Source organism: Streptomyces sp. NPDC086787 (assembly GCF_044745865.1).
Taxonomy (GTDB): Bacteria; Actinomycetota; Actinomycetes; order Streptomycetales; family Streptomycetaceae; genus Streptomyces.
On record NZ_JBIVBC010000024.1, the window covers coordinates 1 to 50,670 of the forward strand.

A 50,670-nucleotide genomic window follows, 5' to 3' on the forward strand; every position below is an offset into this window, starting at 1 on the left:
AGGAGATCACCCAGAACGGCCTCGGCGGCGCCGACGTGCACGCCGAGACCTCCGGGGTGTGCCACTTCGCCTACGACGACGAGGAGACCTGCATCCACGAGGTGCGGTACCTGCTGTCGCTGCTGCCGCAGAACAACCGCGAGAACCCGCCGCACGCCGCGACCGCCGACCCCGCCGACCGGCGCTGCGAGGCCCTGCTCGACCTCGTCCCGGTCGACGGGAACCGGCCCTACGACATGACCAAGGTCATCGAGGAGATCGTCGACGACGGCGAGTACCTGGAGGTCCACGAGCGCTGGGCCCGCAACGTCATCTGCGCGCTGGCCCGGCTCGACGGCCAGGTCGTCGGCATCGTCGCCAACCAGCCGCAGTCGCTGGCCGGTGTCCTGGACATCGAGTCCTCGGAGAAGGCCGCCAGGTTCGTCACGATGTGCGACGCCTTCAACATCCCGATCACCACCCTGGTGGACGTGCCCGGCTTCCTGCCCGGCGTCGGCCAGGAGCACGACGGCATCATCCGGCGCGGCGCGAAACTGCTCTACGCCTACTGCAACGCGACCGTGCCGCGCATCTCGCTCATCCTGCGCAAGGCCTACGGCGGCGCCTACATCGTCATGGACTCGCAGGCGATCGGCGCGGACGTCACCTACGCCTGGCCCACCAACGAGATCGCCGTGATGGGCGCGGAAGGCGCGGCCAACGTCATCTTCCGCCGCCAGATCGCCGCGGCCCAGGACCCCGAGGCGATGCGGCGTCAGATGGTCGGCGAGTACAAGGCCGAGCTGATGCACCCGTACTACGCCGCCGAACGCGGCCTCCTCGACGACGTCATCGACCCCGCCGAGACCCGGCAGGTCCTGATCAGGACCCTGGCGATGCTGCACTCCAAGCACGCCGACCTGCCCTCCCGCAAGCACGGCAACCCCCCGCAGTAAAGCCCTCCCGCACACGCCACCGCACCGCCCGGCTCCGCCCAAAAAGGGACCGGGCGGTACCTTTTTGCCCCCGGAAGTGGGAGAGTTGGGCCCCGTTCGGGGCTTCGGGAGGGCGCTGTGGTGCGGTTTCACGGATCCACGCTGGCATAAAGCCGCACGGCCGGTATGCTATTGACCGACTGCTTGTGCTGTTCTGGAAGTGTTCTTGTCGCAGGTCTTGTCGTAGGGAGACGGCGTTGGACATCGACGTACTGGGCGCCCTGGCGGTGCGGGAGGGTGGAGTGCCCATCGCTCCCACCGCGCCGAAACAGCGTCAGATGCTGGCCCTGCTGGCGCTCAACGCCGACCGCGCCGTGCCCGTCACGGACCTGGTCGAGGAACTGTGGGAGGGGCGGCCGCCCCGCAGCGCCCGCACCACCCTGCAGACCTACGTGCTCCACCTGCGCGACCACATCGCACGGGCGCTCGCCCCCAGGGCCGTCCCGGCCCCGGCCCCGGGCGGGAACGGCACACCGGACGATGCACCGCGCGGCGCCAAGGACGTACTGGTCACCCTGCCCGGCGCCTACCTGCTGGCCGCCGGCGCCGGCAGCAGCGACGTCCGCACGTTCGAGCGGCTCGCGGGCGAGGGCTACCGGGCCATGGACGCCGCCTCCTACGCCGACGCCTCCGCCCGGCTCACCGAAGCACTGCGGCTGTGGAACGGCCCCGCCTTCGCCGACGTCCAGCGGGGCACACTGCTGGCACGCGAGGCCAAACGGCTGGAGGAGAGCCGGCTGTGCGCGCTCGACCAGCGCATCGAAGCCGACCTGCACCTCGGCCGCCACCGCGAACTGCTCGCCGAACTCACCGTCCTGACCAGCCGTTACCGCACCCACGAGAACCTGCACGCACAGTTCATGACGGCCCTCGCCCGCTCCGGGCGGCGCAGCGAGGCCCTGCACGTCTACCGGCAGCTGCGCACCACCCTCGTCAGGGAACTGGGGCTGGAGCCCTCCCCCCGGCTGCAGCGGCTGCTGCACTCCGTGCAGGCCTCGGCGGCCGAGACGTCCGACGAGGCACTGCTGGCGGCCGGCACCGGCTGACCCCCCGGCAGCCCCGGCAGCCCCCGGCAGCCCCCGGCGCCCCGGCAGTCCTCGCCTCCCTCGCAGGAGCGAGCCGGCGCCCCGCGGGTCACCCCGGACGGCGATGCGGTCGCGGTCGGGCCACTTGCACAATGCGCAGACGGCCACCCGGGAACCGACCTTGGAGACGCCCCCATGACCGCTGCCGCGCCCCCGCCGGGGCACCGTCCCGCGCCGCCGGCGCCGGACGCCGACGTGCTGGCCGAACTCACCGCGCTGCTGGCCCGCTTCGTGGCCGCCGAGCCCCACACCGTCGACCCCGGCGAGAGCTTCGCCGCGCTGGGACTCGACTCCCTGCTGAGCGTCGGGTTCATCGGCGAGCTCAACACCCGCTACGGCACCTGCCTGCCGGCCGGCGCCCTGCACCAGTACCCGACCCCCAGAGCCCTGGCCGCCCGGCTGGCCGCCGAACCCCCCGCCACCCCAGCCGCTCCGGACACCCCGGACACCCCGGCCGCCCCGGCCGGCGGCGCCGGCGTCCTCGGACGGCTGCGCGCACTGCTCGCCCAGCTCCTGGGCTGCGCGCCCGGCGACATCGAGGCGGACGTCCCCTTCGCCCTGCTGGGACTGGACTCCATCCTCTCCGCACAGTTCGTCGAGGGCGTCAACCGGATCTGGCAGCTGAACGAGCCCACCGCGATGCTCTACGACCACGGCGACCTGGCCGCCGTCGCGGCATACATCGCCCGCCGCGCGGACGGCGGCACCCCACCCGCCCCGGCGGACACGGCAGCCGCGCCCGCCGGCGAACCCGGTCAGCCCGGTGGCGGGCCCGGCGGTGCGCCCGGTGGTGCGCCCGGTGGTGCGGAGGTCGATCTGGAGGCGCTGCTGGACGCCGTCCGCGACGACCTGCTCACCGTCGACGAGGCCGCCGCCCTGCTCGCCGACCGGCCGGCCTGAGACACGGAGCGCTCCGTGCCCATGGACAACCGCGAGATACTCACCCGGTTCAAGGACGGCACCCTGGACCGGCACCACGCCGTGGCACTCCTGTCCGGCACCCCCGCCGCGCCCGCCGTGCCCGCCGTGCCGGACACCGCGCCTGCCGCGCCCGCGCCCGTACTGCCTTCGCCGGCGGCCGCGCGGGGCGTACGGCCGCCCGAGCCGGAGCCGCCCGCCGGCCGGTGCGCCGTCGTCGGCCTGCAGGGCGCCTGGCCCGGGGCCGCCGACCCGGACGCCTTCTGGGCGGCCGCACTGCGCGGAGCCGGCCCCGGTACGGACCCGGGCGAAGCTGCCGGGCCGGCGGACCCGGGCGGGCCCGGTGCGGCCGGATGCCCCGACCCCGGGGAACTGCTGCTGGCCGGAGCCCGGCAGGTGCTGGAGAGCGCCGGTTACGCCGGTGCCCGGCTCGACGCGCTGACCGGCCCCGACGGCGAGGAACGCAGCGTGGCCGTCTTCACGGCCGCCGGTGCCGCCCGGCTGTCGTACCTCCTCGATCTGCGCGGCCCCAGCCAGGACACCGGCCCCGGACCCTCCTCGCTGCTGACCGCACTGCACCTGGCACTTGGCGCGCTGCGCGCGGGGGAGTGCGCGGCGGCCCTCGTCGTGGCCGGCGAGCCCGGCTCCCGCAGCGGCGGCGGCTGGATGACCGCCGTGCTGCTCAGACCGCTGGACGCCGCGCGTGCCGCCGGTGACGTCGTACACGCCGTCGCGGCGGCCAGCGCCGTGGGGCACCCCGGGCGCGGCGCGCACCGGGCGCTGCGCGGCCGGCTGCGCAGCCGGGCCCTGCACGCGGCCCGGATCCCGGCCGCACAGCTGGAGGAGTACGGGTACGCCGGCCCGGCCGCCGGGGTGCACCAGGCACAGGCCGTCGCGCTGACCCGCGCCGTCCTGCAGCTGCGCCACGCCACCCTGCTGCCCACGGCGGACCGGCCCGGGCCCGCCGCCTGGGCCGCCGCCCGCGGCCCCGGGGGCGGCACACGGGCGCGTGCGGCCGTGGTCGGGGTCTGCGAACCGGACGCCCAGCAGGCGGTGGTGGTGCTGCGGGAACCGGACCCCGCGCCCCGGCCGCCCGGCCGGCGGGCACCGGCGGACGACGGGCAGGAGCAGCTGGTGCTGCTGTCGGCGGCCACCCCCGCGGACCTGGCCGCCACCGCCGCACGCTTCGCCCGCTGGCTCGACGGCCCCGGCCGCCCCGGCCTGGCAGCCGTCGCCCGTGAGCTGCGCCTGGGCCGGGCCGCGGCCCCCTGCCGGCTCGCCCTGGTGGCCCGCGACACCGCCCAACTGGCCGCCGCACTGACCGCGTTCGCCGCACCCGCACAGCCCCCCGCGCCCGCACAGCCCCCCGCGCCCGCACAGCCCCCCACGGCCGGGAAGCCCCCCGCACCCGCCGAGGTCCCCGCGCCCGCAGAGCCTCCCGCACTCGGGGAGCCCCCCGCACCCGCAGAGCCCTCCGCAGCCGGGGAGCCCTCCGTACCCGGGCTCCCGCGGACCCGCCGCGCGGATCTGCGCGATGCGCCCGCCGAGCCGCTGCTGCTCGGCGACCTCGCCGAGACCCGTGACTATCTCGACGCTCTGTGGGAGGGCCGCCGCCACGAACAGCTGACCCGTCTGTGGCTGGCGGGAGTCGACGTGCTCGGCGCGGCACGCGGCCGCCCGACGGGCCCGGTGACCGAACTGCCGCCGGGAGTAAGGGGGGTGCGGACATGAGCAGCAGCACCGAGCGGGAGACGGACCGCGCCCACATCACCCTGTGGCTGTGCCCCAACGACGGCCTCAGCCCCGAGACCGCCGCGCTGCTGGCCGAGCACTGGCTGGACGCCCAGGAGCGGCGCACCGCGGGGAAGTTCCTCTTCGAACGCGACCGGCTCCAGTACCTCATCGCGCACACCCTGGTACGGCGCGCCCTGGCACTGGAGGCGGGCCTGGCCGAGGCGGAACTGGTCATCTGGCGTTCGGTGCGGGGGCGGCCCTTCCTGCGGCCCACCACCGACCTCGCCGCCCGTGGCGGCCGCCCCCTGGACTTCAACCTCTCCCACGCCGGCGGCTACAACTTCCTCGGCATCGTGCGCCACCGGCGCATCGGCGTGGACGTCGAACGCATCGCGGAGCGCGACGAACACGCCGTGGCGACCATCGTGAACGCCATCTCCCCACCGGAACGCGCCTGGGTGACCCGAGCCGCCCCCGGACCCGAACGGGACCGACGCGCGCTGCGGGTGTGGGTGCTGAAGGAGGCCTACTCCAAGGCCCGCGGGCTGGGACTGGGCATCCCGTTCGACAGTTTCGTCTTCACCCTGGACGACGAGGGCGGCGTACGGGCCTTCACCCCGCCCGCCGACGACACCGGCCGCGCCTGGCGCTTCCTGGAACTGGAGCCGGTGCCCGGCGTGCTGGTCGCCGTGGCCGTGCCCGACGGCGGGGACCACGACGACGAGACCGGGACCGGGGCCGGGGCCGGGGAGACGGTCGTCCACCTCAACCACGGTTTCCCGTGGAGCCGTTCGGCGCCGCACCGGCTGCTGCTGCCCGAGCCCGTGGGAGGAGACACGTACGCCGCTGCCGCGTAACCGGCCCGAATGCAGCCCGAATTCTGCCGCACGCACCCCGTACCGGCTTTCCGGAGATCACCGCGCAAGCTTGTGCGAAATTTCTCAAGCCATTCACTCGGCGTGTTGATCGGAAAACCGCGGACAAAGATCCGGAAGAACCCGGCGAGCACGGCACGGAATGCTGGATTCCGCCTGCCTCGGGCGGTCTGACGAGCACATATATGACTCTCGCACAGATGCTCTTGAAATGGCCCGAGCGAAAGCGCAATGCCACCCATGGGATTTTGCTTGAGAACCGCTAGAGGAATTGGCCGGAAGAAGGGCAACGCCGCTAGCTTTCCTTGAGGTGGAGGCACAATTCTGGCCACTGGAAGGAAAGACGCGAGGAACTCGACGAGTACGGAGGAGACCGTGAGGATTCAGGTTCTGGGTCCGTTGAGTGCCGAGGTCGACGGGGGGTCCATCGTTCCGTCCGCGAGCAAGCCACGGCAGATCCTGGCACTGCTCGCCCTCTACCCGGGCCGGGTGATGCCCGTGCCCACCCTCATGGAGGAGATCTGGTCGACCAGGCCGCCGCAGAGCGCCCTGACCACCCTGCAGACCTACATCCTCCAGCTGCGCAGGCGGCTGGGCACCGCGATGGGCCCCGGCGCACCCGGCCGCGCCAAAGAGGTGCTCGCCACCCGGCACGGCGGCTACCTGCTGCAGATCCCCGAGGACTCGGTGGACGTGCACGACTACGAACGCCTGATCCGTGAAGGGCAGGCAGCCTTCGACGTGGGCGACAGCGAGGTCTCCGCCGCCCGCTTCAGGACCGCGCTCAACCTGTGGCGGGGCCCGGCCCTGGTGGACGTACGGGTCGGCCCGATCCTCGACATCGAGGTACGGCGGCTCCAGGAGAGCCGGCTGGTGACCGTGGAACGGCGCATCGACGCCGAACTGCGCCTGGGGCGGCACGCCGAACTGATCGCCGAACTGACCGAGCTGACCGCCCGCCACCCCCAGCACGAGGGCCTGCACTCCCAGGTGATGGTGGCGCTGTACCGGTCGGGCAGACAGGCCTCCGCCCTGGAGGTCTACCGCAGACTGCGGATGCGGCTCATCGACGAGCTCGGGGTCGAACCCTCGCCCCAGCTCCAGCGGCTGCACCAGGCCATGCTCGCCGTCGACCCGCAGCTCGACGTCCTCGCGGGTCCCCGGCACACCTCCACCTACGACCTGTTCGCGGCGTGAGCCCCGGCGCCGCAGCACAGGAGTTCACGTGCGCATCCTGAGACACCTGGACATCCCCCTGGACGGACTGCTGCGCCGGGCCGCCACCCGCTTCGGCGACCGGCCGGCCGTCACCACCGGACCGGACACCGTCACCTTCGGCGCGCTCGACGAGCGGGCCGACACCGTGGCCCACCGCGTGCACCACGCCCTCGCGCGCACGGACACCGCCACCGCCGTCGCCCTGGCCTGCACCCTGGATTCCGCCTTCTGTGCGCTGTACTTCGGCGTGCTGCGCAGCGGACGCCCCCTGGCCCTGCTCGACCCCGCGGCGGGCTCCGCGGCCGCCCGCGAACTGTGCGCGGCGACCGGCGTGCAGATCGCCTTCGTACCCGGCGCGCTCGCCCGGCGGCTCCTCGCGCAAGAACACGGCCCGCACGGACAGCCGCCGGGGCCGCACACCGTGGTCGTCACCGACAACGATGCCGGGCCCGCACCGCGGACCGCCACCGCCCCGGCCACCGGCCCCGGCCCCGGCCCCGGCCCCGGCTCCGGAGCCGTGGAGGTCATCTCCCTGGCCGCCTTCCTGAGCGGCACCACCCCCGACCACCCCGGCACCGGTACTGGGCCCGTCGGCGACATCGACGCGGTGGCGTGCGTGCAGCTCGTGCCGCATCCCGCCACCGGACTGAGGCAACTGCGCCTGACCCACCGCAACCTGCTCGCCAACGCCGCGCAGATCGCCGTGGCCCACCAGCTGGACGCGGCGAGCACCGTGGTCCACCAGATGCCCGCCTACCACCCGGCACTGCTGGCGGCCGCCGTCCACGCGGGCGCCGAACAGGTGCTGGTCAACGACACGGACCCGTGCGCCGGGATGACCGTGAGCCGCAGCAGGGGCGCCACCCACTTCTACGGCCTGTCCACCCGCCTGGCCCGCCTCGCCGAGGACGAGCGGTACACCAACCACGGCGCGCTGCGCCCCGACCGGCACCTGCGGGCCGTGCTCTGCGGCGGCGCCGCCCTGGAACCGTCCGCCGCCCGCCGTCTGGGCGACACCCTGCGGGTGCCCGTGCTCCAGGGCTACGGCGTCGGCGGCCCCGGCTCACTGGGCGCGCTCTCCCACGTCCAGACACCCGGGGCCCGGCCCGAACGGGGCGCGGTGGGCGCACCGTTGCCGGGCACCGAGTGCCGGGTCGTCGACCCCGGCACCCGGGCACCGCTGCCGGTGTGGTCCGGCGGCGAGGTCGAACTCCGCGGCCCGCAGGTCCCGCCCGGCCCGGCCGGCGGCTGGCTGGCCACCGGTGACGTGGGCTACCTCGACCTGGACAACCAGCTGCACCTGGTCCGCCGCCCGGGCACCCCCTTCGCCTGCGGTGACGCCGTCGTCGCCCCCGGCGTGGTGGAACGGGCACTGCGCCAGGACCCCCGGGTCGCCGACTGCACCGTGCGCCAGGCACCCGACGCGCCCCACGGCCCGGCAGTGTGGGCCGGGGTGGTGCTGCGGGAGGCGGCACAGCCGGACAAGGACCTGCCCGGCATCCTCCAGGACATCACCGCACGCGCCAACGCCCAACTCGGCCCGGGGGAGCAGATCGCACGGCTCGAAGCACTCGGCACACCCGCCCCAACCGCCGCCGGCACGGGACCGCCACCGGGCCTGGTACGGCAGTACCTGGCGGCGGCCTAGACCCCGGCGCCACCCCTCCCGCCCCTTCCGGCAGGGCGGCGGAGCGCGGTGCGGGAACGGCCGCGGGGCCACGGCCCGTTGGACAGGCATGGGACCGAACATGCGCACAGGACACCGCGGGACGGGCCCCGGCGCGATCACACCCGACGGCTGCGCGGTCGAGCTGTACGCGCGGCTGCCGGCCGGGACGGAACCCGACATCGTCGCCGCCGCGCTCCCGGCCGGGGCGCGCCTGCTCGAACTGGGCTGCGGCGCGGGGCGGGTGACCCGCCCGCTCCTGCAACGGGGCTTCGCGGTGACCGCGGTGGACGAGTCCCCCCAGATGCTGGAGCACGTCCGCGGCACACGCACGGTGTGCAGTGCGATCGAGAACCTCGACCTGGGCGAGACATTCGACGCGGTGCTGCTGGCGTCGTTCCTCGTCCACGCGGCGGACACCGCGGTGCGCCGCGCACTGCTGCGCACCTGCGTGCGGCATGCCGCTCCGGGAGGCTGGGTGCTGATCCAGCGGGAGGGCGAGGACTGGCACACCAGCCTGCCGCGCGAGCGCACCGGCCCCGGCGGCTTCACCCTGCGGACCGTGTCGTCGCAACCGGCCGGCGAGGGCGTGCGCTCGGTGCACACGCAGTACGAGTTCCCGGACGCCACATGGACACAGACGTTCCTGTCCCGGCCGCTGACCAGGCAGCAGTTCGAGCAGGCGCTGGCGGAGGCGGACCTGGCGGTGGACCGTTACCTGACCGAGGACCGGACCTGGGTGCGCGCGGTCGTGACGCCCTGACCCTCCCCGGGGCTGCCGCTCCCCGTACCGGCGGCCGCCCGGGGCGTCACCGGCCGTGTCACTTCGGCCAGCCGATGTCGTCGTCGGACGGCTCCCTGCGCGCCGGCTCGCGGGGCCGGGAGGCGGTGAGCTGCCGGGTCTCCTCGTCACGGGGGGACACCGTCGGCGTACCGGCAGGGCAGGTCGCGCTGACCCACGGCCTCATCTCGACCCCCTGGAAGCGGGAAAGGACGGCAACCGGCCCCCGGGCGCAGGAGTCGGGCAGTTTGAGATCCTGCCGCAATCCGCTGGAGAAACGCTCGAAGAACCTACGAGACCCGCACGAGGAGCCGGAGCCTGCCCAACGGCCGGGCAACGGCAACTCGTTCCCGGTACGGATGCGACGTCCCGCCCGGAGCCGCAGCACCCCTGCCGCCCTTCGATCGGCCTGTCAGGACATCGCCGTCGGGGTGTCCCGCAGGGTGACGTTGGCGTGGCTCTCCTGGAAGCTCTGGTCCGAGACGAGCGTCAGCCGGGCCGTGGACCGGAACTCCTCCAGGGTGGCGGAACCGCAGGAGACCATCGTGGTCCTGAGCTTGGCGACGGTCAGGGCGAGCCCTTCGTTGAGGTCGCCCGCGTAGGGGACGTAGCCGTCCACGCCCTCCTCGAAGAGCAGCCCCTGACCGCCCTGGCCGTAGCGCTGCCAGTTGCGGGCACGGTTCGAGCCCTCACCCCAGTACTCCTTCACGAAGCCGTCGCGGGTGGGCAGTTTCGCGCCGGCCGCCTGGTCGAAGCGCGCGAAGTACCGCCCCATCATGACGAAGTCGGCCCCCATCGCCAGTGCCAGGGCCACGTGGTAGTCGTGGACCAGGCCGCCGTCGGAGCAGATCGGCACGTACTCGCCGGTGCGCTCACGGAAGGCGTCGCGGGCCCTCGCGACGTCCAGCACCGCACTGGCCTGGCCGCGGCCGATGCCCTTCTGGTCGCGCGTGATGCAGATGGAGCCACCGCCCACACCGACCTTGACGAAGTCCGCGCCCGCCTCGGCGAGGAAGGTGAACGCCTCGCCGTCGACCACGTTGCCGCCGCCGACCGGGATCTCCGGATAGTGCTTCTTCACCCAGGTCAGCGCCTGTGCCTGCCAGTCGCTGTAGCCGTCGGAGGAGTCGAAGCACAACGCGTCCGCGCCCGCCTCCACCAGCGCCGGGATGCGTTCTTGGTAGTCATGGGTGTTGACGCCCGCACCCACGCGCAGGCGCTTGGCGGTGTCCACGACCTGGTCCGGGAACCGCTTGTTGTCCGTGTAGTCGGACCGGAACACCAGATACTGCAGGTGGCCCGCGCCGTCCAGCACGGGCAGGCAGTCCAGCCGTTCGTCCCACAGCCGGGCGTTGGCCTCGGAAAGCGTGGCGTCGGGCCCGGCGTGGGGCAGGTCGGCGATGGCGGTCATCCGCTCACCGACCGGTGCGGCCAGGTCATGGCGTTGCGGGTGGAAGTCGCGGGAGGTCACCAGGCCGAGCAGGCGCCCGGTGGCGGTGCCGTCGTGGGTGACCGCGGCGGTGCTGTGACCCGTGCGGCGCATGACGTCGCCCAGCAGCCCCAGGGTGTCGTCGGGCCGGACGTTGGTGTCGCTGGTGACGAATCCGGCCTTGAAGTTCTTCACCTGGCGGACGGCCGCGACCTGGTCCTGGACCGACTGGTTGTGGTGCAGGAAACTCAGCCCCCCGTTGCGGGCGAGCGCGATCGCGAGTTCCGGTGTGCTGACGGCCTGCATGATCGCGGACGTGAAGGGGGAGTGCAGTTCGATCGCCGACGGCTCGCCCGCCATGTGCCGCACCAGGGACGTCCGCAGCTCGACCGTCGAGGGCGAGCAGTCGGTCCGGGTCCGGTTGGGCAGGAGCAGAAACTCGTTGAACGTCCGTGAGACCTCGGCGATGATCTGTGCCACTCGTTCCTCCTGACCCGTCGGCCGGGGCCCGACTGCCCCCGCCGTGAGGATCGCCCCCGTGTCCCAGGGCCCGGGCAGGCAGGGCCGGCACGGCAGTTGTGGAGGTGCCACCCACTGCGGCAGAGCCCTGACCGGCCCGTGGATCGAACGGGTGCGGTCGTGACCTGGCACCTTATCGACTGGCCGGCCGCAGCACGAATCGCACCTCCTGCCGCTGGGGGTCCCGCATGACCCTGGCCGCGACCGCACCGGCCGCACGCAGCCGCGCACGACGCAGGGCACGGCGCAGGGCACGGCTCACCGGAGAGGAAAAGACAGAGCGGGAAAGCGGGGGAGAAAGCGGGGGAGAGGGAAGGGAGGGCGAGGAGAGCGACGTGGGCGACGGCATGGTTCTGCTCCTTCACCGCGGCCGGTACGGCTGCGCGTGGCAATTGTTTGCCACACAGCCTGTTCAGGCTTGCTCGAATTCACGCGGAGCGGCACCGGATTCGGCTCCCTTTTCTCGGGTGCGCCTCGAATGCCCGTGGAATGCGGGGGAGTTGCCTTGATTCCCCGGGAGCCGCCCGTGAACCTCGTTTCCGGGTGCCCGAGAAGGAGAGTGAGGTGGAGGGCATGATCAGGAAGCTGATGGAGCCGGACCCGGAGACGGTCCTCGGCAGCATCGCCCTGCAGTAGGCGGGCGGCACGGCACAAGGGAGGGGGCCGCCCGGCCGGGCGGCCCCCTCCCTTCTCGCCTCCGGCCCGCTCAGATGGCCACCAGGGCCACGCACATCCCGCCCAGCGCCAGCGCCTGGAGCGCCACCCGGGCGTTGATGACGCTGTCCCAGGTCCGTTGCAGACCGCGGGCGTCGGGAGCGGTGCGGCACTGAAGCGCCGCGCCCGTGAGGACCTTGTTCACCGGGGCGCTGACCTTGTTGTAGACCGCCAGCCACAGCACCAGGGACACTGCCGCGACCGCGGCGGCCACGGCCGCCGTCGTCCTGCCGTCCAATGCGGCGACGGCGACCGTGGCCACCGTGGCCACCAGCCCGAACACGCCCGGCACCGGCATCCGCCGGTCACCGAAGCGGTGGGTCTGGCCCATCGCGCTGGTCAGCACCACGTCGTCGACGTGGGCCATGGCCGGCCGCTGCACCAGGGCCGAGAAGACGTCGGTCCCGTAGACCACCGCATTGGCCATGGTGGCCACCACGGCCAGCGTTTGCAGGAGCGCTTCCATCACAACCACCTTCGTGCGTCCACCGGTTGCCGATATGCCGTTGCCGGATACTCTTTCGACACTATATCGGTCACCGCTCTGAATGCTAGCGTTGACAACAACATTGTTCCGTCGGGGACTTCACACCGGACCTGCGCCCGGACAGAGCCACGAGGAGACCAAGAGATGGCCATAGGACGTGCCCGCCGCATACTCATCGCCGGGGGAGGGATCGGCGGCCTCGCCGCGGCCCTCGCACTGCAGCACCGGGGTTTCGAGACCGTCGTCTTCGAGCGTGCCGACTCGCTGCGCGACGGCGGCGCGGGCCTGCACATCTGGAGCAACGGCGTCCTCGCGCTGGACTACCTGGGCGTGGCCGAGGAGGTCCTCAAGGTCGCCCCCGTCCAGCACGTCGCGCACTTCACCACCTGGCGCGGCGAGGTGCTCGGCGCCTGGCCCGTCGGCGACTTCATCGAGCGCTACGGCGCCCCCACCATCGCCGTCGAACGGTCCGTGCTGCACGGCGTGCTGCGCGACGCCCTCACGGGCCCGGTCCTGCGCACCGGCGCCCGGGTCGTCTCCTTCGACCAGGACGCCGACGGCGTCACCGTCCGCTTCGCCGACGGCAGCAGCGAACGCGGCGACCTGCTGATCGGCGCCGACGGCATCCACGGCACCGTCCGCGACCACCTGTCCGGGCCCGCCCGCAACCGCTTCAGCGGCTACATCGCCTGGCGCGGCCGGGCCCCCATGGAACACCCCGGCATCCCCCCGGGCACCTTCAACGCCGTCTTCGGACCGGGCACCCGCTTCACCTACTACGACGTCGCGCCCGGCCTCGTGCACTGGATGAGCGTCGCCAACGGCGCCCCCGGCGGCCGCGACAAACCCGGCACCGCGCGTGCCATGCTGCTGCGCCGGCACGAGGGCTGGGCCGGACCGGTCGCCGACATCCTGCGCGCCACCCCCGAGGAATGGGTCCTGCGCGGCGACGTCGAGGGCCGCAGGCCCGAACGCGAGTGGGGCCGCGGCCGTGTCACCCTGCTCGGCGACGCCGCTCACCCCATCACCTTCAACATCGGCCAGGGCGCCTGCCAGGCGCTGGAGGACGCCCTCGTCCTCGCCGAGCACCTCGACCAGGGCGGTGACCCGGTCACCGCGCTGCGCCGCTACGAGAGCGAGCGGATGGCGCGCACCGCGCCCCTGCAGAAGATCGCCTGGCGGATCGGGAAGATGGGCGCCATCGAGAACCCCCTGCTGATCAGGGTCCGGGAATCCTTCATGCGCAAGAACTGGAACACCAAGGCCTTCCGGGCCGCCGAGCAGGGGCAGGTCGCCCACGGCCTGCGCTGGGCGAAACCGGGCCCCGCCGCCCCGCGGCGCAACACCGCCCCCAGCACCGCGGAATGACCCCGGCGGGGGCGCCGCGCGCCCCCGTCACCCGCACCCGCGCCTGCTCCTGTGCCCGCACCCGCGCCTGCTCCTGTGCCCGCACCCGCGCCTGCCCCGTCACCCGCATCCGTGCCTGCCCCTGCGCCCGCCCCCCGCCCCCGTCACCCGCGCCCCTCACCCCCCGTCACCCGCGCCCGCCCCCGCGCCCAGTGACGGGTCCAGACCCGCCCACACCCGGTGCGAGCCCGGAAAGCCCAGCGCCACCAGCACGTTCACCAGGATCCCCCGCGACAAGAACCACGACGTCACCTCCGCGTCCGCCCCCAGCGCCAGGTGCACCTCCCGCCACAGCTCCTCCCACGCCGCCCGCACGGCCGCCCCGAACTCACCGTCGCCCACCGACTCCGCGGCCGCCACCGCGGCGTACACCTGCATCTGCATCAGCAGCCGCTCCGGCTCCTTCACGATGACCCTCGTGTACGCGAGGGCCATCGCGTGCCGCGCCTGATCCCCCGCCAGACCCTCGGCCGCCCGGGCCAGCAGCCGCGCGGTCTCCGCCACACAGCGCGTCGCCGCGGCCAGGAACAGCGCGCGCTTGCCGGGAAACAGCCGGAACAGATACGGCTGCGACACCCCCGCCCGCCGCGCGATGTCCTGCGTAGAGGTGCCCTCGTACCCCCTGCGGGCGAACTCCACCATCGCCGCCCCCACCACGGCCGTCCGCCGCTCCTGCGCGCTCATCCTCGCCATGGCGACCACGCTCAGCCGCCCTGGCCCGCCCGTCAAGACACCCCTCCTCCCTCCACATCAGCGCCGCCCGGTTTTCGAGACACATTCGAGGAATGCGCCAGAGCGGGATGCGAGATTCACGGGGTCGAGAACCGCTCGTCGACGGCTCGATGACCCACGCCCCCACAATTCAGTGAGGTAGGAACGGGGATGAGCGACAATCAATTCACGATGTTTCCCGGCCAGGGATCGCAGCGCGCGGGCATGGCCGCACACCTGCTGCGCGAACATCCCCGAACGGCGGGACGCGTGCTGGAGCGGGCCCAAGAGGCGACCGGACTGCCACTGACCGAACTGTGCACCACGGCGCCCGACACGGAGCTGGAACCCACCGAGATCGCCCAGCCCGCCATCGTCGCCACCAGCCTCGCCGTGTACGAGGTACTGCACCAGGAGGCGGGCTTCGTCCCGGGCACGGTGGCCGGACACAGCCTCGGCGAGTACACGGCCCTGGTCGTCGCCGGAGTCCTCGACGCCGACGACGCGCTGCGCCTGGTGCGCCGCCGGGGCGAGCTGATGGCCGGCGTCTCACGCCGGGTCAGCGGAGCGATGGCCGCGATCATCGGCCTCGCGCCCGCGAAGATCGAGGAGATCTGCGCGGCCACCACCGGATCCGCAGTGGTCGAGGTCGCCAACTACAACGAGGCCGGCCAGACCGTCATCTCCGGCCAGAGCGGCGCCGTCGACGAGGCCGTACGCCTCGCCACGGCCGCCGGCGCCGAACGCACCGTGGCACTGAAGGTGTCCGCGCCCTTCCACTGCTCCCTGATGAAGGTCATCGAGGACGAGTTCGCCGCCGAACTGGAGCGGGCCGACTTCGCCCCGCCCCGCCTGCCGGTGTTCAGCTCGGTGACCGGCGCCCTGGTACGCGACGGCGCACACGCCCGCGACCTGCTGCGACGTCAGCTGGCCGGCCCCGTGCGCTGGGTGGACGTCCTGGACGCCGCCGCCTCCTACGGCGCGGGCGGCTACCTGGAGGTCGGCCCCGGCCGGGTCCTGAGCGGCTTCGCCAAACGGACCGTGCCCGACGCCCAGGTACGCAGCACCAACGACGCCCGCCGCATCACCACCCTGCTGCGCGACCTGCGCCAGGACACAGGCGCCGCCTCCGCGTACGCCGCCTGACCCCCGACCGCCGACCGCAGCGACCTCGATCCACCCGTGTGCCCGGAACAACAGAAGGGGGCGCCAGCCAGGCCCCCGGCACACGTCTCCACCACCCGGAAGACCATCTGAAAGGCAGTCAACGGTGTCCGAAACCCTGATTCCCACGACGACCGACTACCTGTCCGCCGTGCAGGCGGCCGTCGCCGACGCCCTCGGCATCGACGAGTCCGAGGCCGTCGCCGAGGCGACCCTGCTGGGCGAGCTCGGCGCCGAGTCCATCGACCTCCTCGACATCCTCTTCCGCCTGGAACGCGCCACCAAGGTGAAGATCACCGTCTCCGACATCGCCGACCTGCTCCAGGGCGGCATCCCGGACGAGGAGTTCGGCGACGAGAACGAGGTCGTCAACGACCGCGGACTGACCCACCTGGAAAGCGTCCTGCCCCAGTTCGACCGCAGCCAGCTCACCGAACCGCTGACCGCCGAGGGCGTGCTCGGCCTGTTCACCGTCCAGAACCTCACCGACCTTTTGACCGAGCGGGCCAGGGCCACCGCGGCCGCCTGAGCGGTACCCGGCTCGGCTCCGCCCGAGCGGGAGCCCTCCGCGGCCGGTGTCCGGGCCAATGGCGCCCCGGACACCGGCCGCGGGGCCCCGGCACCCTCCCGTCCGCCCCGGCCCCGTCCCGGCGGCGGCCAGGTGGCCCACCTCGCAGCAGAAACGGGAAGAGAGAGATGAAGCTGAAGGACCGTACCGCCCTGGTCACCGGCGCCTCCCGCGGCATCGGCCGGGCCATCGCCCTGGCCCTGGCCGGACAAGGGGCCGCCGTCGCCGTCAACTACCGCTCACGCCGGCAGGAGGCGCTCGCGGTGGTCAAGGAGATCGAGGCCGCCGGCGGCCGGGCCTGCGCGATCGCGGCCGACGTCTCCGACCCCGCCGAGGCCAGGCACCTGGCCGAGGAGGCCACCCGTCTGCTGGGCCCGCTGAACATGCTGATCAACAACGCGGGCATCAGCGACGACGGACTGATCTACGACTCGGCGCCCGACGCCTGGTGGAACGTCATGAAGGTCAACTTCGGCGGCGCCTACCACACCACACACGCCGTCCTGGACCAGTTCATGGCCCAGGGCGAAGCCTCCGTCGTCAACATCTCCTCCGCCATGGGCACCAGCGGCTGGATCGGCCAGTCCAACTACGCGGCCTCCAAGGGCGCCCTGAACTCCTTCACCCGCTGCGCCGCCGTCGAACTCGCCCGCTTCGGCGTCCGCGTCAACGCCGTACTGGCCGGCTTCACCCCCACCGAACTCGTCGAGGAGGTCTTCCAGCGCGACGGCGGCAAGAGCATCAAGCGGCAGATCCCGCTGCGCCGCTTCGCCACCGTCGAGGAGGTCGCGGCCGCCGCCGTGTTCCTCGCCGGACCCGACAGCGGCTACACCACCGGCGAACTCCTCACCGTCGACGGCGGCTTCACCGCCCAGCTCGGCATCGGCCGCCCGTAACGGACGGAGAGGGGACTGCGATGCGATTCCATCTGATCGACCGGATCGAGACACTGACCGCACGCGAGAGCATCACCGCGCGCAAGGTCACCTCCCTCGAGGAAACGTACTGGCAGGCCGCCCCCGACGGGCCGGCCATGCCCTTCGGCCTCGCTCTGGAGGCCCTGTGCCAGGCGGCGACCTGGCTGATCATGATCAGCACCGACCACCGGCTGCGGGCGGCACTGCTCGCCGTCGGCGAGGCCACCGCCCACCGGGACGTGGCCCCCGGAGAGGTGCTCCGTATGCACGCCACCATCGAGTCGATGACCGACGAGGCCGCCCTCCTTGACGGCACCGTCACGGTCGACGGCGAGAGCGTCCTGGAGGCCACCGGCATCCTGTGCGCGCTCATCGACGCCGAACGGCTCGACGACCCCGAGGACACCAGGCGCATGGCGCACCAGCTGCAGGGCGGAGGGCCGGTGGGATGAGCGGCACGAAACGCGCGGTGATCACCGCCATCGGAGCGGTCACCCCGCTCGGCAACGACGCCGAGACGACCTGGGAGGGCCTGGCCACCGGACGCAGCGGCGTCGGCAAACTCACCACCTTCGACGCCGAGGGCTTCCCGGTGCGCATCGCCGCACAGGTCAAGGACTTCGACGCGGCCCGGGCCATCCCCAAGCACATCGGCCGCAAACACCTCTCACGGGTCGGCGAGTTCGGTGTCGCCGCCGCCTGGGAAGCCGTCCGCAAGGCCGGCCTCGACACCCTCCCCGAGGACGTGTACGCCGCCGGTGAACGCGGCGTCGCCATGGGCGCCAGCGTCGGCCGCCCCGAACTCCAGGTCCTCCTGGACATCGGGCACCTGCGCACCAGCACCAACAGCCCGGACGCGTTCCTGTGCCGGCCGCCCGCCGTGACCCTGACCGACGACCAGAACGTGCCGCTGGCCGCCATGACCCGGATGATCGGCGCCACCGGCCCCATGATGGGCATCAGCACCGCCTGCTCCGGCTCCGGACACGCCATCGGCGAGGCCTTCCGCGCCATCCAGGAGGGCGACGCCCGGGTCATGGTCGCCGGCGGCTACGACTCCCTCACCACCTGGCTCGACCTGCTCGGCTTCAGCCTCCTGGGCGCCCTGACCGACCAGCACAACGACGACCCCGCACACGCCTCACGGCCCTTCGACGCCGACCGCAGCGGCTTCGTCGTCGGCGAGGGCGCCGTCGCCGTCGTCCTGGAGGAACGCGAAGCCGCCCTCGCCCGCGGCGCCGACATCCTCGCCGAGGTCCTCGGCTACGGCTCCACCCTCAACGCCTGGCGCATCACCGACTCCCCGCCCGACGGCTCCGGCGCCGTCCAGGCCATGCAGAGCGCCCTCACCGACGCCCGGCTCACCACCGCCGACATCGACTACGTCGTCGCACACGGCACCAGCACCCACGGCAACGACCAGTCCGAGACCGTCGCCATCAAGAAGGTCTTCGGCACCGACGCACACCACCTCGTCGTCAGCGCCCCCAAATCCATGGCCGGACACCTCACCTCCGCCAGCCTCGGCCTCGGCGTCCTCGCCGCCGTCGGCGCCATGCGGCACTCGCTGGTACCGCCCACCGTCAACCTGGAACGCACCGCCCCCGGCCTCGACCTCGACTACGTGCCGCACACCGCCCGCCCGATGCCCGTGGACGCCGCCCTGATCAACGCGTTCGCCTTCGGCGGCAGCAACACCAGCATCGTCATCGGCGCCCCGCGGGAGGAGTCATGACCACGGCTCAGGCAGCCACCACCCCTGCCGCCCCCGCCTTCGACCGCATCGAGGAACTCGAACCCGGCCGCCGCGCCGTCGCCGTGCGCAACGTCCCCCAGACCCTCCCGGTCTTCGACCACCACTTCCCGCGCTTCCCGATCCTGCCCGGCGTCCTGCTCCTGGAGAGCATGACCGCACTCGCCCGGGCCGCCGCCGGCAGCGGGCGCACCTGGCGGCTGAAGTCCGTACGCGGCGTGCGCTTCAAGCACTTCGTCGGCCCCGGCGACCAGGTACGGATCACCGCCGAGGTGACCGGGAGCACCCCGCAGACGACCGAGGTACGGGCCACCGCCCGCGTCGGGGACCGGGTGGTCGCCACCGCTCGCACCCTGACGCTGGTGAGCGCCGACGAGCCCTGGGAGGGCACAGCATGAGCGACAACGGGCGACGCGTGATGGTCACCGGCATCGGCCTGATGACCGCCATCGGCCAGGGCGCCGCACCCACCTGGCACAACCTGCTCGAAGGCCGCATCGGCATCGGCCCCATCCAGTCCTACGACCCCGCCCCCCTGCAGACCAAAATCGGCGCCGAGATCCACGACTTCGACCCCACCCAGTGGGCGAGCCGCCGCACCCTGCGCATGCTCTGCCGCGGCGACCAGCTCGCCCTCGCCGCAGCCGTCCTCGCGCTGCGCGACGCGGGCCTCGAGGACACCGGCGACCTCGGCCACCGCACCGGCCTCTTCCTCGGCAGCAACAAGGAGATGCCCCGCATGGACGAGCTGATCTCCCAGCTCCAGTCCGTGCGCGCCCCCGACGGCACCCCCGACCTCCGCACACTCGGCCAGAACGCCTCCTCGATCGTCGCCCCCCTGTTCTTCGTCGAAGGACTCCAGCCCGCCGCCGGATTCCACATCTCCGAGAAGTTCGGCATCCGCGGCGCCAACGCCTACTTCGCCGGCACCGCCGACTCCGGCGCCATGGCCGTCGGCCGCGCCATGCGCACCGTCCGCCGCGGCGAGGCCGACATCGTCGTGGCCGGCGGCTACGACGACGCCACCGGCTGGTGGGCGATGTCCAAGATGGACGGACTCGGCGTACTCAGCCCCCACTCCGAACGCGGCAAGGAAGCCTTCCGCCCCTTCGACCGCGACCGCAGCGGCTCCGTCTTCGGCGAGGGCGCCGCCCTCCTCGTCCTGGAGGAACGCGAACACGCCCTGGCCCGCGGCGCCCACTGCTACGCCGAGGTCACCGGCTTCGGCTCCGGCAACGACTGCGTCCGCCCGCCCAGCCCCCAGGCCCGCGCCCGCGGCCTGTCCCGCGCGGTGACCCGCGCCCTGACCGACGCGGGCGGCTCCTTCAACGACGGCAGCTACATCGCCGCGCACGGCTGCGCCACCCGCCAGGGCGACGCCAGCGAGACCATCGCCCTGCACGACGCCCTCGGCACGGCCGCCAAGGCCGCCCAGATCAGCAGCGTCAAACCGCAGACCGGACACCTCGTCGGCGGCGCCGGAGCACTCAACGCGGCCATCGCCGCGCTCACCCTCGACTCCGGCGTCGTCCCCGCCACCCAGAACCTCACCCACCCCGCCGCGGAATGCGACCTGGACTACGTCCCGCTCACCCCGCGCGAGACCCGGCCCGCCCAGGCACTGGCCGTCGCCCGCGGCCTGGAGGGCCAGGCGGTGGCCATCGCCATGGAGCGGACCTCATGACGGACATACCCGAGGACACACCAGAAAGGAGCGCGGACATGAGCCACGGCGAGCACGGCACCACCTCGCCGGATCACGGCGCTCGGTCCCGGCGGGTCGTGGTCTGCGGTGTGGGCGCGGTGACGGCCCACGGAGACGACGCCACCGCCCTGTGGCAGGGCATACGGTCGGGCCAGGCGGCCATCACCGCGGTGCGCGGCCTGCCCATGGACGGCTACGCCACCGAGATCGGCGGCGAGGTCCGCACCGGACGCCGCCCCGACTACGACTACCTCGCCTCCTTCGGCGGCCGCGACCCCGAACCGGCCATCGACTTCGCCCTGCTGGCCGCCCAGGAGGCACTGCGCCAGGCCGGGCTCACCCACATCCCCGCCGAACGCTGGGGCGTGGCCCTCGGCTCCTGCATGGGCGGACTGCGCAGCGCCGAGAAACTCGCCCGCCGCAGCGGGACAAACACCCCACCCGACGACGACGCCCGGCACAACCTGCTGGTCCCCCCGCAGGCCATCGCCGAGGCCGTCAGCAGCGCCTTCGGCCTCAAAGGCCCCTCCCTGTCGGTGAACACCGCCTGCGCCTCCGGCGCCCACGCCATCGCCCACGCCAGCGAGTCCATCGCCGCGGGCCGCGCCGACGCCATGCTCGTGGGCGGCACCGACGCCTTCACCGAGACCGCGTTCGCCGGGTTCACCAGCCTGCAGTCCCTGTCCACCAAGCCCGCCGCACCCTACTCCCGCGACCGCGACGGCCTCTCGCTCGGCGAAGGCGCCGGCATGCTCGTCCTCGCCGAGGAGTCCGCCGCCCGCGCCGCGGGCGCCCCGATCCTCGCCGAGGTCCTCGGCTACGGCCTCTCCGCCGACGGCTACCACGCCACCGCCCCGCACCCCAAGGGCGAGGGCGCCGCCCGCGCCATCCGCCAGGCACTGCAGTCCGCCCGCATCGACCCCGACGACGTCGCCTACATCAACGGCCACGGCACCGGCACCCCGAAGAACGACTCCGCCGAGAGCAACGCGGTACGCGCCGCACTCGGCCACGCCGCCCAGCACACGGCACTCAGCAGCTCCAAGTCCATGATCGGGCACCTGCTCGGGGCGGCCGGCGCGGTGGAGGCCATCGTCACCGTGCAGGCACTGGTCGAGCAGACCGCACCGCCCACCGCCAACTTCACCGAAGTGGACCCCAAGTGCGGCCTGGACGCGGTGCCCGCCGCCCGCCCGATGACCATCGACACGGCCCTGTCGAACAACTTCGCCTTCGCCGGCGCCAACGCCTGCGTCGCCTTCGGACGGCCCGGACAAGAACGCGCCGACGCCGCCGCCCCGGCGCACGACAAGGTCGTCATCACCGGGTTCGCCGCCATCACCCCGGCCGGTGACGGCGCCCAGGCACTGTGGCAGGCATGGCGCGAGGGACGCGTGCTCGGCGCCGAGGAGAACGGACTGCGCGTCGCCCGCGCCGACTTCGACCCCAAGTCCATCGCGCCGCGCGAGCGCCGCCGCATGGACCGCCTCGGCCGGCTCGCCGTGGCCACCTCCCGCACCGCCCTGGAACACGCCGGGCTCACCGCCGACGAGCAGGTGGGCGTGGTCCTCGGCACCGGCCTCGGCCCGATGCGCAGCATCGAGGAGTTCCTGCTGCCGGTACTGGCCGGCTGCCCCGACCACGGCAGCCCGGCCATCTTCCCGAACACCGTCTTCAACGCCGCCGCCGGCCAGGTCGCCATGAACACCGGCGCCAAGGGCCCCACCTCCACCATCACCACCGGGCACGCCGCCGGCGCCTCCGCCCTGACCGTCGCCCACGACCTGCTGCTCCAGCACCGCGCCCAGGCCGTGCTGGTCCCCGCCGTCGAGGACCTCTCACCCGGCGTCCTGGACGCCTACCGCGGACTCCCGCTGTTCGCCGACACCGACTACACCCTCGCCGAAGCCGGCATCACGCTCGTCCTGGAACGCGAGTCGACCGCCCGGGCCAGAGGCGCGCGCATCCTGGCCGAGTTCGCCGGGCACGGCACCGCCTGCGACGCCCAGGGCGTGGGCCGCTGGGACCCGCAGGGCCAGGGACTGGAGAGGGCCATGCGCCAGGCCCTCGACCACGCCGGGGTGCGGGCCGGGGAACTGGCCGCGATCTACGCCAACGCCGCCGGCCTGAAACGGGCCGACGCCCCCGAACAACTGGCCACCGACCGCCTCGCCGGCCGGGCCCCCGTCCACACCCCCAAACGGACCGTCGGCGAACCGGTCGGCGCGGGCGCCCCCATGGCCGCCCTGCTCGCGGTCACCGGCTGGGAACACGGCCAGGACCCCGGGCCCGTCCTCATCAACAGCTCCTCACTCGGCGGCACCCACATCAGCCTCGTCCTGCGCCCCGCCCGTCCCGCTACGGAGAAATGACATGCCCTCCCGTACGTTCTCCAGCACCGACCGCCATGTGTCGATCCTCGCCACCGGCGCCCACCTGCCGGGCGAACCCCTCGACAACGACGACCTGGCCCGGGTGACCGGGCCGCTGCCCGACGACGTCCTGGAGGGCATCCAGGTCCAGCGCCGGCACTGGATGGTGGACCCCGACACCGGTGAACACCGCACCAGCACCTCCAAGATGGCCACCGCGGCGGCCCGCCAGGCCCTGGAGCGGGCCGGCGTCGCAGCCGACGAGATCGACCTGATCGTGGTGTCCACCGCCAGCCCCGACTACCTGCTCCCGGTCGCCGGCACCTACGTCCAGGAACAGCTGGGCCTGGAGAGCGTCGCCGTCATCGAGGTCCGGGCCGGCTGCGTCGGCGCCGTACAGGCCCTCGACATCGCCCGCCGCCAGCTCGCCGACGGCACCTACAAGACCGCCCTGGTGATCGGCGTGGAAGCCGTCTCCCCGCTGCTCGCCCCCATCTTCCTCGGCATCGACCCGCACCGCGTACGGATGCGCGACCGGCTCACCGTCTACACCTTCGGCGACGGCGCCGGCGCGGTCGTCCTGCGCGCGGGCCAGGAGGGTTCCGCGCACGCGGGCAGCGAGCAGGTCTTCGCCACCGCCTCCATGGGCGGCACCCGCAAGCCCGGCATGCTCATCGTCGGCGGCGGCACCGACGTCCCGCTCGCCGAACAGCAGCGCCGCAAGCGCCTCATGGACATCAGGCTGGACATCCCCGGCACCGCCACCTTCGGCCCCCGGGTCTTCGTGCGCGGCATCCACGACATGCTGGAACGCTCCCAGCTCGCCCTCGCCGACCTCGACGCCTGCGTCCTGCCCGAGGGCAACGCCGAGTACTTCGCCAGCGAGTACGGCACCGCCGGGCTCTCCGAGGACGACCAGGCGGTCCTCTCCAAGAACATCGTGGAGAACCTCACCGACGTCGGCGCCACCGGCTCCGCCGCCGTCCCCCTCGCCCTGGACGCCGGCTGGACCGAGGGCCGTATCCGGCCCGGCCACAAGGTGCTGCTGCTCGCCATCGAGGCCAGCCGCTACCTCTACGCGGGGCTCACCCTCACCTGGGAAGCGCCGTACCCCGGCAAGTGACGGCCACTCACAGACCGCAGCCCTACGACCCGTAAGGACCGAACGTGTCGACACAGCAGACCGTGCAGACCGCCGCGACCGGTGAGTCCGGACAGAGCGTGGAGGAGCGCAACAAGAAGACCATCCGCTCGGTCTTCGACGTCTTCGTCAACAAGGGCGACTTCTCCATCGTCGACAAGATCTACAGCCCCCAGATGGTCGACCACCAGCCGCTGCCGGGCGCCACCGAGGACCTGGACGGCGTCAAGTACACCATCGCCGGTCTGCGGGAGGGCTTCCCCGACCTGCACGTGACCATCGAGGACATGAGCGCCCACGCCAACTACGTGGTCATCCACAACACCTGGCGCGGCACCCACCTCGGCGACTTCCTGGGCATCGCACCCACCGGGCAGTACATCGAGTTCAAGGGCGTCGTGGTGTGGCGGCTGCTGGACAACGGGCTGATCGCCGAACGCTGGGGCATCGGTGTCGAGGGCAACATGCTGGAGGTGCTCGGCATGCGCCGCCTCGCCCCCGCCGCCCGCGCCGGCGCCCGCTCCGAGGCCCGCCGCGGCGCGAAGCCGGGGACGGTGCTGGTGCCGCTGCCGCCCGGCAGGGCCGGCCGCTGGGCCGAGGTGCAGGCGGAGCTGGCCGGACCGCGCCGGCTCGACTACGAGGCCTCGCGCCGGCGGGCCGGCATCGTCCAGGAGTCCTTCGCCGTGCAGCGCGTCGGTGCGCAGGACGTGGCGGTGCTCCGGCTCGAGTCCCGTGACCCGGCGCTGTCGGGACGCAAACTGCGCGACTCCGGCCACGAGTTCGACGCCTGGCTGCGCACGGCCGCCGTGGAGGTGTTCGGCACCGACCCGTGGGCCGCGCTCGCCGACCGGGCCGCCGCGGAGCAGGGGCACCACTGGTCGAACGTCGCCGCCGAGCTCACCACCCGCTGACCCCCGTTCGCTGCCGGTCCGTCAAGTCGGCAGCCCGGCACCCGCGTTGCCGGGCCGGGCTGCTGGCTTCCCCGAATATATCAATGCTAGGATTTCTAATAATGGCAAGTGCCCGGGGGAGTACCACCCGAACCGCCAGCCCTCCCAGGCCCGCACGGCTCAGGAAGGAACCGATTCATGCGGCAACGTAAGCTCGGCAGCCAGGGACTCACGGTCTCCGAGCAGGGCCTCGGATGCATGGGCATGACCTTCGCCTACGGCCCCGCCGACGACGCCGAGGCCCTGCGCACCGCCCACCGGGCCCTCGAACTCGGCGTCACCCTGCTGGACACCGCCGACTTCTACGGCCCGCACACCAACGAGGAGTTCGTCGGCCGGGTCATCGCCGGCCGCCGCGACGCCGTCACCGTCTCCTCCAAGGTCGGCAACGAGATCTCCCCCGAAGGCACCATCACCGGACGGATCAACGGCCGCCCCGAATACATCCGGGCCACCGTCGACGGCACCCTGCGCCGCCTGGGCACCGACCGGCTCGACCTGTACTACCTGCACCGCGTCGACCCCGACGTACCCGTGGAGGACAGCATCGGCGCCCTCGCCGAACTCGTCGCCGCCGGAAAAGTACGCCACATCGGCATCTCCGAGGCCGCCGCGCCCACCATCCGCCGCGCCCACGCCGTCCACCCCCTCAGCGCCGTACAGACCGAGTACTCGCTGTCCACCCGCGACGTCGAGGTCAACGGTGTCCTGGCCACCGTCCGCGAACTGGGCATCGGCTTCGTCGCCTACAGCCCCCTGGGCCGCGGCCTGCTCACCGGCCGCATCCGCAGCCTCGACACGCTCGCCGCCCACGACTTCCGCCGCAACGTCCCCCGCTTCCAGGAGGAGAACCTCGCGGCCAACCTCACCGTCGTCGAACGCCTCGACGCGCTCGCCGCCGACAAGGGCGTCACCACCGGGCAGCTCGCCCTCGCCTGGGTCCTCGCCCGCGGCCAGGACGTCATCGCCATCCCGGGCACCAAGCGCGTCGCCTACCTGGAAGAGAACGCCGCCGCCGGCGACGTGCACCTGAACGCCGGCGACCTGGCGGCACTGGACGAGATCGCCCCCTACGGCAGCACCGTCGGGGACCGCTACCCCGCAGGCGCCATGGCCACGCTCAACCGCTGACCCGGGGCCACGGACGCGAAGGTGACTGAGGAGCAACCATGGTGAACATCACGATCATCGGCGGCGGGATGGCCGGCCTGACAGCGGCGATCGCCGCCGCCGAGCAGGGCGCCCACGTCACCGTCCACGAGGCGCACACCCACCTCGGCGGCCGCGCCCGCTCCGCCGAGGCGCCGTACATCACCAACGACGGCCCGCACACCATCATGAACAACGGCGAGGCCTGGCAGTGGCTCATCTCGCGCGGCGTGGCCGGCCACTACGTGCGCCTGTCCTTCCACGAGTGGACCCGGATGCGCTTTCGCCACCAGGGCAGACTGCGCATGACCCTGCCCCCCGGCTACATGCGCATGACCCTCCTCAACCGCGACCGGCCGGTCCCCGTCGACCAGTCCTTCCAGGACTGGGCCTCGAAGATCTTCCCGCAGCAGACCGTCAACGAAGCCCTCGGCTTCCTCGGCCCGATCGTCTTCCACGGCGACCCCGGCACCCTGTCCGCCGCGTTCGTCTGGGAACGCCTGCTGCGCGTGGGCACCCCCAAGTTCCCCCTGCCCAGCCGGTACTTCATCGGCGGCTGGGGCCAACTCGTCGCACGCATGGCCCGCGTCGCCCGCCGCCACGGCGTCGTCATCGAGACCAACTCCCGCCTCACCGAACTGCCCACCGGCAAGGGCCCGGTCATCGTCGCCACCTCGCTCGCCGCCGCCCGCGGCCTGCTCGGCGACAGCACACTCGACTGGCCCAGCGGCACCGCCGCCCTCGTCGACATGGCCGTCACCCACTCCAAGAAGGACGGCAACGTCTCCTTCGACATGGACGAAGGCGGCTTCACCTCCCAGTACTCCGACCACGACCCCTCCCTCGCCCCCAAGGGCGAAGCCCTCTTCCAGGGCGCCATGCCGCTGCGGCCCGGCGAGAACAAGGCCCAGGCCGTCGAACGGCTGGAAGGACTCTTCGACCTCACCACCCCGGGCTGGCGCGAACGCACCCTGTGGCGCCGCGACGGCGTCTCCCGCGGCCGCACCGGCGCCGTCGACCACCCCGGCTTCAGCTGGCGCGACCGGCCCGCCATCGACCGCGGCGACGGCGTCTACCTCATCGGCGACAGCGTCGCCGCCCCCGGCATCCTCGCCGAGACCTCCATCAACAGCGGCCTCAAAGCCGCCGAACTCGCCGTACGAGCACGGCCGGTGAGCACACCCAGCCCCGCCGCCCTCGGCCGGTGACCACCTGACCACCCGTCCCACCAGACCCCGTGAAGAGGGGGTGCACCCATGCGAATCACGCTGTCCCAGCGCGACACCCCGGACTGGCAGGTCGCCGCCGACCTCGTCCAGGACGTGTTCGCCGCCCAGTACGACGCCCGCATCCGGCCCAACCCGGACGCCTTCCTGGCCTACTTCGAGACCGCGGAGGACGGCTCCGAGGCCGCCCTCGCCTGCGCGGGCCTGTCCTTCCCCGAACAGGAAGGCATCCTGCTGGAACGCTATCTCGACCGCCCCGTCGAACAGGTCATCGGCGACGAACTCGGCTCCCCGGTGGCCCGCGGACAGATCCTCCAGGTCGGCAACATCGCCTCCGTCCGCGCCACCGCCGGCGGCGAGATCATCAAGGCACTGCCCCTGGTCATGGCCTGCCTCGGCCGCCCCTACGCCGTCATGACCATGACCGGCCGGCTCGCCATGCTGATGCAGCGCCTCGGCGTGGTCTTCCACCCCCTCGTCGACGCCTCCAGCGACCGCCTCACACCCGAAGAGGCCGCCGACTGGGGCTCCTACTACGACACCCGGCCCGTCGTCGGCTGGGCCGAGGCCGCCGCCCAGAGCACCCTGCTGCTCGCCGCGATCGGCCGCTACTGCTTCGAATCGGTCGACATGCGGTTCGTCGGCAACCGCCCCGAGCAGAGGGTGCTGACCCGTGCAGCCTGACACCCACACCGTGAACCTGACCGCCCAGCTCCTCGCCCGCGCCGACAGCGACGACACCATGGTCCGCGTCCTGTCCGCCGGCAACACCCCGGACACCGAACGCACCTACCGCTACCGCGACATCATCGGCGCCGCCCTCGTCCTCGCCGCCCGGCTGCGCGACTGGGAACAGCAGCACGGCCGCCCCGCCCGGGTCGGCCTGCTCGCCGAGAACTCCCCGGACTGGGTCGCCGCCGACCTCGCCCTGCTGTTCGCCGGCGCGGTCGAGATCCCCGTCCCCACCGCCTTCGCCGCCGAACAGGCCGCCTCCCTCTTCGAGACGGCCGACCTCTGCCTGGTCGACGACGGCGGCACCGACGCCCTCGCCCGCTGGACCAAGGACCGCACCACCGGCGTACTGCCCGACGGCTGCCCCGTCACCCCCATCGACCTGCCCGCCCTGCTGGCCGCCGCACCCGCCACCGCGCCCGCCTGGCCGGCACCCGCCCACGACGCCGTGGTCAAGGTCATCCACACCTCCGGCACCACCTCCGCCCCCAAGGGCGTACGGATCCGCCGCCACGGCATGGACGCCCTGCTCGCCTCCCTGCGCGCCCGCACCACCACCGCCCTGTTCGAGCGCTACCTCTCCATCGTCCCGCTCAGCCTGCTCATCGAACAGGTCGCCGGCCTCTACATGCCCTTCCTCGCGGGCGGCTCGGTCACCTTCATGCCCCCCGGCACCGCCCTGGTCGGCACCGCCGCCGACGCCGCCCCCCGCATGCTCCAACTGCTGCGCCGGGCCCGGCCCACCGCCCTGGTCGTCCCGCCCACCGTCGCCGGACTGTTCCTCGCCCTGTGCGACCAGCAGCCCGAGGAGAACACCACCCAACGCCACCTGCGGATCTTCGGCCACGAAGGCCCCGTCTTCATCGCCTGCGGCGGCGCCCCGGTACCCGCCGAGATCCTCCAGCGCCTGCACGAGCACGGCCTCACCGTCCACGAGGGCTACGGCCTGAGCGAGAACTCCTCCGTGGTCTCCTGGAACTTCCCCGGCGAAGTCCGCTTCGGCACCGTCGGCCGCCCCCTGGACCACGTCGAGGTCCAGCTCGCCGACGACGGCGAACTCCTCATCCGCAGCACCTCCCTGTTCGCCGGCTACACCCGCGAAGACCCCTCCAGCGTCGTCGTCGACGCACACGGCTGGCTGCACACCGGCGACCTCGCCGCCCTCGACGACGACGGCTACCTGCGCATCACCGGCCGCAAGAAGAGCCTCGTCATCACCGCCGGCGGCCGCAACATCTCCCCGGAGTGGGTCGAAGCCCGCTACCGCGAACTCGGCTTCGTCCGCGAGGCGGCCATCGTCGCCGACGGACTCGAAGCCGTACACGGCCTGTTCGTCGTGGAGGCCGGGCTCGACCACACCACCGCCCGCCGCCGCATCGAGGAGTTCGGCAACGAACGCCTCTCCGCCATCGAACGCGCCGCCGTCATCCGCCTCATGGCCGAGGACGACCCCGACTACGCCCGCTGCTTCACCGTCACCGGCCGCCCGCGCCGGGACACCATCCGCGCCCACCTGCTCGGCGACGCCTCCGGTGCGGACGCCGCGGACACCCGTATCAAGGAGAAGGCATGAGCACCGCCGCGAACACCTCGAAGACCGCCGTGAAGACCAGCCCCTACGGCACCGGCAGCGGCCTGCTGGTGCAACCCGCCGCAGGCACCGCCCCCGACGCCGTCGACACCACCGAACTCCTCGCCCTCCTCAAGGAAGCGGGCTTCCTGCTGCTGCGCGGCTTCGACACCGACATGACGTCCTTCACCGCCCTGGTGCAGAACACCTCCACCTCCACCACCCTCGACCCCGCCCGCGACTTCTACTCCGACGTCGCCCAGAAAGTCGACGCCGGCCTCGACGAGGTCGGCCTGCACACCGAGAACGGCAACAGCCCCTTCCGCTCCCACCTCGCCTGGTTCTTCTGCGAGAAGGCCGCCACCTCCGGCTCCCAGACCACCGTCTGCGACGGCTACCGCGTCTGGGACGCCCTGTCCCCGGCCGCCCGCGAGGCGTTCTCCCAGCAGGACATCGTCTACAGCCGCTACGTCTCCGAAACCCAGTGGCGCGGCATGGCCCACCACCTCCTCGGCCGCAGCAAGCCCGCCGAAGAGATCCAGATATCCGAACTCCTCGCCCTCACCGCCACCCTCAAGGGCACCGAGATCGTGCCCGAGGCCGACGGCGGCATCCGCTACTCCTACACCACCCCCGCCGCCGACATCACCGTCTTCGGCACCCGCCCCTCCTTCGCCAACAGCATCCTCGGCCCCTCCTTCAACTACGAGAAGCCGAAGATCACCTTCGCCGACGGCACCGAGTTCACCCCCGAACTCCTCGCCGAGGTCGAGGCCGTCACCGCCGCCCTCACCGAGAACCTCGACTGGCAGGACGGCGACATCGCCGTCATCGACAACACCCGGGTCATGCACGGCCGCCGCGCCATCACCGACCCCCACCGCACCATCTACAACGCACTCAGCTACATCGCCGTACCCGACGCCGCCTGACGGCACCCCCCGGGCCGCCGGACAGAGGCAGAACAGAGGCAGAAAGGCAGAGTGGGGCAGCCATGGACACACGAAAGGCAGCCATGGGCACCGAACCGCACACGTCACCCGCCGAGAAGAACCCCCCGCCCGACCCACGGCGCTGGCGCCTGCTCGTGTTCGTCGCGATCGCCCAGTTCATGGTCCTCCTCGACACCACCGTCGTGAACCTCGCCCTGCCCGCCATCCAGGCGGACCTCGGCGCGAGCGCCACCGCCACCGAATGGGTCCTCACCGGCTACATCCTCTGCTTCGGCGGCCTGATGCTGCTCGGCGGCCGCACCGCCGACCGCTGGGGCAGACGCCGCACCTTCCTGGTCGGCGCCGTCCTGTTCACCGCCGCCTCCCTGCTGTGCGGACTGGCCGGCGGCACCGCCGTACTGATCGCCGCCCGCGCCCTGCAGGGCTGCGGCGCCGCCTTCCTCTCACCCGCCGCCATGTCCCTGGTCACCACCTCCTTCCCCAAGGGCCGCGAACGCACCACCGCGCTCGCCGTCTGGGCGGCACTCGCCGGACTCGGCGGCACCCTCGGCGTCGTCCTCGGCGGCGTCATCACCGACAGCCTCGACTGGCGCTGGATCTTCTACATCAACATCCCCTTCGGCGTCGTCGCCGTCGCCGGAGTACTGCTCCTCGGCGGCCGCCGCGAGACCCTCACCCCCGGCGCTGGCCCCGACTGGCTGGGCGCCGTCACCGTCACCGGCGGCCTGGCCGCACTCGTCTACGCCATCGTCAACATCCAGGACCACGGCTGGCGTTCCACCCCGTACGTGACGGGCCCGTTCGCCGCCTCGCTGCTGCTGCTCACCGCGTTCGTCGTCGTGGAGCTGAAGGTCGCCGACCCGCTCATGCCCATGCGGCTGTTCGCCACCCGCTCACTCGTCGCCTCCTCCGTCGGCCGCATCCTGACCAGCGGCGTGCAGGCCGCCGTCCTGTTCCTGAGCAGCTACTACCTCCAGCGCACCCTGGGCTGGTCCACCCTGAAGTCCGGCTTCGCGTTCCTGCCGCTCGGCGTCATCGCCATCGCCGTCACCGCCCCCGCCACCCGCGTCATGCACCGCTTCGGCCCACGCCCCGTCTACATCGCGGGCGCCGCCGGCTCCGTCGCCGGCCTGTTCCTGCTCACCCAGGCCCCCCACGACGGCGACTACGCCACCCAGGTCCTGCCCGCCCTGCTGATCCTCGGCGCGGCCATGCAGTGCTGCACCATCCCGGTCAACGTGGCCGGCGTCTCCGACGTCCCGCAGGAACAGCAGGGCATCGCCTCCGGCGTGCTCGTCGCCGCCTTCCAGGTCGGCGCCTCACTGGGCGTGGCCACCGTCGCCACCAGCGCCCTGACCCGCACCACCGCCGAACTCACCACCGGCACCGCACCGGCCGTCGCCTGGCTCGACGGACTGCACCTCGGCTTCTGGATCGCCGCCGGCATCGCGGTGCTCAACCTCGTCAACGCCGTCGTCGGCCTGCCCGGCCGGCGCCGCACCACCACCAGCACGGCACAGCCACAGACCACCTGACAGCCCGACAGCCCACTTCCACCCCCCACCCCTTGCAAGGGAGACCCTCATGGCAAGCCCCGGAGACGTTCTGCGGCTGGGCGAGGACCGGCTCACCTTCCTGGCCACCGCCGCCGAGACGGACGGCGCCTACGTGGAGGTGGCCGTGGAGTACTCCCCGGCCAGCATCAAGCCGCCCCAGCACTACCACCCCCGGCAGACCGAGCGGATGCAGGTGGAAGCCGGACGGCTGCACCTCCTGCTGAACGGCACCCTGCACGAGTACGGCCCCGGCGACGAGTTCTACATCCCGCCGGGCGCCGTGCACTCCATCTGGAACCCCGGCCCCGAACGGGCCCGGATCACCTGGCGCACCACACCCGCCTACAAGACCGAATCGGTCTTCGAGACCCTGTGGGGCCTGACCAACGAAGGACGCCTCAAGCCGGACGGCAGCCCGCGCCTGCAGATGCCGCTCCTCGCGCTCGGCTTCCGCGACGAGTACCGGGTCGTCACCGGCCGCCCCTTCCTGGTCGACATGGCACTGTGCACCGCGCTCGCACCGCTGTCCGTGGCCCTGGGCTACCGCCCCACCTACCGCCCCCCGCAGGAACGGCCCGCCGCCCACCCCCAGACGGCCTGACCCGCCCGACTCCGGCCCTCCGGCCGGATTTCGAGTCCCCTGCGAGCCCGCAGCGAGCCGGCGGCGAGCGTGCGGCGAGTGCCGGGCGAGTGCGGAGCGAGGGCCGGACGAGGCACGCGTCCTAGCGTCGGCCCCAGCGGATCCACCGGAAGCACCGGACGGGATCCACCGGATTCACCGCGACGCGTGGAGGAACGGGAACATGGCCAGCGACCAGCACGGATTCACTCTCCCAGGTGCAGATCTCCCCGCGCCCGACGCCGACCTGCGCAAGCGGCGCGAGGCGGTGGTCATGGCGCACACCATCGCCGAGACCCAATGGGACATCGACGGCGTCTTCGCCACGTTCCCGCGCGGCCCCGTCTACCGCATCCAGGCCTTCGAGGAAGCCGAACTGACCGGCCCCGACGCCATCCGCAAGGGCTACTTCGACGACATGCAGGCCGCGTTCCCGAACCTCGAACACGACCTGCTCCACGTCCACCACACCCCCACCGCGGTGATCCTGGAGGCCTGGGCCCGCGGCAAGCAGGAAGCCGACTGGCGCGGCATACCCAACCACGGCAAGTCCATCGACGCCCCGGTCCTGGTCATCTTCCACTTCGACGGCGACGTACTGATCGACGAGACCCTGTACTTCGACATCGCCACCTTCCAGCGCCAGCTCGCCTGAACCCGGGCGGACGGCCCCGCGGGGCCCCCGGCCGGACACGGCCCCGGGGGCCCCGCGGCACATCCGCCCGCCCCGGGGGCCGAGCGGCCGCCGAGCCGGACTCAAGGGGAAGTCGAGTTTCCGTCCGTAGCGTCGTGCGCGCCGGCCCGCCGTGTGCCCGGCCGCCACTGTCGTACGCCGGAATTCGTCCTTGCGACTCTCCGCGACGAGCATCTCGCACCGACCGCCTCCAGAAAGGATGCTCGAATGAGCACCGTCAACCCCCCATCAGCGGGCGGAGGAACGAAGGGGCTGGTCTTCTGGGCCATCCTCACCACAGGCCTCGCCTCCTTCATGGCGGGCCTGGACAACCTCGTGATCATCACGGCGCTGCCCACCATCCGGGAGAAGCTCGGCGGCAGCCTCGCGGACCTGGAATGGACGGTCAACGCCTACACCCTGTCCTTCGCGGTCCTCATGATGTTCGGCGCCGCACTCGGCGACCGGTTCGGCCGCCGCAAGGTCTTCTGCCTCGGCCTGCTGCTGTTCACCGGCGCCTCCGCGGCCGCGGCCCTGGCCCCCGGCGTCGGCGCACTCATCGCCGCCCGCGCCGTCCAGGGCGCGGGCGCCGCCATCGTCATGCCGCTGTCGGTCACCCTGCTGACCGTCGCCGTCCCGCCGGAGAAGCGCGGCTCCGCCCTCGGCATCTGGGGCGCCATCAACGGCCTGTCGATCGCCGCCGGCCCGCTGGTCGGCGGCGTCATCGTCGAGCACCTGTCCTGGCAGTGGATCTTCTGGCTGAACGTGCCGATCGGACTGCTCCTCGCCCCGATCTCCTGGCGCAAACTCGCCGAGAGCAGCATCGCCGACTCCCGCCTCGACGCCGCCGGCACCGTCCTGTCCGGCATCGGCCTGTTCGGCATCGTCCTCGGCCTGATCAAGGGCCACGAGAACGGCTGGACCTCCCCGATGGTCCTCACCGGACTCCTCGGCGGCGCGGCCGTGATGGCCCTGTTCGTCCTGTGGGAGAACCGCACCGACAAACCCATGGTGCCCATGCGGCTCTTCCGCGGCCGCGCGTTCACCGGCATCAACCTCGCCGGCGTCCTCATGTCGGTCGGCATGTTCGGCGCCATCTTCCTGATGACCCAGTTCTTCCAGCTCATCCAGGGCTACTCCGCGATGGAGGCAGGCGTACGGCTGCTCGCCTGGACCGCGATGCCGATGGTGGTCGCACCCATCGCCGGCATGGTCTCCGACCGCATCGGCGGCAAACCCGTCGTCGCCGTAGGCCTCGCCATGATGACCGCCGGCATGGCCTACTGGGCCCTCGTCATGGACCCGGACGTCTCCTACGTCAAACAGCTCCCCGCCCTGATGATCTGCGGCGCGGGCATGGCCATGTTCTACGCCCCGCTGATGAACCTCACCATGGGCTCGGTCGCCGAGCACGAACAGGGCATCGCCTCCGGTGTCACGGCCGCCACCCGCGAGGTCGGCGCCGCCCTCGGCGTCGCCCTGCTGGCCTCCATCTTCAGCGCCAACGGCGGCTTCGCCTCCCCGCAGAACTTCGTCGACGGCCTGGTCCCGGCGATGTGGGTGGGCGCCGCCGCGGTGGGCCTGGGCACCCTGTCCATGCTGATCGTGCCCGGCCGCCACGCACCGGCCGCAACCGCACCCGTGGCCGGCTCCCCGGCCGCCGCACACGACAAGACCCAGCCGGCGGCCACCGCCCGCTGACCGCACATCAGGCGTGGCGCCGGCCTCCCCGCACGGGAGACCGGCGCCACGCGCCAACGCCCCGCACCCGCACAGCTCCCGGCACCCGAGGAAGCGGAGAAGCATGGCCATCGAGGAAATGAAGGTCAAGGACGCCTTCAGGATCACCCCGTCGCACATCGCGGACAACCGCGGCCACTTCTTCGAGGCCTGGCGGCTGAGCGAACTGACCGCGGCCGGCGGCCAGACCTTCGAGGTCCGGCAGGTCAACTACTCGGTCTCCCACCGCAACACACTGCGCGGCATCCACGGCACCACACTGCCCCCGGGCCAGGCCAAACTCGTCACCTGCGTACGCGGCGCCGCCCTGGACGTGGTCGTGGACCTGCGGGTCGGCTCACCCACCTTCGGCATGTTCGACACCACCCTCCAGGAAGCCGGCTCCGGCATCGGCGTCTACCTCCCCGACGGCCTCGGCCACGCCTTCCTCGCACTGACCGACGACACCTGCATGAACTACCTGTGCTCCGAGGAGTACGTACACGGCACCATGGTCGACATCCAGGCCCTGGACCCCGCCATCGGCATCCCCTGGGACACCTCACAGCCCTTCATCCGCTCACCCAAGGACGCCGCCGCACCCACCCTCGCCGAAGCGGTCACCGCCGGCCTGCTGCCCACCTACGAACAGGCGAAGGCGTCCTACCGCGCACCAAAACCCTCCTGACACCCCCCTGAACCGGCCACGCAAACCACCCGCCCAGCCCGGACGGCCACAGGCCCGCCACACCCCGGAGCACGGGGGAGCGAAGCTGCTCCGGGCGGGGCCGACAGCCGCGACGCCCGCGCGTCCCGGCCCCACCCACGAACCCGTGGGGGATCATTCACCACGGGGACCGGCATGACGGAGCGTTAATTCCGGCGTGGAGGAACGCGCGTGGCTGCGGACACCTTGATGGAGCGGATCAGCGACTACGCCAACCGCGCCGACCCCTACCCGCTGTACGCCGAACTCCGCGACCCTCCTCCAGGACCCGCCCCCCTACCGGCAGAGCGCCGTCCTGCGCGGACCCCGCCACCTCCCCCCTCACCCTGTGACCCACCGGCCCTACCAGGTGGTGCCGGCGGGCTCCTCGATGGTGGTGTTGATGCGGTTGAAGAAGTTGGTGAGAGCGACCATCAGGATGATCGAGGACAGCTGCCGCTCGTCGAAGTGGTCCGCGGCCTCGTTCCACACCTCGTCGGAGACGGCCTTGCCCGGACGGTCGGCGATCCGGGTGGCGGCCTCGGTCAGCGCCAGGGCGGCACGCTCCTCGTCACTGAAGAACGGCGCCTCGCGCCAGGCGGCCACGGCATGCAGACGCTCGTCGGTCTCACCGTGCTTCTTCGCACCGGCCACACCGGAGAACACACAGGCGCTGCAGCCGTTGATCTGACTGGCCCGCAGATGGACCAGCTCCAGCAACTGCGGGGACACCCCGCCCTGGTACGCGGCCTTGTAGATGTTCTGGATGCCCTTCGTGGCGTCGGGCAGGACCAGAGCGGGGTTCTTCATCCGGGCGTTCATCCGATGCTCTCCTTGTGATCCGTTAGCGTCTGTCACTGGACCGACGGATCACAACACGGGGATGTGACAGGTGAGCGGGGAAATATTTCTGGCAGAGCGCGCCGAGCGTTTCGAGGCGGAGCGCCCGGGCCTGCGGGCGGTGGCCTACCGGATGCTGGGCTCACTCGCCGAGGCGGAGGACGCCGTCCAGGAGACCTGGCTCAAGCTCAGCCGCGCCGACATCAGCGACGTGCGCAACCTCGGGGCGTGGCTCACCACGGTCGCCGGCCGGGTGTGCCTGGACATGCTGCGCTCGCGCGCCTCACGGCGCGAGGACCCGCTGCCCGAGCAGGAGGCACCGCTGCGGCTGCCGGACCCGCTGGTCACCCCCGAACAGGAGGCCCTGGTCACCGACGAGGTGGGCCTCGCCCTCATGGTCGTACTGGACACCCTCTCCCCGGCCGAGCGGTTCGCCTTCGTCCTGCACGACATGTTCGACGTGTCCTTCGACGACATAGCCGCCGCCCTCGGCCGCACCGCGCCCTCCACCCGGCAGCTCGCCAGCCGGGCCCGCCGCCGCGTCCAGGGCGCCACCCCGGCGGCCGACACGGACCACGCCCGCAAACGCGAGGTCGTCGAAGCCTTCCTGACCGCCTCCCGGGGCGGCGACTTCGAGGCCCTGCTCGCCGTCCTCGCCCCCGACGTGGTCGCCCGCTCCGACGGCGGCACCCTCATCCCGGGCATCCGGCGCCGCGGCGCCGCCGACGTGGCATCCCAGGCCATCACCTTCTCCCGCTTCGCGACCGACGCGCACCTGGTGCTGGTCAACGGCACACCGGGCGTGGTCTCGTTCGCCGAGGGCCGGCCGCTGGCCGTCATGTCGTTCACCATCCACGGCGGCCGCGTCACCGCACTGGACATCCTCAAGGACCCCGACCGCCTGCCCGGCCTCAACCTCCTGAAATGAGGTGGCCGACGGACCACGCAACCGCCTACGGTCCCGACCATGCCCGAACTCCAGCCGCTCCGCCCGGACCACGCCCCCGCGCTCCTCGCCTTCGAACGCGCCAACCGGGCCTACTTCGCCGCGTCCGTCCCCGACCGGGGCGACGACTACTTCGCCCGCTTCGACGAACACCACCGCGCCCTGCTGGCCGAACAGGACACCGGAGCCTGCCGCTTCCACCTCCTCATCGGCGACGCCGGCGAGATACTGGGCCGGGTCAACCTGCTCGACCTCGCCGACGGCACCGCCGACCTCGGCTACCGCATCGCCCAGCACGCCGCGGGCCGCGGCCTTGCCACCGCCGCCGTACGGCAGGTGTGCGCCCTGGCCGCCGGCACCTACCGGCTGACCGCCCTGCGCGCCGCCACCACCGTGGACAACACCGCGTCCCGGGCCGTGCTGGCCCGCAACGGATTCACCGTCACCGGCGAGACACGGCTCTCGGGCCGGCCCGGCCTGACGTTCTTCCGGGACCTCGCGGATGCGGGTCGACCGCCCGGAAACGGGCGATCACCACGGCCGGCACAGCCAAGGCAGGCGGGCACGGCCTGGACACCGCGGGCAACGCCACCGCCTCCGGCACCGGCGTGAGGCGCCGAGGTGTTTGACGCCGTCCTGTGAGAACGGCTCACGCCGAATACAAAGCTTGCTTGCAGGGCGGTGAAGGTAGGTCCGGCGTTTGGCGCCCCGATCGGGCGTACGTGCCTGGCGGGCGCGTTCTGACTAGACCTTGATGACAGTGATGCGAGGGCCGCACAGGGCGGTTAGATCCTCGGGGTCCGAGGTGAGAATCGTCGCCGGACCGGGGGCTGCGAGGGCGGTGGCGCCGAGCATGGCGTCGATGGCGTATTTGTGGCCGTGCAGGCCGGCGTCGGCGAGGAGGGCGGCGGCGTGGCGGGCGATGGGTTCGGTGACCGGTTCGATGACGAGGCGTGAGAGGGTCCACTCCAGGGCCGGGCGGTTGATCCGTGGGTGGACCACTTCCACGAGAGCGGCCGCGGAAGTGATCACCCGCAGGTCGTCGGCACGAGCGAGGGCGAGCCAGCCGGTGACGGTGCGGTCGCGAAGGACGGCCTTCGCCAGCCCTTCGCTGTCGAGGACGAGGGTGCCGCCGGAGGCAACGGCGGACGAGCGGGTCACGCGGCGCTCGCCCTGCCTTGCGTTTGCTGCCGGGCCTGGTGGAGCTGGTCGCGCAGGGCCTGGATCTCTTCGTCGGTGATGGGCCCGTGCTCCGCCTCGGCGACCTGGATGAGTTCGTTGAGACTGTCCCGCTCGATCTGGCGCGCGACGGCGGCGGCGACATAGGCAGACAGGCCCGAAGGGCCGCTGCGGGCCCTGGCAGCCTCGGCGATGTCGCGGGGCATGGTGATGGAGTACTTCCCGGTAGGATCACTCATGCTACTCATCCTACCTTCGATCCTCCTCGTTTCGAGTGGGGCTGGCACTGCGAAGCCGTCGAGCCGCCTGCGTATCCAGGAACGGGAGCAGGTCGTGGCCCAGGCGGTCGGGGACGTGTTCGACGCTGTCCCCGGTGGCGCCCGCGAGGTCCAGCAGAAGCGGGGCAGTTCCTTGTTGCTGAGCTCCGTGCCCCCGGCATCCCGGCCGGGGGCACGGTCGTGGGTCAGGCGATGGTGGTGATCGTCTTCCACAGCACGCTGGTGCTGGCGATGTGATGGGCGCCGAGCCGGTATCCGTTGGCGTCGGGAGCCGTGCCCATGTACGCCCACAGTTCCCGGTCGGCGGTGACGGTGAACAGGTCGGCGATGCCGTCGCCGTCCGCGTCGCCGGGGGAGGCCATCAGCGGCTGGCCGGCGGCGGTGTACGCGGCGTTCGTGATGGCGGTGCGGGCGCTGAGGCTGTCGACGGCGAAGGGGTAGTCGTAGATGACACCCGTGGCCTTGTTGCGGGCCCAGAGGTCGGGGTGGCCGTCGTTGTTGGTGTCCCCGGGCGAGGTGATCGTGTATCCGTTCCAGCCGGCGGTGCCGACTTCGTGCGCCTCGGTGAACTGGCCGGTCGTGGTGGAGCCGAGGAAGAGCCACAGGTGGTCGTTCTCGAGGGTGACCAGGTCGGGGTGGCCGTCACCGTTCACGTCGCCGGGAGCGGTGATCTGACCGACCGCAGACCAGTCGGCCGCGTAGACCGCGCAGTTGCCCTTGGTGCACTCGGGCCGGGTGACCGGGACGCGGTGGTCGCGGCTGAAGTAGTGGCCGCCGTTGCCGGCCAGGCCGCCGTTGTTGTTGAGGTTGTTCGTGTAGAGCCACAGGTGGCTGTTCTTGTACGCCCACAGGTCGTCGACCCGGTTGCCGCTGGAGCTGTGCTCGTTGCTGGAGCGGTGGGCGAGCAGGGTGTCGGCCCAGGTGGTGCTGCCGTCGGCGGCCGCGGGCGCGTCGTCGGGCCCGGAGGCGGCGAGGGGCGCGGGCCGGCCGTCGGCGGTGGGTACGTCCGTGTGGGTGGGGACGAGGTCGAGGTTGCCCGTGGCGGAGTCGGCGGCGACGAGGTCGGGCACGTGGTCGTTGTCGATGTCGCCGGGTTCCACGGCGGCGTTCACGTCGTCGGGCACGTAGAAGCTGATGCGGACGGGCTGGGACTGGTTGCCCGCGTTGTCGACGGCGGCGAACCATAGCGTGGTGCTTCCCCACGAGGGCGCGTAGGCCAGGGACGCGGTGCCGTCGGATGCCGCGGTGATGGAGGTACCGCCGTTGTTGGCGAGCGCGGCCGAGGAGGACGCGGACCAGACGAAGTGGTTCAGGCCACTGGCCGCGCCGTCGGCGGGCTTGGGGTCGGCGGCGGAGAGGGAGAGATGGAGGGTGTCGCCCGTATGGAGGGTGGAGGTGTCCTCCTTCGGTGCGACGGCCAAACTGCCGGGGGCGGTGGCGTCGTACCAGAAGTAGCAGCTTGCCGTTGTGCCGGACGTGTCGATGAGGTCGTCGGAGCGCACGTGCCAGCCGTAGAGGTGGCCGTCCTTGAGCGGGTGGTCCTTGGGATCGACGGCGATCTGGACGGTGCCGCCGCTGCCGGGAACCGTGCCGGAGTTGCCGTCGGCGTCTCCGGTGGAGATGAGGTTGACTGCGGTGGCGGCACCTGAGCCGCCCTTGTCCCAGATGGCGAACTGGCCGCGGATGTTCTGCTTGCTGCCGTCCGGGTCGGCGACGTGTGCGTACAGCTTCACACCGCCGGAGGCATCGGTGTTGGGGATCCAGCCGTAGGGGGCGCTGCCGCAGCCGTAGGTGGCCGGGTTCGCGGGCTTGGGGCTGGAGGTGGTGCTGGTGGGAGTGCCGGGTGGAGTGTTGTACGTGATGGCGAGGGTGGCTTTGGTGGAGAAGCGCTTGAAGGCCGTCTTGTTCGATTCGCTGCCGGTCAGGCGGTAGGTGACGGTGCCGTCCCCGTCGTTGCTGACCGAGCTGGTGACATCGAAGCCGCCCGCGTCGCCACCGGGGCAGTCCTTGTTGTTGGCGCCGGTGAAGTCGTAGGTGTCGGACTGGGAGTAGGCGTCGGGCTGGTTGTTCCAGGTTGTGGAACTGCTGATGTGAGCGACGTTGGTCTCGGTCACCCGGTACTTCGTGCAGCCCCAGTCCGCGGAGTAGATCTCGCTGACGTCGAGTTCGGCGTGGTGGATGTTCTTGTCGCCCATGGCGGTGCCGATGTTGAATTGGTAGTACGCGCGTTCGGCGCCGGTGGGTGAGGTGTAGCCCTGGTAGCCGACACCGAGTTTGGCGTCACTGTCGTTCCAGTGACTGGTGCCCGGGTAGGCATGCTGGACGTAGGTGAAGCCGTTCTCCTGCCCCTTCACCGACACCCAGGTGGGGTCGATGTAGAGGGGGAAGCTGGCCGTCTTGAGCAGGGTCGGATCGGGCGTGAGCCGTAGCAGGCCGTCAGAGGTGACGTCGGTGCGGACGGGGGCCTGCTGCGAAGTGGAACTGGGCCCGCCGCTCAGGTCGGCGGCAGGGGTGCCGTCATCACCGGACGGCGCTTTCTCCAACTCGGCAAAACCTGCTGCTCGTACGGCCGTGCTCCGAAGGCTGCTTCCGTGCAGTGAGGCCGGCTCGGCACTCGGTGCGGTCCGAACGTCGGTGCCGCCGCTGGAGGAGTCCCACATCAAAGGAGCCGGGGCGTGGAAGACGGGAGTGCCGGTGGCGGGTTCGGCGACGGTGAGGTTGCCGCCGGTATCCGCGGCCAGATCCAGACCGTGTGTGTCCGTGGCAAGGGTGAGGGTGGCCAGGCGGGAATCGGCCGCGGCCTGCGCGGTCTTGACGATGAGGACTTCCGAGAAACCGCCCTGCTCGTCGGCGGTGACCTTCAGGTCGAGACCCACTGCCCGTCACGTTTCAGGCGCTCCGGCTGGGCGCTGACGCGCCGGGTGAAACTGCCGTCCGGCTGCGCTGTCAGAGTGCTGTCGGCAGTGGTGGCCGCTTCCACCGGAACCGGCTCTCCCGTGACGGCGGCTTGGACCGAGGCGGTCGACTCGGCCTGCTCCAGGCTGGTCGCCGGATCCGGCGTGGACGTGTCGGCGTGCGCAGCCACTGTGGCGGGTCCGAGAGCCAACGCGAACGCGACCACGCTCGTGACCAGCGTCGGGGAGGGTCTGCGCCGTCTGTGGAACGTTCCTGCGCGGATCAATGCGACCTCGTCTCTGTGTGCTTCTTCTGCTTCTGCCCGTGATGCCTGCTTCAGGGCACAGTTGTGTCGCACGTTAGTGCGATTCAATGGCGGAAATCGCATGTGGATCGACATTTTGCCTGCCCATGGGTTGCTCGCGCGTTTGCCGCTCGTCAACCGCCTTGCCGGGCCCGGGGGATCGGGGCTCCGTCTCGATTTGGGCACATGTGGAGGATTTGCCTCCGGGGTGAATTTCTTGACGCGATCATGGTGATCTCTTGGCTTGTCGTGTGGGAGGTGTCGATAGGTTGCCGAGGTTGTAGAAAATCTGTGCGAAATATGGGGGAGTGGCGTGTTGGGGCGACAGCTGTTTCGGAGGCGGAGAACTCGGCTCGGAGCGGTGGCACTTGCCTCGGCCGCCCTGCTGGCAGGTTCCCTGACGGATGCCACCGTCGCCGATGCGGCGAAGAAGCCGGAACTGTGGTCGCCCTTCCCCCTGTCCGCCATGCGGTCGGTGAACGTCACTCCCGCAGACGCCAGACCGGACAGCCTCCACTCCACGCCGATGAAATCGTTCCAGCCGGCAGCGCCGAAGTGGCCCGCAGCCACGTCAGCGACCGTGGACCTGCCGACCACAACCGCACAGGACGCGCAGCGAGCGGGCAAGGCACTCACGTCGAAGACCGCGAAGAGCCCCTCCGGTGGCGTGAGCGTCACCGGCACACCCGTCACCCTCGGCCAACCGGGAACCCTCGACCGCGGGTTGCTGCCTGCGGCGGCCGCCAGGAACCACGCACTCGCACGGAAGACAGCGAGCCAGGCCACCACTGGCCACGTGAACGTGTCGGTGGCGCCGCACAGCACGGCACAGAAGGCCGGCGTCGACGGTCTGGCCGTGTCCCTGCTGCGCACCGGCCAGGGCGCAGGCGACGGCCGCGTGGCGGTGGCGCTCGACTACGGGGCCGTCCGGGATGCGTTCGGCGGCGACTACGCCACCCGCCTTCGCCTGGTCGAGCTGCCTGCCTGTGCGCTGACCACTCCCGACAAGGCGGCCTGCCGGGTCCAGAAGCCGGTCGCCACCTCGGCGAACGACTTCGCCCGGCATCGCCTGGTCGCCGAGGTCGCCCTGCCGGCCGCCCAGGCGAATGCCGCGGGCAAGGCGAAGCCGAGTGTCTCGGCCGCCTCCGCGCCGGCGGCCGTCGTGCTCGCCGCCACCGCGTCCGCCTCCGGTGCAGCGGGGACATATGCGGCGACCTCGCTGTCGCCCTCGGGGAAGTGGGGAGTGTCCGGGAACACCGGTGCCTTCACCTACTCGTATCCGATCTCGGTGCCGCCGTCGGTCGGCGGCATGGCACCGGGCGTCGCACTGTCGTACAACTCCGCGTCCGTCGACGGACGCACCTCGGCGACGAACAACCAGGCCTCCTGGGTCGGCGACGGCTGGGACTACGCACCCGGCTTCGTCGAGCGGTCCTACAAGTCCTGCGCGGACGACGGCCAGACCAACGACGGCAACGAGTGCTGGGCCGGGGACAACGCGACAATCTCTGTTGCCGGACATTCCGGCGAGCTGGTGCCGACCGGGAAGAAGAACACCGCCGGAAACCCGGTGTGGAGGCTGTCCGGCGACGACGGATCAGTCGTCGAGCAGGTCTCCGGAGCGTCCAACGGCCTCCAGGGCGGCACGTACTGGCGCCTGACCGACAACCACGGGATGCAGTACTACTTCGGCGCCGACCACCTGCCGAGCGGCGCGGGCGGCGACGGCAAGGACACCAGCACCAACGCCGCCTGGGGAGCCCCCGTCTACGGCGACGACGCCGGCGAACCCTGCCACGGCACCACCCTCGCGGCCTCCCAGTGCACCCAGGGCTGGCGGTGGAACCTGGACTTCGTCATCGACACCCACAAGAACATCACCACCTACGCCTACACCGCCGAGACGAACTACTACGGCCGCGGCTCCACCCACACCCTGACCGCCTACACCAGGGCCGGCTACCCCTCCACGATCTCCTACGGCCAGCAGGTCGGCGACTACGTCGCCAAGAAGACCCCCGCCGCGCAGGTGGTGTTCACCGCGGCTCAGCGCTGCGACGGCAAGAACAGCGTGGACTGCACGAAGGCACCGGTCACGGCCACCGCCTCGCACTGGCCGGACACCCCCTTCGACCAGAACTGCGCATCCACCGGGACGTGCACCAACTACACGCCCACGTACTGGTCCACGATGCGCCTCGCGGCCATCACCACGAAGGTGTGGGACCAGTCGCTGGCCACCCCGGCCTGGTCCACGGTCGACACCTACACGCTCACCCAGAGCTACCCGGACCCGGGAGACGGAACCAAGCCCGCCATGTGGCTGGAGTCGGTCAAGCACACCGGCGCCGACACGCGCGGCGGAGGCACTGCCCAGACGCTGCCCACGATGACCCTGCAAGGCAAGGCGACCGTACCCAACCGCGTGGACGGCCTGGAGGAACCGCAGAACATTCCGCCGATCAACCGCTACCGGCTCCAGTCGCTGACGACCGAGACCGGCTCGGTCATCACCGTCGCCTACAAGACCAGCTCGTGCTCACGGACCAGCCCTCCCAAGGAGGACGCCGACACCCAGGCCTGCTACCCCGTCCGCTGGACCCCGCCCGGCTACACCGCCCCGATCCTGGACTGGTTCTACACCTATCCCGTCACCGAGATCGACGAGAGCGACGCCACCACCGCGAAGTCGACGCCCCATGTGACCACCTACGAGTACAAGGGCGGCGCGGCCTGGCACCACGACGACAGCGAGCTGACCGTCGACAAGTACCGCACCTGGAACCAGTTCCGCGGCTACGCACAGGTCGTCACACGTACCGGCACGGGCTCCGACCCGGTCACCGAGGAAGTCACCGACTACCTGCGCGGCATGGACGGCAACGCCACCGCCGACGGCGGCACGACCTCCGTGAAGGTCACCGACGCGGTCGGCGACACCCTCACTGACGACAACGCGCTGTCCGGACACGGCTACCAGACCACCGTCTACGACAAGGACGGCGGCAGCCCCCGGTCCCAGACGGTCAACCACCCCTGGATGTCGCCGGTCACGGCCACACACCCCCGTGGCGGCAAGCTTCCCGACCTGACAGCCCGCTTCACCGACACCGACCGGGTGGACGTACGCGCGCTGAAGGCCGACGGCACATGGCGCACCTCCGAAACCACCACCACATTCGACAACGGCACCGGACTGCCCACCCAGACCGATGACAAGGGCGAGATCGGCACCGACGGCAGGCCCGTCTCCGGCACCACCACCCCGGAGAACTGCACCACCACCACCTACGCCACTGACGCCTCCCGGAACATGTACGCCTTCCCGGCCGAGACGATCACCGAGGCCGGCGGGTGTGTGACCAAGGCCGACGCTCATACGCTGGCGGATGCACAGACCTGGTACGACAAGTCCACGACCCTGGGCAGCCTGCCCTCCACCGGCGCCGGAGACGCCACCAGCGCCCGGAAGGCAAAGAGTGTCGACAACCAGGGCAACGTCACCTGGGTCAATGCCTCCACCACGGAGTACGACACCTACGGCCGCGTCACCAAATCCACGGACCCCCTGGGCCGCTGGACCAGCACCGTCTACACGGACAACAGCACCACCAAGGCCACCAAGGCCAAGTACCTTCCGGTCACCACGGTCTCGGCCAACAGCAACGGCTGGTCGAGGACCACGACCATCGACCCGGGCCGTCAGCTCCCGCTCACCGTCACCGACCCCAGCAAGCGCGTGACCACCGAGACCTACGACGGCCTCGGCCGCCTCACCAGCGTGTGGCTGCCCGACCACACCAAGGCCGCCAACCCCTCCACGCCCAGCGGCAAGTACACGTACTTCGTGAGCCAGTCCGCCCCGAGCTACGTGGAATCGCAGCAATACACCGACGGCGGCGAGTACACCGCCACGTACCAGATCTACGACGGCCTGCTGCAACTGCGGCAGACCCAGTCCACCCCGCTCAACGGCGGCACAGGCCGACTGATCACCGACACCGCCTACGACTCCCACGGCTGGGCAACCACCGCCAACGCCGCGTACTTCAACAAGGACACGTCCGCCCCGACCGGCACCCTGGTCACCCCGGTGGACGCCCAGGTGCCCTCCACCGTCCGCACCACCTACGACGGTCAGGGCCGCCCCGTCACCGGCACTCTGTACTCACTGGGCCGGCAGCAGTGGCAGACCTCCACCGCCTACCCCGGTATCGACGAGACCGACGTCACCCCTCTCACCGGCGGCACCCCCACCGCGGCCATCACCGACGCTCGCGGCAAGACCACCGAACTGCGCCAGTTCCACGGCAGCAAGCCCACCGGCAGCTACGACAAGACGGTCTACGACTACGACGCCGCAGGAGAGATGCTGCGGACCGTAGGACCGCTCGCCGCAGATGCTGCAACCGGTGACGACGCAGCCAAGAAGGTCACCTGGACCAGCACCTACGACCTGCTCGGCCAAGTCACCACCAGAACCGACCCCGACACCGGCACCAGCCGTGTCAGCTACGACGACGACGGCGAGGTGACCGAGACCTCCACGGACGGCCTGACCGAGACCGGCCACCTCTACACCACCTACGACAGCCTGGGACGCGTCACCGACACCTGGGGCTGGGACGCCAAGACGGCACAGAAGGTGAAGCTGAGCCACCGCGACTACTACGACGCCGCCACCGACACGGCACTGGGCCAGCCGAAGTCCATCACCGTCTACGAAGCCGGCAAGGCAGTCCGCACCAGCACGGTCACCGGATACACCACCGCCTACCAGCCCACCGGCGCCACCATCAGCATCCCGGCCGGCGCCTACGGCAACACCGCGGCCATCACCTACACCACCACCAACAAGTACACGTCCGTCCAGGACCTGCCCAGCACCGTCCAGATCGCCTCCACCGGGACCGGCAGCCTGATCGCGGACGAGAAGATCAGCTACTCCTACAACGGCACCGGCCTGCCCGTCTCCAACGGCGGCACCGACACCTACACCGCCTACATCGACTACAGCCCGCTCGGCCAGACCACCCGCACCACCATGGGCGTCATGCCCCGCCAGGTGGTCACCACCGACGCCTGGGAGCAGGCCACCGGCCGGCTGTTGACCCACACGGTCAACAAGGAAGACGGCACCAGCCCGGTCGACCAGGTCAACTACACCTACAACCAGGCCGGACAGATCACGTCCACCAGCGACGTCCAGGACGCCGGTGGCACCGCGAACACCGACACGCAGTGCTACCGCTACGACTACCTCAACCGCCTCACCGACGCCTGGACCGACACCGGGAGCACCCACACCGAGGCTTCCCCCACCATCAACGGCATCGGCGGGTGCACCAACACCGCCCCCGACGCACACAACCTCGGCGGCCCCGCACCGTACTGGCAGAGCTACACCTACGACCTCACCGGCAACCGCACCGCCAAGACCGCCCACGACCTCACCGGCAACGCGGCCAAGGACGTCACCACCGACGAGCACTTCGACCTGACCGGCCACACCCACGCCGTCCACACCGCGACGACCAGCGGCACAACCCGCACCTACAGCTACGACCAGGCCGGCAACCCCACCACCATCGCCACCACGACGGACGGCACCGCCCAGCCGGACCAGGACCAGGCCTACGCCTGGAACTCCCTCGGCAAACTGGACACCCTCACCACCGGCCCCACAGAGTCACCGAAGCACCGCTCCGGCTACCACTACGACGACGCCGGAAACCTGATCGCCCGCACCGACGACGGCAAGACCACCCTCTACCTCGGCAGCGACCAACTCACCCTCACCGACGGCACCGTCACCGCGGCCAACCGCTACTACACCCTGGCCGACGCACCCACGGCAGTGCGCACCGCCACCGCGGGCACCAGCGGCAGCAAGCTCAGCTACCAGACAGCCGATCCGCAGGGCACCGCCACCGACGACATCACCGCCGACACCCTCACTGTCACCCGCCGCCCCGTGACCCCCTTCGGTGAAACCCGCGGCACAGCACCCACCGCGTGGCCCGGCGACCACGGCTTCGTCGGCGGCACCATCGACCAGACCACCGGCCTCACCAATATCGGCGCCCGCGAATACGACCCCGCCCTCGGCCGCTTCATCAGCCCCGACGCACTGCTGAACACCGCAGACCCCCAGTCCTTCAACGGCTACGCCTACGCCGACAACAGCCCCGTCACCTTCAGCGACCCCACCGGCCTCTGGCTCGACGACGGCACCGGACACAACGAACCGCGCTACGACGGAGGACCGTCCGGCCCCACCAGCCCACACCCCGGAACCGCTTCCGGAAAGGGCAAGTGGACGGTCAACGACACCCGGTCCACCAGCAACAAGACAAACCAGACGATCGCCGTGGTCACGCGCGCTCGAGACCACTACATGCACGACGCCGTCCAGCGGCAGAAATGGTCCGACAAATTCCGCGCCAACATTGCACTGCTGCAGCGCAATAACTGGACCATGATTCCAGAGGAGTACTACGCCGCAGCCGCCAATGCCTGCTATGAAGTCGAATGCCCCGAAGGAATGAAGCACTTCTTCGCCGATGGCTGGACCGACTACATAGGCGCAAACTATGCGGGACCTGATGGCGGCCCGCACATGGCCGAGGGATCCTTTGCCAGCCTCCGGGATAAATTCGAGCGGAATGAGAAAGTCGAAAAGAGTGGCGCCAGTAGTGTAAGAGATCCGTGTGCCAATAGCTTCAACCCTGACACCCCTGTTCTGCTGGCACAGGGGAAGACTAAAGCGATCGGGAAGATCAAACCCGGCGACAAGGTCGAAGTCGCAGACCCTGACACGGGCAAAGACAAGGGCGCCCGCACTGTCACCGCCACCCACGTCAACCACGACTACGACCTGATCGACCTCCGCATCCGGCAGTCTGACGGTACAACCGACACCCTCCACACCACCGCCAAACACCCCTTCTGGGACGACACCCTCCACACCTGGATACCGGCCGGAAAACTCAAGCCCGGCCACGCCCTCAACACGGTCACCAACCAGCACGTCCACGTCGTCGCCATCACCGTGCGCCCTGGCGACCGCGACATGTACAACCTCACGGTCGATGACCTCCACACGTACTATGTGCTGGCTGGGGCTACACCGATTTTGGTTCACAATTCCGGTGGAGGGGTTTGTGGAGTCACAGCGCTCGAGCAAGGAGATTGGCAGCACATCGTGGATCGTCACCGCCCTGGCGGTGCCCTCCTGGATGATGAGGCCGGTATCTTGATTGGCAAGGAAAAGATCGTCCGTCGGCGAATATCAGAAACCATCAATCGAGGCACGCCGAGGGCCAACACTGGAGGTCGGCCAGGCCAGATATATGAGTGGAATTTCGGTACCCCCGTCGGCAAGGCTGGCCCGGCAAATGGTGGAGGCGATCTCATGAATATACGAGTGGTCGTCAATGAGGGGAAAGTCGTAACCGCCTTCCCGTTCTGATCCGCGGATACGTGCTAGGAGTAACATGATTCGCTTTTCCTTCTCCCTCCCGGATCCTGGTTCGCCTTGGCGTCGGACCTGGGAGAGTGCCAAGCAAGGTGATCCTGCCGCGATCTCTGAGATCGACCTTCGATACAAGTACTTCGGGGTCAGCTTGGAGATGGTCGTGGATGACGTCGAGATGTTCTCAAAGCGGAGATTCGTAACTCTGGCGGATTTGGCTCTGTCTATATCTGGAGTAGTGGATCAAATCTCACGCGGAGAGGATGCATCTTTCGGCTTCACGGAGAATGAAGACACGATTCGCTTGTGTCAGGAAGCGGAATCTGTATCCGTAGAATCTTCGCGAACGGGGAAGCGCGTATCGGTTTCTCGTGATGAGCTCATAGAAGAGCTTTCTCGATTTCTCCGCGAGGCTCACTCCAGGTTGATCAGCGAGGTTCCCTTGCTGAGGGAAAATCCGACCATTAGTAAGGTTGTTGCTAACCTTTCGTAGTGGATTTATTCGGTGCTCCTGAAGTGGCCGGAGCCCTCTCTGAGATCAAATCTCAGAGAACCCCTTTCATCCTGAATAGCTCCAGGTCAGTAGCGTGTGGACAGCTTGGACGATGGTCCCGATGCGACGGGTGGAGCAGCGTGCTCGTCGTAGCAGCCGCCAGGACTTCAGTTGCGCGAAGGCGCGTTCGCCGGGAGCCCGCAGCCGGGCGTGGTCGCGGTTGAACTGCTGGTAGTGCTCGGGCTGTTCGCTGTGGTGGTAGTAGGGGGT

Annotated in this window: 42 protein-coding genes; 32 read left to right on the top strand and 10 right to left on the bottom strand. The window is 71.2% G+C overall.

From position 1 onward, the window contains the following. The 8 genes from ACIPK3_RS32225 to ACIPK3_RS32260 form a co-directional block, all read left to right on the top strand. Positions 1-935: acyl-CoA carboxylase subunit beta (locus tag ACIPK3_RS32225; RefSeq protein ID WP_402575464.1), on the top strand; the 935-nt coding region annotated here is incomplete at its 5' end. A gap of 236 nt (positions 936-1,171) precedes the next feature. Beyond that, positions 1,172-2,020 carry a BTAD domain-containing putative transcriptional regulator gene (locus tag ACIPK3_RS32230; RefSeq protein ID WP_402575465.1) on the top strand — a complete coding sequence of 283 codons (849 nt, stop codon included), beginning with the start codon at positions 1,172-1,174 and terminating at the stop codon, positions 2,018-2,020. Between the two features lie 174 nt (positions 2,021-2,194). Then, positions 2,195-2,959, top strand: coding sequence for a phosphopantetheine-binding protein (locus tag ACIPK3_RS32235; RefSeq protein ID WP_402575466.1), 765 nt, complete (start codon positions 2,195-2,197; stop codon positions 2,957-2,959). A gap of 21 nt (positions 2,960-2,980) precedes the next feature. Continuing rightward, positions 2,981-4,708, top strand: a complete 1,728-nt coding sequence (locus tag ACIPK3_RS32240; protein WP_402575538.1) for a beta-ketoacyl synthase N-terminal-like domain-containing protein — start codon at positions 2,981-2,983, stop codon at positions 4,706-4,708. Further along, complete coding sequence (locus ACIPK3_RS32245) at positions 4,705-5,568, top strand: 4'-phosphopantetheinyl transferase family protein (RefSeq protein ID WP_402575468.1); 864 nt, start codon at positions 4,705-4,707, stop codon at positions 5,566-5,568. The genes ACIPK3_RS32240 and ACIPK3_RS32245 overlap by 4 nt, the downstream gene beginning before the upstream one ends. A 393-nt stretch (positions 5,569-5,961) precedes the next feature. Beyond that, on the top strand, positions 5,962-6,783 hold the full coding sequence (locus ACIPK3_RS32250) for a BTAD domain-containing putative transcriptional regulator (RefSeq protein ID WP_402575470.1): 822 nt from the start codon (positions 5,962-5,964) through the stop codon (positions 6,781-6,783). 28 nt (positions 6,784-6,811) lie between these two features. Then, positions 6,812-8,452 carry a class I adenylate-forming enzyme family protein gene (locus ACIPK3_RS32255; protein WP_402575471.1) on the top strand — a complete coding sequence of 547 codons (1,641 nt, stop codon included), beginning with the start codon at positions 6,812-6,814 and terminating at the stop codon, positions 8,450-8,452. Positions 8,453-8,552: 100 nt separating this feature from the next. Further along, positions 8,553-9,233, top strand: a complete 681-nt coding sequence (locus ACIPK3_RS32260) for a class I SAM-dependent methyltransferase (protein WP_402575473.1) — start codon at positions 8,553-8,555, stop codon at positions 9,231-9,233. Positions 9,234-9,291: 58 nt separating this feature from the next. On the opposite strand, the gene ACIPK3_RS32265 is transcribed toward ACIPK3_RS32260, so the two are convergent. From ACIPK3_RS32265 to ACIPK3_RS32275, 3 genes are all read right to left on the bottom strand, one after another. Beyond that, positions 9,292-9,438: a hypothetical protein gene (locus tag ACIPK3_RS32265; protein ID WP_402575474.1), complete on the bottom strand. Its 147-nt coding sequence runs from the start codon at positions 9,436-9,438 to the stop codon at positions 9,292-9,294. Positions 9,439-9,663: 225 nt separating this feature from the next. Next, the gene (locus tag ACIPK3_RS32270; protein WP_402575476.1) at positions 9,664-11,160 is read right to left on the bottom strand and encodes an IMP dehydrogenase; all 1,497 of its coding nucleotides are present in this window, start codon (positions 11,158-11,160) and stop codon (positions 9,664-9,666) included. Positions 11,161-11,905: 745 nt separating this feature from the next. Next, positions 11,906-12,379 (bottom strand): DUF1772 domain-containing protein, encoded by a 474-nt coding sequence (locus tag ACIPK3_RS32275; RefSeq protein WP_402575478.1) that lies wholly within the window; start codon positions 12,377-12,379, stop codon positions 11,906-11,908. Between the two features lie 165 nt (positions 12,380-12,544). Here ACIPK3_RS32275 and ACIPK3_RS32280 point away from each other — a divergent pair, with 165 nt between their 5' ends. Continuing rightward, positions 12,545-13,768, top strand: a complete 1,224-nt coding sequence (locus tag ACIPK3_RS32280; protein WP_402575479.1) for an FAD-dependent monooxygenase — start codon at positions 12,545-12,547, stop codon at positions 13,766-13,768. A 156-nt stretch (positions 13,769-13,924) separates the two neighbouring features. Here ACIPK3_RS32280 and ACIPK3_RS32285 read toward each other — a convergent pair whose 3' ends face one another. Further along, positions 13,925-14,500 (bottom strand): TetR/AcrR family transcriptional regulator, encoded by a 576-nt coding sequence (locus ACIPK3_RS32285; RefSeq protein ID WP_402575540.1) that lies wholly within the window; start codon positions 14,498-14,500, stop codon positions 13,925-13,927. A gap of 189 nt (positions 14,501-14,689) precedes the next feature. Between ACIPK3_RS32285 and fabD the strand changes: the two genes are divergently transcribed. The 20 genes from fabD to ACIPK3_RS32385 all read left to right on the top strand — a co-directional run bounded on the left by fabD (position 14,690) and on the right by ACIPK3_RS32385 (position 35,973). Next, positions 14,690-15,664, top strand: a complete 975-nt coding sequence (fabD, locus tag ACIPK3_RS32290) for an ACP S-malonyltransferase (protein ID WP_402575480.1) — start codon at positions 14,690-14,692, stop codon at positions 15,662-15,664. A gap of 124 nt (positions 15,665-15,788) precedes the next feature. After that, a complete protein-coding gene (locus ACIPK3_RS32295; protein WP_402575482.1) occupies positions 15,789-16,211 on the top strand; it encodes an acyl carrier protein in 423 nt (140 codons plus the stop codon). A gap of 167 nt (positions 16,212-16,378) precedes the next feature. Continuing rightward, positions 16,379-17,146 carry an SDR family NAD(P)-dependent oxidoreductase gene (locus ACIPK3_RS32300; RefSeq protein WP_402575484.1) on the top strand — a complete coding sequence of 256 codons (768 nt, stop codon included), beginning with the start codon at positions 16,379-16,381 and terminating at the stop codon, positions 17,144-17,146. Between the two features lie 20 nt (positions 17,147-17,166). Beyond that, the gene (locus ACIPK3_RS32305; protein ID WP_402575486.1) at positions 17,167-17,619 is read left to right on the top strand and encodes a 3-hydroxylacyl-ACP dehydratase; all 453 of its coding nucleotides are present in this window, start codon (positions 17,167-17,169) and stop codon (positions 17,617-17,619) included. Continuing rightward, positions 17,616-18,902 (top strand): beta-ketoacyl-[acyl-carrier-protein] synthase family protein, encoded by a 1,287-nt coding sequence (locus ACIPK3_RS32310; protein ID WP_402575488.1) that lies wholly within the window; start codon positions 17,616-17,618, stop codon positions 18,900-18,902. The genes ACIPK3_RS32305 and ACIPK3_RS32310 overlap by 4 nt, the downstream gene beginning before the upstream one ends. Continuing rightward, the gene (locus ACIPK3_RS32315; protein WP_402575490.1) at positions 18,899-19,318 is read left to right on the top strand and encodes a 3-hydroxyacyl-ACP dehydratase FabZ family protein; all 420 of its coding nucleotides are present in this window, start codon (positions 18,899-18,901) and stop codon (positions 19,316-19,318) included. Before ACIPK3_RS32310 ends, ACIPK3_RS32315 begins: the two co-directional genes overlap by 4 nt. Beyond that, positions 19,315-20,604, top strand: a complete 1,290-nt coding sequence (locus ACIPK3_RS32320) for a beta-ketoacyl-[acyl-carrier-protein] synthase family protein (protein ID WP_402575492.1) — start codon at positions 19,315-19,317, stop codon at positions 20,602-20,604. The genes ACIPK3_RS32315 and ACIPK3_RS32320 overlap by 4 nt, the downstream gene beginning before the upstream one ends. After that, complete coding sequence (locus ACIPK3_RS32325) at positions 20,601-22,997, top strand: beta-ketoacyl synthase N-terminal-like domain-containing protein (RefSeq protein ID WP_402575494.1); 2,397 nt, start codon at positions 20,601-20,603, stop codon at positions 22,995-22,997. Before ACIPK3_RS32320 ends, ACIPK3_RS32325 begins: the two co-directional genes overlap by 4 nt. Before the next feature lies 1 nt (position 22,998). Next, positions 22,999-24,120, top strand: a complete 1,122-nt coding sequence (locus ACIPK3_RS32330) for a 3-oxoacyl-ACP synthase III family protein (RefSeq protein ID WP_402575496.1) — start codon at positions 22,999-23,001, stop codon at positions 24,118-24,120. Positions 24,121-24,164: 44 nt separating this feature from the next. Continuing rightward, a complete protein-coding gene (locus ACIPK3_RS32335) occupies positions 24,165-25,049 on the top strand; it encodes an ester cyclase (RefSeq protein WP_402575498.1) in 885 nt (294 codons plus the stop codon). A 177-nt stretch (positions 25,050-25,226) separates the two neighbouring features. Then, positions 25,227-26,219 (top strand): aldo/keto reductase, encoded by a 993-nt coding sequence (locus ACIPK3_RS32340; RefSeq protein ID WP_402575500.1) that lies wholly within the window; start codon positions 25,227-25,229, stop codon positions 26,217-26,219. A 38-nt stretch (positions 26,220-26,257) separates the two neighbouring features. Next, positions 26,258-27,445: an FAD-dependent oxidoreductase gene (locus tag ACIPK3_RS32345; protein WP_402575502.1), complete on the top strand. Its 1,188-nt coding sequence runs from the start codon at positions 26,258-26,260 to the stop codon at positions 27,443-27,445. 48 nt (positions 27,446-27,493) lie between these two features. Next, a complete protein-coding gene (locus ACIPK3_RS32350; protein WP_402575504.1) occupies positions 27,494-28,147 on the top strand; it encodes a thermostable hemolysin in 654 nt (217 codons plus the stop codon). Then, the gene (locus tag ACIPK3_RS32355; RefSeq protein ID WP_402575506.1) at positions 28,137-29,768 is read left to right on the top strand and encodes an AMP-binding protein; all 1,632 of its coding nucleotides are present in this window, start codon (positions 28,137-28,139) and stop codon (positions 29,766-29,768) included. The genes ACIPK3_RS32350 and ACIPK3_RS32355 overlap by 11 nt, the downstream gene beginning before the upstream one ends. After that, positions 29,765-30,697, top strand: coding sequence for a TauD/TfdA family dioxygenase (locus ACIPK3_RS32360; protein ID WP_402575508.1), 933 nt, complete (start codon positions 29,765-29,767; stop codon positions 30,695-30,697). The genes ACIPK3_RS32355 and ACIPK3_RS32360 overlap by 4 nt, the downstream gene beginning before the upstream one ends. Before the next feature lie 62 nt (positions 30,698-30,759). Beyond that, positions 30,760-32,253 carry an MFS transporter gene (locus tag ACIPK3_RS32365; RefSeq protein ID WP_402575510.1) on the top strand — a complete coding sequence of 498 codons (1,494 nt, stop codon included), beginning with the start codon at positions 30,760-30,762 and terminating at the stop codon, positions 32,251-32,253. Between the two features lie 49 nt (positions 32,254-32,302). Beyond that, a complete protein-coding gene (locus ACIPK3_RS32370) occupies positions 32,303-32,875 on the top strand; it encodes a cupin domain-containing protein (RefSeq protein WP_402575512.1) in 573 nt (190 codons plus the stop codon). 202 nt (positions 32,876-33,077) lie between these two features. After that, positions 33,078-33,548, top strand: a complete 471-nt coding sequence (locus ACIPK3_RS32375; RefSeq protein ID WP_402575514.1) for an ester cyclase — start codon at positions 33,078-33,080, stop codon at positions 33,546-33,548. A gap of 246 nt (positions 33,549-33,794) precedes the next feature. Continuing rightward, on the top strand, positions 33,795-35,267 hold the full coding sequence (locus tag ACIPK3_RS32380) for a DHA2 family efflux MFS transporter permease subunit (protein ID WP_402575516.1): 1,473 nt from the start codon (positions 33,795-33,797) through the stop codon (positions 35,265-35,267). A 103-nt stretch (positions 35,268-35,370) separates the two neighbouring features. Beyond that, complete coding sequence (locus ACIPK3_RS32385) at positions 35,371-35,973, top strand: dTDP-4-dehydrorhamnose 3,5-epimerase family protein (RefSeq protein ID WP_402575518.1); 603 nt, start codon at positions 35,371-35,373, stop codon at positions 35,971-35,973. Positions 35,974-36,354: 381 nt separating this feature from the next. On the opposite strand, the gene ACIPK3_RS32390 is transcribed toward ACIPK3_RS32385, so the two are convergent. Then, positions 36,355-36,813, bottom strand: coding sequence for a carboxymuconolactone decarboxylase family protein (locus ACIPK3_RS32390; protein ID WP_402575520.1), 459 nt, complete (start codon positions 36,811-36,813; stop codon positions 36,355-36,357). 70 nt (positions 36,814-36,883) lie between these two features. Here ACIPK3_RS32390 and ACIPK3_RS32395 point away from each other — a divergent pair, with 70 nt between their 5' ends. Both ACIPK3_RS32395 and ACIPK3_RS32400 read left to right on the top strand, forming a co-directional pair. After that, a complete protein-coding gene (locus tag ACIPK3_RS32395) occupies positions 36,884-37,759 on the top strand; it encodes a sigma-70 family RNA polymerase sigma factor (RefSeq protein ID WP_402575522.1) in 876 nt (291 codons plus the stop codon). 39 nt (positions 37,760-37,798) lie between these two features. Next, complete coding sequence (locus ACIPK3_RS32400; protein ID WP_402575524.1) at positions 37,799-38,389, top strand: GNAT family N-acetyltransferase; 591 nt, start codon at positions 37,799-37,801, stop codon at positions 38,387-38,389. 132 nt (positions 38,390-38,521) lie between these two features. On the opposite strand, the gene ACIPK3_RS32405 is transcribed toward ACIPK3_RS32400, so the two are convergent. The 4 genes from ACIPK3_RS32405 to ACIPK3_RS32420 all read right to left on the bottom strand — a co-directional run bounded on the left by ACIPK3_RS32405 (position 38,522) and on the right by ACIPK3_RS32420 (position 42,355). Beyond that, positions 38,522-38,938 carry a DNA-binding protein gene (locus ACIPK3_RS32405; protein ID WP_402575526.1) on the bottom strand — a complete coding sequence of 139 codons (417 nt, stop codon included), beginning with the start codon at positions 38,936-38,938 and terminating at the stop codon, positions 38,522-38,524. Next, positions 38,935-39,195, bottom strand: coding sequence for a CopG family transcriptional regulator (locus ACIPK3_RS32410; RefSeq protein WP_402575528.1), 261 nt, complete (start codon positions 39,193-39,195; stop codon positions 38,935-38,937). The genes ACIPK3_RS32405 and ACIPK3_RS32410 overlap by 4 nt, the downstream gene beginning before the upstream one ends. Positions 39,196-39,419: 224 nt before the next feature. Continuing rightward, a complete protein-coding gene (locus ACIPK3_RS32415) occupies positions 39,420-42,110 on the bottom strand; it encodes an FG-GAP-like repeat-containing protein (protein WP_402575530.1) in 2,691 nt (896 codons plus the stop codon). Continuing rightward, entirely contained in the window at positions 42,095-42,355 is a 261-nt protein-coding gene (locus tag ACIPK3_RS32420; protein ID WP_402575532.1) for a hypothetical protein, read from the bottom strand. The genes ACIPK3_RS32415 and ACIPK3_RS32420 overlap by 16 nt, the downstream gene beginning before the upstream one ends. A gap of 439 nt (positions 42,356-42,794) precedes the next feature. Between ACIPK3_RS32420 and ACIPK3_RS32425 the strand changes: the two genes are divergently transcribed. After that, a complete protein-coding gene (locus ACIPK3_RS32425; RefSeq protein ID WP_402575534.1) occupies positions 42,795-49,904 on the top strand; it encodes a polymorphic toxin-type HINT domain-containing protein in 7,110 nt (2,369 codons plus the stop codon). A gap of 562 nt (positions 49,905-50,466) precedes the next feature. Here the strand turns inward: ACIPK3_RS32425 and ACIPK3_RS32430 are convergent. Then, the coding region (locus ACIPK3_RS32430) for a transposase family protein (RefSeq protein ID WP_402575536.1) at positions 50,467-50,670 on the bottom strand (204 nt) is incomplete at its 5' end.

What these genes read in the sequence shown, in the direction of transcription:
- ACIPK3_RS32235 (WP_402575466.1), top strand. Translation starts at nt 2,195, where the DNA reads ATGACCGCTGCCGCGCCCCCGCCGGGGCACCGTCCCGCGCCGCCGGCG.
- ACIPK3_RS32240 (WP_402575538.1), top strand. Translation starts at nt 2,981, where the DNA reads ATGGACAACCGCGAGATACTCACCCGGTTCAAGGACGGCACCCTGGAC.
- ACIPK3_RS32245 (WP_402575468.1), top strand. Translation starts at nt 4,705, where the DNA reads ATGAGCAGCAGCACCGAGCGGGAGACGGACCGCGCCCACATCACCCTG.
- ACIPK3_RS32260 (WP_402575473.1), top strand. Translation starts at nt 8,553, where the DNA reads ATGCGCACAGGACACCGCGGGACGGGCCCCGGCGCGATCACACCCGAC.
- ACIPK3_RS32265 (WP_402575474.1), bottom strand. Translation starts at nt 9,438, where the DNA reads ATGAGGCCGTGGGTCAGCGCGACCTGCCCTGCCGGTACGCCGACGGTG.
- ACIPK3_RS32275 (WP_402575478.1), bottom strand. Translation starts at nt 12,379, where the DNA reads ATGGAAGCGCTCCTGCAAACGCTGGCCGTGGTGGCCACCATGGCCAAT.
- ACIPK3_RS32280 (WP_402575479.1), top strand. Translation starts at nt 12,545, where the DNA reads ATGGCCATAGGACGTGCCCGCCGCATACTCATCGCCGGGGGAGGGATC.
- ACIPK3_RS32285 (WP_402575540.1), bottom strand. Translation starts at nt 14,500, where the DNA reads ATGGCGAGGATGAGCGCGCAGGAGCGGCGGACGGCCGTGGTGGGGGCG.
- fabD (WP_402575480.1), top strand. Translation starts at nt 14,690, where the DNA reads ATGAGCGACAATCAATTCACGATGTTTCCCGGCCAGGGATCGCAGCGC.
- ACIPK3_RS32300 (WP_402575484.1), top strand. Translation starts at nt 16,379, where the DNA reads ATGAAGCTGAAGGACCGTACCGCCCTGGTCACCGGCGCCTCCCGCGGC.
- ACIPK3_RS32305 (WP_402575486.1), top strand. Translation starts at nt 17,167, where the DNA reads ATGCGATTCCATCTGATCGACCGGATCGAGACACTGACCGCACGCGAG.
- ACIPK3_RS32310 (WP_402575488.1), top strand. Translation starts at nt 17,616, where the DNA reads ATGAGCGGCACGAAACGCGCGGTGATCACCGCCATCGGAGCGGTCACC.
- ACIPK3_RS32315 (WP_402575490.1), top strand. Translation starts at nt 18,899, where the DNA reads ATGACCACGGCTCAGGCAGCCACCACCCCTGCCGCCCCCGCCTTCGAC.
- ACIPK3_RS32320 (WP_402575492.1), top strand. Translation starts at nt 19,315, where the DNA reads ATGAGCGACAACGGGCGACGCGTGATGGTCACCGGCATCGGCCTGATG.
- ACIPK3_RS32325 (WP_402575494.1), top strand. Translation starts at nt 20,601, where the DNA reads ATGACGGACATACCCGAGGACACACCAGAAAGGAGCGCGGACATGAGC.
- ACIPK3_RS32330 (WP_402575496.1), top strand. Translation starts at nt 22,999, where the DNA reads ATGCCCTCCCGTACGTTCTCCAGCACCGACCGCCATGTGTCGATCCTC.
- ACIPK3_RS32340 (WP_402575500.1), top strand. Translation starts at nt 25,227, where the DNA reads ATGCGGCAACGTAAGCTCGGCAGCCAGGGACTCACGGTCTCCGAGCAG.
- ACIPK3_RS32345 (WP_402575502.1), top strand. Translation starts at nt 26,258, where the DNA reads ATGGTGAACATCACGATCATCGGCGGCGGGATGGCCGGCCTGACAGCG.
- ACIPK3_RS32350 (WP_402575504.1), top strand. Translation starts at nt 27,494, where the DNA reads ATGCGAATCACGCTGTCCCAGCGCGACACCCCGGACTGGCAGGTCGCC.
- ACIPK3_RS32360 (WP_402575508.1), top strand. Translation starts at nt 29,765, where the DNA reads ATGAGCACCGCCGCGAACACCTCGAAGACCGCCGTGAAGACCAGCCCC.
- ACIPK3_RS32365 (WP_402575510.1), top strand. Translation starts at nt 30,760, where the DNA reads ATGGACACACGAAAGGCAGCCATGGGCACCGAACCGCACACGTCACCC.
- ACIPK3_RS32370 (WP_402575512.1), top strand. Translation starts at nt 32,303, where the DNA reads ATGGCAAGCCCCGGAGACGTTCTGCGGCTGGGCGAGGACCGGCTCACC.
- ACIPK3_RS32375 (WP_402575514.1), top strand. Translation starts at nt 33,078, where the DNA reads ATGGCCAGCGACCAGCACGGATTCACTCTCCCAGGTGCAGATCTCCCC.
- ACIPK3_RS32380 (WP_402575516.1), top strand. Translation starts at nt 33,795, where the DNA reads ATGAGCACCGTCAACCCCCCATCAGCGGGCGGAGGAACGAAGGGGCTG.
- ACIPK3_RS32385 (WP_402575518.1), top strand. Translation starts at nt 35,371, where the DNA reads ATGGCCATCGAGGAAATGAAGGTCAAGGACGCCTTCAGGATCACCCCG.
- ACIPK3_RS32390 (WP_402575520.1), bottom strand. Translation starts at nt 36,813, where the DNA reads ATGAACGCCCGGATGAAGAACCCCGCTCTGGTCCTGCCCGACGCCACG.
- ACIPK3_RS32400 (WP_402575524.1), top strand. Translation starts at nt 37,799, where the DNA reads ATGCCCGAACTCCAGCCGCTCCGCCCGGACCACGCCCCCGCGCTCCTC.
- ACIPK3_RS32410 (WP_402575528.1), bottom strand. Translation starts at nt 39,195, where the DNA reads ATGAGTGATCCTACCGGGAAGTACTCCATCACCATGCCCCGCGACATC.